This is a genomic window from Plantactinospora sp. B5E13 (assembly GCF_039871775.1).
Classification (GTDB): domain Bacteria; phylum Actinomycetota; class Actinomycetes; order Mycobacteriales; family Micromonosporaceae; genus Plantactinospora.
In genome coordinates this window covers 112,236-168,087 of record NZ_JBDPLT010000010.1, presented here as the reverse complement: position 1 = coordinate 168,087, position 55,852 = coordinate 112,236, and the positions used below count along the sequence as shown (strand labels likewise).

56 protein-coding genes and 1 pseudogene (2 of these 57 only partly in view) are annotated in these 55,852 nt (G+C 71.3%); 20 read left to right on the top strand and 37 right to left on the bottom strand.

Going from position 1 to position 55,852, the window contains the following annotated elements; translation table 11 throughout:
* Positions 1-987 carry the 3' portion of a D-arabinono-1,4-lactone oxidase gene (locus ABGB05_RS12370; RefSeq protein WP_347653382.1) on the top strand. Its footprint begins 204 nt before the window's first position, so 987 of the gene's 1,191 nt are visible here — the last part of the coding sequence; its start codon lies beyond the left edge, outside the window; it ends in the stop codon at positions 985-987.
* Entirely contained in the window at positions 984-1,397 is a 414-nt protein-coding gene (locus tag ABGB05_RS12365) for a sensory rhodopsin transducer (RefSeq protein WP_347653381.1), read from the top strand. The genes ABGB05_RS12370 and ABGB05_RS12365 overlap by 4 nt, the downstream gene beginning before the upstream one ends.
* 24 nt (positions 1,398-1,421) lie before the next feature.
* Here ABGB05_RS12365 and ABGB05_RS12360 read toward each other — a convergent pair whose 3' ends face one another.
* From ABGB05_RS12360 to guaB, 3 genes are all read right to left on the bottom strand, one after another.
* Positions 1,422-2,699, bottom strand: a complete 1,278-nt coding sequence (locus tag ABGB05_RS12360) for a M1 family metallopeptidase (RefSeq protein WP_347653422.1) — start codon at positions 2,697-2,699, stop codon at positions 1,422-1,424.
* A 167-nt stretch (positions 2,700-2,866) separates the two neighbouring features.
* A complete protein-coding gene (locus ABGB05_RS12355; protein WP_347653380.1) occupies positions 2,867-3,985 on the bottom strand; it encodes a GuaB3 family IMP dehydrogenase-related protein in 1,119 nt (372 codons plus the stop codon).
* A 62-nt stretch (positions 3,986-4,047) separates the two neighbouring features.
* Entirely contained in the window at positions 4,048-5,610 is a 1,563-nt protein-coding gene (gene guaB / locus ABGB05_RS12350) for an IMP dehydrogenase (RefSeq protein WP_347653421.1), read from the bottom strand.
* Positions 5,611-5,881: 271 nt separating this feature from the next.
* Here guaB and ABGB05_RS12345 point away from each other — a divergent pair, with 271 nt between their 5' ends.
* Entirely contained in the window at positions 5,882-6,289 is a 408-nt protein-coding gene (locus ABGB05_RS12345; protein WP_347653379.1) for a DUF5319 domain-containing protein, read from the top strand.
* A 103-nt stretch (positions 6,290-6,392) separates the two neighbouring features.
* Here ABGB05_RS12345 and ABGB05_RS12340 read toward each other — a convergent pair whose 3' ends face one another.
* On the bottom strand, positions 6,393-7,505 hold the full coding sequence (locus tag ABGB05_RS12340) for a LuxR C-terminal-related transcriptional regulator (protein WP_347653378.1): 1,113 nt from the start codon (positions 7,503-7,505) through the stop codon (positions 6,393-6,395).
* 261 nt (positions 7,506-7,766) lie between these two features.
* On the opposite strand from ABGB05_RS12340, the gene ABGB05_RS12335 reads away from it, so the two are divergent.
* Together ABGB05_RS12335 and ABGB05_RS12330 are read left to right on the top strand one after the other, a co-directional pair.
* On the top strand, positions 7,767-8,147 hold the full coding sequence (locus tag ABGB05_RS12335) for a WhiB family transcriptional regulator (protein WP_347653377.1): 381 nt from the start codon (positions 7,767-7,769) through the stop codon (positions 8,145-8,147).
* A 168-nt stretch (positions 8,148-8,315) separates the two neighbouring features.
* Entirely contained in the window at positions 8,316-10,514 is a 2,199-nt protein-coding gene (locus ABGB05_RS12330; RefSeq protein WP_347653376.1) for a choice-of-anchor J domain-containing protein, read from the top strand.
* Between the two features lie 80 nt (positions 10,515-10,594).
* On the opposite strand, the gene ABGB05_RS12325 is transcribed toward ABGB05_RS12330, so the two are convergent.
* From ABGB05_RS12325 to groES, 3 genes are all read right to left on the bottom strand, one after another.
* The gene (locus ABGB05_RS12325; protein ID WP_347653420.1) at positions 10,595-12,136 is read right to left on the bottom strand and encodes a molybdopterin-dependent oxidoreductase; all 1,542 of its coding nucleotides are present in this window, start codon (positions 12,134-12,136) and stop codon (positions 10,595-10,597) included.
* Between the two features lie 456 nt (positions 12,137-12,592).
* Entirely contained in the window at positions 12,593-14,236 is a 1,644-nt protein-coding gene (gene groL, locus ABGB05_RS12320) for a chaperonin GroEL (RefSeq protein WP_347653375.1), read from the bottom strand.
* 79 nt (positions 14,237-14,315) lie between these two features.
* Positions 14,316-14,630 (bottom strand): co-chaperone GroES, encoded by a 315-nt coding sequence (groES, locus tag ABGB05_RS12315; RefSeq protein WP_089012574.1) that lies wholly within the window; start codon positions 14,628-14,630, stop codon positions 14,316-14,318.
* A gap of 260 nt (positions 14,631-14,890) precedes the next feature.
* Here groES and ABGB05_RS12310 point away from each other — a divergent pair, with 260 nt between their 5' ends.
* Both ABGB05_RS12310 and ABGB05_RS12305 read left to right on the top strand, forming a co-directional pair.
* Complete coding sequence (locus ABGB05_RS12310; protein WP_347653374.1) at positions 14,891-16,135, top strand: class I SAM-dependent methyltransferase; 1,245 nt, start codon at positions 14,891-14,893, stop codon at positions 16,133-16,135.
* Between the two features lie 162 nt (positions 16,136-16,297).
* Positions 16,298-16,900 (top strand): VOC family protein, encoded by a 603-nt coding sequence (locus ABGB05_RS12305; RefSeq protein ID WP_347653373.1) that lies wholly within the window; start codon positions 16,298-16,300, stop codon positions 16,898-16,900.
* A gap of 61 nt (positions 16,901-16,961) precedes the next feature.
* Here ABGB05_RS12305 and ABGB05_RS12300 read toward each other — a convergent pair whose 3' ends face one another.
* From ABGB05_RS12300 to ABGB05_RS12285, 4 genes are read right to left on the bottom strand one after another with little or no spacing between them, the layout of a single operon-like run.
* On the bottom strand, positions 16,962-17,420 hold the full coding sequence (locus tag ABGB05_RS12300; protein ID WP_347653372.1) for a SitI3 family protein: 459 nt from the start codon (positions 17,418-17,420) through the stop codon (positions 16,962-16,964).
* Between the two features lie 18 nt (positions 17,421-17,438).
* A complete protein-coding gene (locus tag ABGB05_RS12295) occupies positions 17,439-18,656 on the bottom strand; it encodes a hypothetical protein (RefSeq protein WP_347653371.1) in 1,218 nt (405 codons plus the stop codon).
* Positions 18,653-18,973, bottom strand: coding sequence for a type VII secretion target (locus ABGB05_RS12290; protein ID WP_347653370.1), 321 nt, complete (start codon positions 18,971-18,973; stop codon positions 18,653-18,655). Before ABGB05_RS12290 ends, ABGB05_RS12295 begins: the two co-directional genes overlap by 4 nt.
* Positions 18,960-19,358 (bottom strand): YbaB/EbfC family nucleoid-associated protein, encoded by a 399-nt coding sequence (locus ABGB05_RS12285; RefSeq protein WP_347653369.1) that lies wholly within the window; start codon positions 19,356-19,358, stop codon positions 18,960-18,962. The genes ABGB05_RS12290 and ABGB05_RS12285 overlap by 14 nt, the downstream gene beginning before the upstream one ends.
* 181 nt (positions 19,359-19,539) lie before the next feature.
* Here ABGB05_RS12285 and ybaK point away from each other — a divergent pair, with 181 nt between their 5' ends.
* The 5 genes from ybaK (at position 19,540) to ABGB05_RS12260 (ending at position 25,080) form a co-directional block, all read left to right on the top strand.
* On the top strand, positions 19,540-20,022 hold the full coding sequence (gene ybaK / locus ABGB05_RS12280) for a Cys-tRNA(Pro) deacylase (RefSeq protein ID WP_347653368.1): 483 nt from the start codon (positions 19,540-19,542) through the stop codon (positions 20,020-20,022).
* A 318-nt stretch (positions 20,023-20,340) separates the two neighbouring features.
* Positions 20,341-21,429 (top strand): substrate-binding domain-containing protein, encoded by a 1,089-nt coding sequence (locus ABGB05_RS12275; protein WP_347653367.1) that lies wholly within the window; start codon positions 20,341-20,343, stop codon positions 21,427-21,429.
* A gap of 215 nt (positions 21,430-21,644) precedes the next feature.
* Entirely contained in the window at positions 21,645-22,514 is an 870-nt protein-coding gene (locus ABGB05_RS12270) for an ATP-binding cassette domain-containing protein (RefSeq protein ID WP_347653366.1), read from the top strand.
* Positions 22,511-23,773: an ABC transporter permease gene (locus ABGB05_RS12265; RefSeq protein ID WP_347653365.1), complete on the top strand. Its 1,263-nt coding sequence runs from the start codon at positions 22,511-22,513 to the stop codon at positions 23,771-23,773. Before ABGB05_RS12270 ends, ABGB05_RS12265 begins: the two co-directional genes overlap by 4 nt.
* A gap of 8 nt (positions 23,774-23,781) precedes the next feature.
* Complete coding sequence (locus ABGB05_RS12260) at positions 23,782-25,080, top strand: ROK family transcriptional regulator (protein ID WP_347653364.1); 1,299 nt, start codon at positions 23,782-23,784, stop codon at positions 25,078-25,080.
* 161 nt (positions 25,081-25,241) lie between these two features.
* On the opposite strand, the gene ABGB05_RS12255 is transcribed toward ABGB05_RS12260, so the two are convergent.
* From ABGB05_RS12255 to ABGB05_RS12220, 8 genes and pseudogenes are all read right to left on the bottom strand, one after another.
* The gene (locus tag ABGB05_RS12255) at positions 25,242-26,597 is read right to left on the bottom strand and encodes a peptidase inhibitor family I36 protein (RefSeq protein ID WP_347653363.1); all 1,356 of its coding nucleotides are present in this window, start codon (positions 26,595-26,597) and stop codon (positions 25,242-25,244) included.
* A 101-nt stretch (positions 26,598-26,698) separates the two neighbouring features.
* A complete protein-coding gene (locus ABGB05_RS12250; RefSeq protein WP_347653362.1) occupies positions 26,699-28,078 on the bottom strand; it encodes an MFS transporter in 1,380 nt (459 codons plus the stop codon).
* Positions 28,071-28,706: a helix-turn-helix domain-containing protein gene (locus ABGB05_RS12245; protein ID WP_347653361.1), complete on the bottom strand. Its 636-nt coding sequence runs from the start codon at positions 28,704-28,706 to the stop codon at positions 28,071-28,073. Before ABGB05_RS12245 ends, ABGB05_RS12250 begins: the two co-directional genes overlap by 8 nt.
* 85 nt (positions 28,707-28,791) lie before the next feature.
* Positions 28,792-30,577 (bottom strand): annotated as a pseudogene (locus ABGB05_RS12240) (ABC transporter ATP-binding protein).
* Positions 30,577-32,286: an ABC transporter ATP-binding protein gene (locus ABGB05_RS12235; protein ID WP_347653360.1), complete on the bottom strand. Its 1,710-nt coding sequence runs from the start codon at positions 32,284-32,286 to the stop codon at positions 30,577-30,579. The pseudogene ABGB05_RS12240 and the gene ABGB05_RS12235 overlap by 1 nt, the downstream one beginning before the upstream one ends.
* A gap of 109 nt (positions 32,287-32,395) precedes the next feature.
* Positions 32,396-32,920 (bottom strand): hypothetical protein, encoded by a 525-nt coding sequence (locus ABGB05_RS12230; RefSeq protein WP_347653359.1) that lies wholly within the window; start codon positions 32,918-32,920, stop codon positions 32,396-32,398.
* Between the two features lie 55 nt (positions 32,921-32,975).
* Complete coding sequence (locus tag ABGB05_RS12225; RefSeq protein ID WP_347653358.1) at positions 32,976-33,437, bottom strand: DUF6194 family protein; 462 nt, start codon at positions 33,435-33,437, stop codon at positions 32,976-32,978.
* 114 nt (positions 33,438-33,551) lie between these two features.
* Positions 33,552-34,316, bottom strand: a complete 765-nt coding sequence (locus ABGB05_RS12220; RefSeq protein WP_347653357.1) for an antibiotic biosynthesis monooxygenase — start codon at positions 34,314-34,316, stop codon at positions 33,552-33,554.
* Positions 34,317-34,389: 73 nt separating this feature from the next.
* Here ABGB05_RS12220 and ABGB05_RS12215 point away from each other — a divergent pair, with 73 nt between their 5' ends.
* Positions 34,390-34,728, top strand: coding sequence for a helix-turn-helix domain-containing protein (locus ABGB05_RS12215; protein WP_347653356.1), 339 nt, complete (start codon positions 34,390-34,392; stop codon positions 34,726-34,728).
* Positions 34,729-34,735: 7 nt separating this feature from the next.
* Here ABGB05_RS12215 and ABGB05_RS12210 read toward each other — a convergent pair whose 3' ends face one another.
* Positions 34,736-35,152: a hypothetical protein gene (locus ABGB05_RS12210; protein WP_347653355.1), complete on the bottom strand. Its 417-nt coding sequence runs from the start codon at positions 35,150-35,152 to the stop codon at positions 34,736-34,738.
* A 441-nt stretch (positions 35,153-35,593) separates the two neighbouring features.
* Between ABGB05_RS12210 and ABGB05_RS12205 the strand changes: the two genes are divergently transcribed.
* Complete coding sequence (locus ABGB05_RS12205) at positions 35,594-36,463, top strand: helix-turn-helix transcriptional regulator (RefSeq protein WP_347653354.1); 870 nt, start codon at positions 35,594-35,596, stop codon at positions 36,461-36,463.
* The gene (locus ABGB05_RS12200) at positions 36,456-36,641 is read left to right on the top strand and encodes a DUF397 domain-containing protein (protein ID WP_347653353.1); all 186 of its coding nucleotides are present in this window, start codon (positions 36,456-36,458) and stop codon (positions 36,639-36,641) included. The genes ABGB05_RS12205 and ABGB05_RS12200 overlap by 8 nt, the downstream gene beginning before the upstream one ends.
* 345 nt (positions 36,642-36,986) lie before the next feature.
* On the opposite strand, the gene ABGB05_RS12195 is transcribed toward ABGB05_RS12200, so the two are convergent.
* Both ABGB05_RS12195 and ABGB05_RS12190 read right to left on the bottom strand, forming a co-directional pair.
* On the bottom strand, positions 36,987-37,934 hold the full coding sequence (locus ABGB05_RS12195) for a C45 family peptidase (protein WP_347653352.1): 948 nt from the start codon (positions 37,932-37,934) through the stop codon (positions 36,987-36,989).
* Positions 37,935-38,302: 368 nt separating this feature from the next.
* Positions 38,303-39,061 carry a TetR/AcrR family transcriptional regulator gene (locus tag ABGB05_RS12190; RefSeq protein WP_347653351.1) on the bottom strand — a complete coding sequence of 253 codons (759 nt, stop codon included), beginning with the start codon at positions 39,059-39,061 and terminating at the stop codon, positions 38,303-38,305.
* A 114-nt stretch (positions 39,062-39,175) separates the two neighbouring features.
* Between ABGB05_RS12190 and ABGB05_RS12185 the strand changes: the two genes are divergently transcribed.
* Entirely contained in the window at positions 39,176-40,516 is a 1,341-nt protein-coding gene (locus ABGB05_RS12185) for a DUF418 domain-containing protein (protein ID WP_347653419.1), read from the top strand.
* On the opposite strand, the gene ABGB05_RS12180 is transcribed toward ABGB05_RS12185, so the two are convergent.
* Together ABGB05_RS12180 and ABGB05_RS12175 are read right to left on the bottom strand one after the other, a co-directional pair.
* Positions 40,407-40,739 (bottom strand): hypothetical protein, encoded by a 333-nt coding sequence (locus tag ABGB05_RS12180; protein ID WP_347653350.1) that lies wholly within the window; start codon positions 40,737-40,739, stop codon positions 40,407-40,409. The genes ABGB05_RS12185 and ABGB05_RS12180 overlap by 110 nt on opposite strands.
* A 44-nt stretch (positions 40,740-40,783) precedes the next feature.
* On the bottom strand, positions 40,784-41,734 hold the full coding sequence (locus tag ABGB05_RS12175) for an AraC family transcriptional regulator (RefSeq protein ID WP_347653349.1): 951 nt from the start codon (positions 41,732-41,734) through the stop codon (positions 40,784-40,786).
* A gap of 73 nt (positions 41,735-41,807) precedes the next feature.
* Between ABGB05_RS12175 and ABGB05_RS12170 the strand changes: the two genes are divergently transcribed.
* Positions 41,808-42,314 (top strand): anthrone oxygenase family protein, encoded by a 507-nt coding sequence (locus ABGB05_RS12170; RefSeq protein ID WP_347653348.1) that lies wholly within the window; start codon positions 41,808-41,810, stop codon positions 42,312-42,314.
* Positions 42,315-42,344: 30 nt separating this feature from the next.
* Here ABGB05_RS12170 and ABGB05_RS12165 read toward each other — a convergent pair whose 3' ends face one another.
* The 6 genes from ABGB05_RS12165 to tsaB all read right to left on the bottom strand — a co-directional run bounded on the left by ABGB05_RS12165 (position 42,345) and on the right by tsaB (position 46,275).
* On the bottom strand, positions 42,345-42,971 hold the full coding sequence (locus tag ABGB05_RS12165) for a DNA starvation/stationary phase protection protein (protein WP_347653347.1): 627 nt from the start codon (positions 42,969-42,971) through the stop codon (positions 42,345-42,347).
* Between the two features lie 120 nt (positions 42,972-43,091).
* Complete coding sequence (locus ABGB05_RS12160; RefSeq protein WP_347653346.1) at positions 43,092-43,697, bottom strand: YdeI/OmpD-associated family protein; 606 nt, start codon at positions 43,695-43,697, stop codon at positions 43,092-43,094.
* A 35-nt stretch (positions 43,698-43,732) separates the two neighbouring features.
* On the bottom strand, positions 43,733-43,987 hold the full coding sequence (locus ABGB05_RS12155) for a hypothetical protein (protein ID WP_347653418.1): 255 nt from the start codon (positions 43,985-43,987) through the stop codon (positions 43,733-43,735).
* 43 nt (positions 43,988-44,030) lie between these two features.
* Positions 44,031-45,077, bottom strand: coding sequence for a tRNA (adenosine(37)-N6)-threonylcarbamoyltransferase complex transferase subunit TsaD (tsaD, locus tag ABGB05_RS12150; protein ID WP_347653345.1), 1,047 nt, complete (start codon positions 45,075-45,077; stop codon positions 44,031-44,033).
* Positions 45,070-45,561 carry a ribosomal protein S18-alanine N-acetyltransferase gene (rimI, locus tag ABGB05_RS12145; RefSeq protein WP_347653344.1) on the bottom strand — a complete coding sequence of 164 codons (492 nt, stop codon included), beginning with the start codon at positions 45,559-45,561 and terminating at the stop codon, positions 45,070-45,072. Before rimI ends, tsaD begins: the two co-directional genes overlap by 8 nt.
* Positions 45,562-45,573: 12 nt before the next feature.
* A complete protein-coding gene (gene tsaB, locus ABGB05_RS12140; protein WP_347653343.1) occupies positions 45,574-46,275 on the bottom strand; it encodes a tRNA (adenosine(37)-N6)-threonylcarbamoyltransferase complex dimerization subunit type 1 TsaB in 702 nt (233 codons plus the stop codon).
* Between the two features lie 192 nt (positions 46,276-46,467).
* Here tsaB and ABGB05_RS12135 point away from each other — a divergent pair, with 192 nt between their 5' ends.
* On the top strand, positions 46,468-47,163 hold the full coding sequence (locus tag ABGB05_RS12135) for a helix-turn-helix transcriptional regulator (protein WP_347653342.1): 696 nt from the start codon (positions 46,468-46,470) through the stop codon (positions 47,161-47,163).
* A gap of 1 nt (position 47,164) precedes the next feature.
* Here the strand turns inward: ABGB05_RS12135 and ung are convergent, their stop codons facing one another.
* The 7 genes from ung to glmS form a co-directional block, all read right to left on the bottom strand.
* Complete coding sequence (gene ung, locus ABGB05_RS12130; protein WP_347653341.1) at positions 47,165-47,899, bottom strand: uracil-DNA glycosylase; 735 nt, start codon at positions 47,897-47,899, stop codon at positions 47,165-47,167.
* A gap of 76 nt (positions 47,900-47,975) precedes the next feature.
* Entirely contained in the window at positions 47,976-48,476 is a 501-nt protein-coding gene (tsaE, locus tag ABGB05_RS12125; RefSeq protein ID WP_347653340.1) for a tRNA (adenosine(37)-N6)-threonylcarbamoyltransferase complex ATPase subunit type 1 TsaE, read from the bottom strand.
* The gene (locus ABGB05_RS12120) at positions 48,469-49,554 is read right to left on the bottom strand and encodes an alpha/beta hydrolase (RefSeq protein WP_347653417.1); all 1,086 of its coding nucleotides are present in this window, start codon (positions 49,552-49,554) and stop codon (positions 48,469-48,471) included. Before ABGB05_RS12120 ends, tsaE begins: the two co-directional genes overlap by 8 nt.
* A gap of 104 nt (positions 49,555-49,658) precedes the next feature.
* Positions 49,659-50,777 carry an alanine racemase gene (gene alr, locus ABGB05_RS12115; RefSeq protein ID WP_347653339.1) on the bottom strand — a complete coding sequence of 373 codons (1,119 nt, stop codon included), beginning with the start codon at positions 50,775-50,777 and terminating at the stop codon, positions 49,659-49,661.
* A 79-nt stretch (positions 50,778-50,856) separates the two neighbouring features.
* The gene (locus ABGB05_RS12110; protein ID WP_347653338.1) at positions 50,857-52,326 is read right to left on the bottom strand and encodes an NAD(P)H-hydrate dehydratase; all 1,470 of its coding nucleotides are present in this window, start codon (positions 52,324-52,326) and stop codon (positions 50,857-50,859) included.
* A 37-nt stretch (positions 52,327-52,363) separates the two neighbouring features.
* Positions 52,364-52,732, bottom strand: coding sequence for a holo-ACP synthase (locus ABGB05_RS12105; RefSeq protein WP_347653337.1), 369 nt, complete (start codon positions 52,730-52,732; stop codon positions 52,364-52,366).
* Between the two features lie 41 nt (positions 52,733-52,773).
* The gene (gene glmS / locus ABGB05_RS12100) at positions 52,774-54,690 is read right to left on the bottom strand and encodes a glutamine--fructose-6-phosphate transaminase (isomerizing) (protein ID WP_347653336.1); all 1,917 of its coding nucleotides are present in this window, start codon (positions 54,688-54,690) and stop codon (positions 52,774-52,776) included.
* Positions 54,691-54,934: 244 nt separating this feature from the next.
* On the opposite strand from glmS, the gene ABGB05_RS12095 reads away from it, so the two are divergent.
* Together ABGB05_RS12095 and ABGB05_RS12090 are read left to right on the top strand one after the other, a co-directional pair.
* Positions 54,935-55,813, top strand: a complete 879-nt coding sequence (locus ABGB05_RS12095; RefSeq protein ID WP_347653335.1) for a hypothetical protein — start codon at positions 54,935-54,937, stop codon at positions 55,811-55,813.
* A 4-nt stretch (positions 55,814-55,817) separates the two neighbouring features.
* Positions 55,818-55,852 carry the 5' end (the start) of a pyridoxal phosphate-dependent aminotransferase gene (locus tag ABGB05_RS12090; RefSeq protein ID WP_347653334.1) on the top strand. The gene runs 1,162 nt beyond the window's last position, so 35 of the gene's 1,197 nt are visible here — the first part of the coding sequence; the start codon lies at positions 55,818-55,820; the stop codon falls past the right edge of the window.

The window sequence follows — 55,852 nt, the reverse complement described above, 5'->3', positions numbered from 1 at the left end:
GGCCTCCTCGACGAGGACCACCACCGCCGGCAGGCAACCGTCGGGGCCGGCAGCCAACTGCGGGACCTCGGCGAACGGCTGTACGACGCCGGGCTGGCCATGGACAACCTCGGCGACATCGACCTGCAGACGATCGCCGGCGCCACCGCCACCGGCACCCACGGCACCGGGCTGCAATTCGGCAACCTCTCCACCCAGGTCGCCGGTGCCCGGCTGGTCACCGGCACCGGCGAGGTGCTGGAGATCTCCGCCGACCGCAACCCCGAACTGCTGCCCGCCGTCCGGCTCTCCCTCGGCGTACTCGGCGTGCTCACCCGGATCACGCTGCGGCTCACCCCGGTCTACGAACTGCGCCGCCGCACCTGGTGCGCCGACCTGGACTGGACCCTCGACCACCTGGCGCAGCTGCAACGGGAGAACCGGAACATGGACTTCTACTGGTATCCGCGCAGCGACCTGACCCAGGTCCGGACCCTGAACCTGGTCGGCGAGGAGCCGCAGCTGCGTCCACCCGGGCCGTACCGGCAGGACGTCACCGGATCCAGCCACCGGAACATTCCCCGACACCGGGACCTGCGGTTCGAGGAGATCGAGTACATGCTCCCGTCGACGGAGTTCCGGGCCTGCTTCGCCGAACTCCGTCAGCGGATCAGGGAACGGCACCGCCGGTACGTCGGCTGGCGGGTGCTGGTCCGGACCGTGGCGGCGGACGACATCCCGCTCAGCAACGCGTACGGCCGGGCCACCACCACCATCGCCTGCCTGCAGAACACGTCACTGCCGCACGACGAGTACTTCGCCGACGTGGAGACGGTCCTGCGGCGACACGGCGGCCGCCCGCACTGGGGCAAGAAGCACTCGCTGACCGCGGCCGAACTCCGGCCGCTCTATCCGGGCTGGGACGCCTTCGGCCGGATCCGCCGCCGGCTCGACCCGGACGGGGTTTTCCTCACCCCGGACCTGGCCCGGCTGTTGGAGCCGGCGTGACCACCGCCAACGGCCGCCCACCCGCCCCCTCCGGCCCGCACCCCGGGCACCGGGTCTGGGTGGTGCCCGCCGGCCGGATCCCGTTTCCCAGCAACGGCCCGGAGCCGGCCTTCACCAGCTTCGACGAGCTCTGTGTGCTGAACGCGACGGACGAGCCCGCCGACCTCACCCTGACCATCTACTACGAGGACCGGGAACCGGTCGGGCCGTACCGGGTGGACGTGCCGGCCCGACGGATCCGGCATGTCCGGTTCAACGACCTGATCGATCCCGAGGCGCTGGTGCTGGACCGGCCGTTCGGCTGTGTGCTGCGGTCGAACACCCCGGTGGTGGTGCAGTTCGGCCGCCAGGACACCCGGCTGCCGGGTGCGCTGGCGATCACCACCACCCTGGCGTACCCGGCCGGCTAGGTCGGACGGGCCCGACCACCGCCGCTATCCGGCGGGCAGCGGCGGCGCGGTGGTGCCGGTCAGCCAGGCGTCGAAAAGGTCGTCCAACTGCCGCCCGGAGACCTGTTCGGCGTACCCGACGAACTCGGCGGTGTCGGCGTTGCCGTCCCGCTTGTGCTCCGTCCAACCGCGCAGGATCCGGAAGAACGTCTCGTCGCCGACGGTACGCCGCAACGCGTGCACGGTCAGCGCCCCGCGTTTGTAGACCGCCCGGCCGAACAGTCCCGCCCGTCCCGGGTCCAGCGCCGGCTGGCTCCAGTCCGTGGCGGCGTACTCCTGCTCGAAGGCCGACCGCACGGATTCGCCGCCGTCGTGTTCGGTCCAGAGCCACTCGGCATAACTGGCGAAGCCCTCGTTCAGCCAGAGGTCGGCCCAGCTCCGGACCGAGACACTGTCCCCGAACCACTGGTGGGCGATCTCGTGCGCCACCACCGTCGGGTTCGGCGCGCTGGTGAAGAACGCCGGACCGTAGACCGGTCGGGACTGGGTCTCCAGGGCGTACCCGATCCGGTCGTCGTCGACGGCGATCCCGCCGTACGCCTCGAACGGGTACGGCCCGAACAGGCCGGCGAGAAAGTCGGCGATCTCACCGGTCCGGGCAAGCGAACGTTCCGCCGGACCGCCGCGCGGCAGGCCCGCCGCGACCGCGGTGACCAGCGGCCGGCCGCCGTGGCTGCCGCTGTTCACCCGGTAGCGCCCGATCACCAGCGTGGTCAGGTAGCTCGCCATCGGCGACCGCTCGGACCAGCGCCAGGTCGTCCAGCCGTCGGCCGCCGACCGCTCGCCCGGCACGCCGTTGCTGAGCGCGGCGAGCCCGTCCGGGACGGTGACCTCGAGCTGGTACGTCGCCTTGTCCAGCGGGTGGTCGTTGACCGGGAACCAGGTGCTCGCCGCCTCCGGCTGGCCGAGCGCGATCGCCCCGTCCCGGGTGTGCAGCAGGCCGCCGGTGCCGAGGTCGGAGCTGTCGATCAGGGCGGGTCGACCGGCGTAGCCGACCCGGACGGTGAACCGCTTCCCGGTCGGCAGCCCGGCCGCCGGGGTGACCACGAGTTCGGCGCCGTCCCGGCTGTGGGCGGCCTCGACGTCGTCGACCCGTACCGACGACACGGTCAGCCCGGCCAGGTCCAGGTTGAACCGGGACAGGTTCTGGGTGGCGGTCGCCTCGATGGTCGCCTCGCCGTCGAGCTGGTCGGTCGCCGGGTCGTACCGGAGTTTGAGCTGGTAGCCGGCCACGTCGTAGCCGCCGTTACCGGCCGTCGGCAGGTACGGGTCACCGAGGCCGGCCGCCCCGGGACGGTACGCGTCGGCATGGTCCGGGCCGGACCGGCGGCTGCCGGTGCAGCCGCCGGTCGAGACCGCCAACAGCGTCGCGACCAGCGCGCCGGCCAGCGTACGTCGGGTTGTCGTCACCACCGGTTCAACGACCGTGGTCAGCGGTCGAGGACCAGGCCGACCTTCTGGAACTCCTTCAGGTCCCGGTAGCCGCACTTGGCCATCGCCCGGCGCAGCCCGCCGAAGAGGTTGAGCTGCCCCTCCGGGTCGTCGGCCGGGCCGAAGAGCAGCTGCTCCATCGAGCCGAGCGGCTCGCCGGCCACCCCGTACGCGCCCCGGGGCAGCTTCGGGTGGCTGGCCGCCGGGTGCCACCAGGCTCCGGCGGCCGGCGCCTCGTCGCAGAGCGAGAGCGGTTCGCCGAGCATCACCGCGTCCGCGCCACAGCCGAGCGCCTTGGCGATGTCGCCGGAGGTCTGCAGGTCGCCGTCGGCGATCAGGTGCACGTACCGGCCACCGGTCTCGTCGAGGTAGTCGCGGCGGGCCGCCGCCGCGTCGGCGATCGCGGTCGCCATCGGCACCCGGATGCCGAGCACCGACTCGGTGGTGGAGAAGTCGTCACCGCCGAGGCCGACGATGACCCCGGCCGCGCCGGTCCGCATCAGGTGCAGCGCGGTCTTGTAGTCGGTGCAGCCGCCGACGACAACCGGCAGGTCGAGGTCGGCGATGAACTCCTTGAGGTTCAGCGGCTCGTCGGTGGTCGAGACGTGCTCGGCGGAGACGATGGTGCCCTGGATGACCAGGATGTCGACGCCGGCGTCGAGGATGACCGGGGCGAGCGCGAGGGTGTGCTGCGGGGAGACCCGGACGGCGACCGTACCGCCGCCCTCCCGCATCTGCCGGACCCGCTCGGCGATCAGCTCCGGGCGGATCGGCTCGGCGTACACCTCCTGCAGGCGGCGGGTGGCGGCCCGCCCCTCCTCCAGGTTCGCCAGCTCCTCGAGGATCTTGGTCGGGTCCTCGTAGCGGGTCCAGAGCCCCTCGACGTTCAGCACGCCGAGGCCGCCGAGCCGGCCGAGGGCGATCGCCGAGGAGGGGCTCATGGTCGCGTCCGACGGGTGCCCCACGCAGGGAATCCCGAACTGGTACGCGTCGAGCTGCCAGGCGGTGGAGACGTCGTCGACATCCCGGGTACGGCGGCTCGGCACGATCGCGATGTCGTCCAGGTGGTAGCCGCGCTGCGCGGTCTTGCCCAGCCCGATCTCGACCACGTCACGCATGGGTCACTCCAGGGTTGAAGGGGGTGTAGGCGGTGCGGGGGCGCCGTGGAGGGGTTGGCGGGTCAGCGGGTGTGGTAGTTCGGCGCCTCGACCGTCATCTGGATGTCGTGCGGGTGGCTCTCCTTGAGACCGGCGGCGGTGATCCGGATCAGCTGGCCACGGCGGTGCAGCTCGGGCACGGTCTCCGCGCCGACGTACCCCATGGCCAGCCGCAGCCCGCCGATGAGCTGGTGGGCGACCCGGGCGAGCGGCCCCCGGTACGGCACCTGGCCCTCGACGCCCTCCGGCACCAGCTTCTCCTCGCTGGTCACGTCGTCCTGGAAGTAACGGTCCTTGGAGTAGGAGCGGGCCTGCCCACGCGACTGCATCGCGCCCAGCGAACCCATCCCCCGGTACGCCTTGTACTGCTTGCCGTTGATGAACATCAGCTCGCCGGGGCTCTCCTCGGAGCCGGCGAGCAGGCTGCCCAGCATCACCGTGTCGGCACCGGCGACCAGGGCCTTGGCGATGTCGCCCGAGTACTGGATGCCGCCGTCGCCGATCACCGGCACCCCGGCCGGGCGGGCGGCCCGGGCCGCCTCCATGATCGCGGTGATCTGCGGTACGCCGACCCCGGCGACGACCCGGGTGGTGCAGATGGCGCCCGGCCCGACCCCGACCTTGACCGCGTCGGCGCCGGCGTCGACCAGGGCCTTCGCCCCGGCGTACGTCGCCACGTTGCCGCCGATCACGTCGACCGTGGTGTCCTTCTTCAGCCGGCCGACCATCTCCAGCACGGCCCGCTGGTGCCCGTGCGCGGTGTCCACGATCAGCACGTCCACCCCGGCCTCGACCAGGGCCCGGGCCCGCTTGTACGCGTCCTCGCCGACCCCGACGGCGGCGGCGACCCGCAGCCGGCCGGCGTCGTCCTTGGTGGCCAGCGGGTACTGCTCGCTCTTGGCGAAGTCCTTGACGGTGATCAGACCGCGCAGCCGGTTGTCGGCGTCGACGATCGGCAGTTTCTCGACCTTGTGCCGACGCAGCAGGTCCAGGGCCTCTTCCTTGGTCACCCCGACCCGCGCGGTGATCAACGGCATCCGGGTCATGATCTCGCGGACCGGGGTGTTGACGTCGGTGACGAACCGCATGTCCCGGTTGGTCACGATGCCGACCAGGGTGCCCTCGGCGTCGGTGACCGGCACCCCGGAGATGCGGTAGCGCCCGCAGAGCGCGTCGACGTCCCGCAGGGTGTCGTCCGGGCCGCAGGTGACCGGGTGGGTGACCATGCCGGCCTCGGAGCGCTTCACCAGGTCGACCTGGAGCGCCTGGTCCTCGATCGAGAGGTTGCGGTGCAGGACGCCGATGCCGCCCTGCCGGGCCATCGCGATCGCCATCCGCGCCTCGGTCACGGTGTCCATCGGGCTGGAGACCAGCGGGATGGCGAGGCTGACGTTACGGCTGAGCCGGGTGATGGTGTTCACCCGGCTCGGGATGATCTCGGACTCGCCGGGCTGCAGCAGCACGTCGTCGAAGGTCAACCCGAGCGGCACCACCCGGGCGGAACCGGCGGGCAGTTCCGGCATGTGCCCGGTGAGCTGCTCGGCGTCGGCACCCAGCGGAAGGTCGTTGGTGGGTCGGTTCTCCACGATGTGTCCCCTGCGGCTGTCGGTGTGGGCGGTCTGCTGGTCGTGTGGGCGATCCGCGCCGGCGACCCGTCGACGTCGTACCGGTCGAACCGGCGGGGTCGTCGGACGGGTCACGTCGGCACCGCGGGGCGCGTCAGCGCCCCGCCCAGGCTGGCGACGCGATGGTTCATCGTACCCACTGGCCGGTCCGACCGGCGTGGGCGCGGCCGGGGCGGCGGTACAGGCCACAACGGGTGACCACGCCGACGGGTGTGGGGACTACGGTGGAGGGGTGCACGAGGAGCCGATCGACCCGTTCAACGGTGACCCCGCCGATCCCTCCGCCGGCCTGAGCGACCCGGCCGAGGAGGCCGAACTCGACCCGCTCACCGAGGTCGAGCGCCAGGACGTCCTGGAGGACCTCGCCGACCTGGAAATTTACCAGGCGCTGCTGGGTCCGGTCGGGGTACGCGGCCTCGTGATCGAGTGTGAGGACTGCCGCGAGCCGCACTACTTCGACTGGGACCTGCTCCGGGGCAACCTGCGCCACCTGCTCAACTCGGGCCGGCCCCGGGTGCACGAGCCGGCGTACGACCCCGACCCGGACCACTATGTCACCTGGGAGTACGCCCGGGGCTACGCCGACGGGGTGCACGACACCCTGACCGAGGCCGCCGACGAGAGCGACGCCGAGCCGTGACCGGCCGCCGGCCCTGACGTCCGCTGACCGGACCCCGCCCGGCCGATCCGCCGTCCGGCCGACCGACCCCGCCGGTCGCACCCGGCCGGGTACGACCGGGGGCTCAGGCGACCAGCCCGGCCCGGAAGCCGGCCGCCACGGCGTGCGCCCGGTCCCGGGCGCCGAGCTTGCGGAACAGTCGACGGGCGTGGGTCTTGACGGTGTCCTCGGAGACGAACAGCTCCCGCCCGATCTCCGCGTTGCTCTTGCCGTCGGCCATCCCGACCAGCACCTGCATCTCCCGTTCGGTGAGCAGCGGGCGCCGGGGTGGCGCGACCCGGTCCGGTTCGGGACGGCCGGGCTCCCCGGTGCGGGAGTCGGCGCCGCCCGGACCGCCACGTCCCCGGGGATCCGGGGCCGCCCGTCCGGCCGGCTCGGCCCCCGTCGGGGCGCCGCCGGTCGGCGCGACCCCACCGGGCAGTGTCGGCCCGGAAGCGGCCGGATCAGCCGCACTGTCCGGATCGTCCCCACGTTGCGCCGGCACCATCGCCGGCCCGGTCGACTCGCCCGGAATACCCCCGGGGCCGCCACGCGGTCCCTCGTCGGTGCCGGGCCGGTCGGCGGTGTTCCCGGGACCGGCAGTGCCCGGCGGAACGGACCCACCCGGGCCGAGCGGATCCGGGGCGGTGCCCGGGGCCCGCAGCACGCTGCCGATCCGGTGACCGCTCGCCGCGGCACCGCCGCCCTGGCCGGCTTCGCCGGGGCGACCCGGTCCGGCCGCCCCGGGCACACCGGCGCTGCCCGCCGGCAGGGCGCCGCCGGCCACGCCCGCGCCGGCGGCCGGTGGCCCGCCGGGCCGTCCGGCCCGGCCGGTGGTGCCGAGCAGCAGGATGGCCTTGGCCACCACACTGACCAGGTCGTTGTCGCCGCCCTGGATCAGCCCTCGGGCCCCGGCGGCGATCGCCGCCGCGGCCGCGGCCGGCTCCTCCGTCCCGAGCAGCAGGATCGCCGCTCCGGGTGAGCGGGCCAGGACCCGCCGGGTGAATCCGACGCTGTCCGGGCGGGTGAGGGCGGTGTCGGCGAGCACCACGTCCACCGGACGTTCGGCGAGCCGCAGCATCGCCTCGGGATCGGACACCGCGGTACGGACCGCCGAGGCGACCCCGAGCCGGGCTGCCGCGGCCGCGACGTTCTGCGCGGCGAGCGGGGTCCGGACGCAGACAAGCACGGTACGCACGCTGCTTCCCTCCTCTCCGCAACGAGGAGACCACGGCAACGAATGATCATGATGAGTTTCCACGGATGAACCACAAACTTTTTGGACGATTCGCCCCACGGGGCGCGACTGGGGGAAGAACTTCGCGATCAGTTACGTGTGAGCCGTCGACGGGCGGGGTACCGGGAGGCCCTAGGTCGGATCGGTGCGCCTGCGCGGCCCGCCGCCCGGACTCCGACCCGGCTGTGTTGTCACGCGGTGCCGCGCGGAGGGAGGGTGCTGATGTCGAACGTACGCAGGCTGCCTGGGCCGATCGTCGATCTCTGGGACTGGCAGCGCCTCGGCGCCTGCCGGGGACGCGACACCGCCCAGTTCTTCCACCCGGACGGCGAGCGGGGATCGTCGCGCAGCCGTCGGGAGGCCGGCGCCAAGGCGGTCTGCGGGACCTGCCCGGTCCGCGCCGAGTGCGCCGCGCACGCCCTGACGGTACGGGAGCCGTACGGCGTCTGGGGCGGGTTCAGCGAGTCCGAGCGGCTCCGGTTGCTCGCCGTCGGCTGGGAGGATCTGGCCGACCGCCGGCGCAGCCGGGTCGACGTCGGCCGCCTGGAGGCCCGGCTGGGCCGCCCGTTCCGGTCCACCGTGCCGGAGCAGCGCTCGGCCTGACCGGTCGCCGGCATCTCACCGTGTCTTCGTGGCCCCGTCAACCGGCGGGGCCACGGGCGTTCGGTTATCTTCCGCACCTTTCGTCGTAACGCCATGGTGATCAACTGGCCATAAGATCAACTTGTCCGACCCGGTACGCGAACCGGGTCATGGCCAGGAGGAACACCCTTGACGACACGACAACGCGTCCTGGCGGCGACCGGTGCGATGACCCTCGTACCCGGTCTCGCCCTGATCGCCGTACCGACGTCGGCCGGTGCGGCGCCCACCCCGGCGGCGACCGTCCGGCCGGCCTCCCCCGGCGAACCGCGGATGGGGCTGACCAGCGACAAGTTCACCTTCGACGGCAAGACGCTCGACCAGCGGGCGTACGCCCCGCAGCGCAACGCCCGCCGGGCCAGCGTCGCCGTCGAGACCCCGCCGGTCGGCACGGTCCGCTCGTGGCCGGCCCGCGACGACACCGACGGCTCGCTGTACCTGAAGAACTACACGCTCCGGGCGATCGGCCAGAAGATCGAGGTCTGGGTCGCGGAGGACCTCGCCTTCCCCGAGGGCGACTGCCGCAACGCCGTCCCGGGCACCACCGAGGTCACCGACGCCCAGGTCACGTCGCTGGTCACCGAGTTCGACACGAACATGTACCCGAAGGAGACCGCGGCCTTCAGCACGCCGCCGGACCGGGACGGCACCAACGCCCTGATCGCCGGCGACTTCACCGGGTACGGCGACCGGACCGTCACCCTGGTCGACAACGTGCGGGACGACAACTTCTACGACTTCCCCGCCGCCAGCTCGTACATCGCCGGCTTCTTCTCCAGCCAGCTGAACGAGTACTTCGACCGCAACATCATGACGATCGACGCGTTCGACTGGGCGCACCGCACCGGTGCCGCGCCGGCCGACGAGCCGACGAGCGACCCGTGCACCAGCCGCCCCGCCCGGCCGCACAGCTACGAGGGCACCTTCGCCCACGAGTGGCAGCACCTGCTGCAGTACTACACCGACCCGGCCGAGACCGCCTGGATCAACGAGGGCCTCTCCGACTACGCCCAGACGCTGGTCGGCTACGTCGACGGCACCAAGACGGTCGAGGAGTACGGCTACGACGGCCACCTCGCCTGCTTCCAGGGCTTCGGCACGGTGAAGACGCCGTACAACCCGAACCCGCGGGACTGCGGCGGGCCGGAGAACTCGCTGACCCTGTGGGGCGAGTCGCCGAACCCGACCGCGGTGCTGGCCGACTACGGCAACGCGTACGAGTTCATGCTCTACCTGAAGGACCGGTTCGGCGCCGACATCCTCACCCAGCTGCACCGCGACGGTGAGCGGCAGGGCCTGGCCAGTGTGGCCGCGCTGCTCAAGCCCAAGGGCGAGAAGCACATCGACGAGTTCCTGCACGACTACCAGACGATGGTGCTGACCGACCGGATCGTCGGCAACAGCCGGCTCGGGATCACCCTCGGCACCAGCAAGAAGAAGGTCACCTCGGCGAGCCTCAACTCGACGGTGAACCTGGCCAACCCGGCCGCCTACGCCACCCCCGGCGCGGCCCCGAACGGCGCCGACTACCTGCCGCTGTTCGACGCCAAGGGCCAGGTGCTGAAGGGCTCCGACCTGCGGTCGCTGAAGTTCACCGGCGACAGGACGCTGCCGCCCGTACCGCTGGCCTGGACCGTCACCAGCGACGACCCGGACCGGCCCGGCAACCCGGTGCTCTTCTCCGGCAACGAGAACAACACCGACGCCAGCGCGGTCGTGAAGGTGACCGTGCCGACCGCCGACCCGACCCTGACCTTCGCCGCCAAGTACGGCGCCGAGGCGGGCTACGACTACGGCTACGTGATCGTCTCCACCGACGGCGGCACCACGTACACCGCGATCCCCGGTGACCGGACCGTCGACGGGCCGCGTGGTCCCGCCCTCAACGGCACCACCAACGGGTTCGAGACGCACCGGTTCGACCTCTCGGCGTACGCCGGCACGTCGATCCTGCTCGGCTTCCAGTACGTCAGCGACGGCGGCGTCAACGAGGGCGGCTGGAAGATCGACGACATCGCCGTCGGCGGCACCACGCTCAGCGACGGCGCCAGCCTCACCCCGTTCGACTCGATCACCGAGGTCAAGCCGACCACGGTGGCGGGCTGGAACCTGCGGCTGATCGGCATCGACGCGAAGCACTCGATCGTGCTGCAGCGTGACTACAGCACCAAGAACGGCGTCAAGCTGGGCCTGCTCGAACTGGCCCCGCTGCTGCTCTTCCCGCAGGTCGTCGCGATCGTCTCGTACGACGAGCCGACCGAGCAGGTCGGGCAGTTCGCGCCGTACACCCTGACGGTGAACGGCGTGACCCAGCCGGGCGGCCGCTGAGCACACCAGGACGGGCCCCTTCCCGTCGCCGGACGACAGCCGGTGACGTGGAAGGGGCCCTTCCGTATCCGCTGATCAGGTCAGCGGACCGTCACCTGGACGGTGTGCCAGCCGGTGGCCCCGTCGGGGTCGACCGGACGCCGCTGCCCGGTCTGCACCGCGCCGGTGGCGTCGGTGGCCCGTACCTGGAGGGTGTGCTCGCCCGGGGTCGCAGCCCAGCGCCACGACCACTGCACCCACGTGTCGGTCGAGACCGTGGCGGCCAGGGTCGCCGGCTGCCAGTCCCCGTCGTCGACCCGCACCTCCACCCGCCGGATGCCGACGTGCTGGGCCCAGGCGACCCCGGCGACGGTGACCGTTCCGGCGGTCAACGGCCGGCCGCCGCCCGGGGTGTCGATCCGGGACTGGGTCTTGATCGGTCCCTGTGCCGACCAGCCCCGGGGCACCCAGTACGCGTCGAAGTCGGCGAAGCTGGTGAGCTCCAGTTCCACCACCCACTTGCAGGCGGAGACGTAGCCGTACAGTCCGGGCACCACGACCCGGACCGGGAAGCCGTGCCTGATCGGCAACGGTTCGCCGTTCATGCCGACCGCCAGCATCGCGTCCCGGCCGTCGGTGAGCACCGAGGTCGGACTGCCGCAGGTCCAGCCGTCGACCGAGCGCGCCACCACCTGGTCCGCGCCGTCCAGCGGCCCCGCCTCGGTGAGCAGCGGCCCGAGCGGTACGCCGAGCCAGCGGGCGTTGCCGATCAGGTCGCCGCCGACCTCGTTCGAGACGCAGGCCAGGGTGATGTGCCGCTCGATCATCGGCCGGGCGAGCAGGTCGGCGAAGCTGAGCGTGATCGGGTTGCGGACCCGACCGTGGATCCGCAGCCGCCACCGTTCCGGATCCACCTGCGGTACGGCCAGCGCGGTGTCGATCCGGTAGAAGTCCCGGTTCGGCGTGACGTACGACGACAGTTGCGGCACGCCCAGTTCGGCGCCGGGCGGCACCGGCGGGGCCGGGCTGGCCGGGGCGGGCAGTCGTACCGCCGAGCGGGCCTCGGTGACCCCGCGCCGGGTGGCGGCCCAACGCCCGCCGAAGCCGGCGACCGCCGCCGCCCCGAGGGCGTATCCGACGCCGGTCAGGAACCGCCGCCGCCCCTCCCGGTCCACGCCGGCCGCGGCAGGCCGGTCGGTCGGAGCCCGGCCCGGCGGAGTCTCGCCGTTCGGGGTCCGGAGCAGCGGGGCGCCGAGCGGGCCGGCGAGGAGGAGTCGGAGCAGTCCGGCGGCCAGGGCGGCGCCGATCAGTGCGGGCAGTGCGGCGGCCGGGCCGGCGCCGGGTCGGGTCAGCGCCGCCACCGCACCGAGTACGGCGAAGGCCCCGACGCCGGCGTACCCGAGCCGCAGGGAGCGGATCGCGACCAGCCCGATCAGTGCCGCGAACCCGCCGAGGAGCACGGCGGTGCCGATCAGCAGGGCGATCTTGTCGTAGACGTAGAAGACGTCGGTGGCGAACTGTTTGAGGGGTGCGGGGGCGAGGTCGACCACGGCGCCGCCGACCGCGACCAGCGGCGCGGAACGCGGGCCGGTCAGTACCGCCACCGCCTCGGCGCTGCCGACCGCCACGGCGGCGCTGGTCACCCCGGCCAGGGCGGCGAACCATCCCGCCCCGGATGGCCGCGATCCGGACGACGGTCGTCCCGACGCCGGCGGCCCGGAGCCTGCCGGCTGCTGAGGCGACGGCTCGGTGCTGTCGGGGTCCTGCCCCGAGGTGGTGCTCACCGCACCAGTGTCGCCGGCCGACGGATCCGCCTGGTAGCGGGCCGCAACGGCGATAAGTGTTCCGTAACAACTGGCCGACGGGCACCACGAGGAACAACCGGCCGACGGGCACCACGAGGAACAACCGCCCCACGGGCGGGAGGTGACCGACAGACGACAGATCCGCGTGGCCAGGGCGGTCCCGGGGAACGCCGCCGGGGTGGCGGCGCTCCGGGGCCGTACCCCTGAGCACGCGGATCTTGTCGGTTGTCCGGCGGTGCCGGTCCGCGACGTCGTCAACCCCGTCGGGGGTCGCCGGGCCGCGGGGGCGTCAGGTCAGAAGCCGGGGCCGTGCTGGTGGCCGTGGCCGTGACCGTGCCCGTGGCCGTCGGCGGCCGGCTCGGCCTTTTCCGGCTTCTCCACCACCAGGCTCTCGGTGGTGAGCAGCAGGCCGGCGATCGAGGCGGCGTTGGTGACCGCGTTGCGGGTCACCTTGACCGGGTCGATGATGCCGGACTTGACCAGGTCGACGTACTCGCCGTTGGCGGCGTCCAGGCCGGTGCCCCAGCCGCTCTCGGCGACCTTCTGCACGACCACGTAGCCGTCGTGTCCGGCGTTCTGCGCGATCCACCGCAGCGGCTCGACGAGCGCCTTGCGGACGATCGACACCCCGACCTTCTCGTCGCCGGTCAGGCCCAGGTCACCGTCGAGCACCGAGACGATCTGGGTCAGCGCGGCGCCGCCGCCGGGCACGGTGCCCTCCTCGACCGCGGCCTTGGTGGCGGAGATCGCGTCCTCGATGCGGTGCTTGCGCTCCTTCATCTCGACCTCGGTCGCCCCACCGGCCTTGATCACGGCGATCCCGCCGGAGAGCTTGGCCAGCCGCTCCTGCAGCTTCTCCCGGTCCCAGTCGGAGTCCGAGGCCTCGATCTCCTTGCGGATCTGGGTGATCCGGTCGGTGACCTCGGTGTCCCGGCCACGGCCGTCGACCACGGTGGTGTTGTCCTTGTCGACCACGATCCGCCGGGCGCTGCCCAGCACCTCGAGGCCGACCGACTCGAGCTTGTAGCCGAGCTCGGGGGCGACCACCTCGCCACCGGTGAGGATCGCCATGTCCTGCAGCATCGCCTTGCGGCGGTCACCGAAGCCGGGCGCCTTCACCGCGCAGACCTTCAGGGTCTTGCGGATCGAGTTGACCACCAGGGTGGAGAGCGCCTGGCCCTCGACGTCCTCGGCGACGATCAGCAGCGGCTTGCCGGTCTGGACGACCTTCTCCAGCAGCGGCAGCAGCTCTTCGATCGAGGAGATCTTCTGGGTGGTGATCAGGATGTACGGCTCGTCGAGGACCGCCTCCTGCGCCTCCGTGTCGGTGACGAAGTTCGGCGAGATGAAGCCCTTGTCGAACTGCAGGCCTTCGGTGACCTCCAGCTCGGTGGCGAGGGTGGAGCCCTCCTCGACGGTGATCACACCGTCCCGGCCGACCTTCTCCATCGCCTCGGCGATCAGGTTGCCGATGGTGGCGTCCTGGGCGGAGATGGTGGCGACGTTCGCCACCGACTCCCGGCCGCCGACCTCGACCGCCTTCTCCAGCAGCGCCTCGGAGACCTTCGCGGCGGCCGCGTCGATGCCCCGCTTGAGCGAGGCCGGGCCGGCACCGGCCGCGACGTTGCGCAGGCCCTCCCGGACCAGCGCCTGGGCGAGCACGGTCGCGGTGGTGGTCCCGTCGCCGGCGACGTCGTTGGTCTTCGTCGCCACCTCCTTGACCAGCTGCGCGCCGAGGTTCTCGTACGGGTTGCTGAGTTCGATCTCCTTGGCGATGGTCACGCCGTCGTTGGTGATCGTCGGAGCACCGAACTTCTTGTCCAGGACGACGTTGCGCCCGCGCGGGCCGAGAGTGACCTTGACCGTGTCCGCGAGCGTGTTGACACCGTGCTCGAGCAGGTGCCGGGCGTCGTCCGAGAAGCTCAGGATCTTCGCCATCTGTTAACAAAGTCCCTTCACGCAGCGCTGCCCCGGCCCGGCGGGGCCGGTCCGGGGCAGCGTCACTGGATCGGTCAGATCACTTCTCGATGACGGCGAGGACGTCGCGGGCGGAGAGCACCAGGTACTCCTCGCCGGCGTACTTGACCTCGGTGCCGCCGTACTTCGAGTAGATGACCGTGTCGCCGACCTTGACGTCAACCGGGATCCGGTTGCCCTTGTCGTCGACGCGGCCCGGGCCGACAGCGAGGACGGTGCCCTCCTGCGGCTTCTCCTTGGCGGTGTCGGGGATCACGATGCCCGACGCCGTGGTCGTCTCAGCCTCGTTCGCCTGGACCAGGATCCGGTCCTCGAGCGGCTTGATCGCAACCTTGGTCGCGGTAGTCACGGGCATACCCTCCTGGGGTACTTGGTTTCTGTGCCGGTCGGCACGCCGACCGGCGTTGATCTGCCACATGCCACCGGGCGGGTCCGTCGTCGCGGGTGCCGGTCCGCCTGGCGTTCAGCCTCCGGACCGGAGCCCGGAAACTGGCACCCTCGGCTTGAGAGTGCTAACCGGAGGTTATGCCGGCAACTAGCACTCCGTCAAGGAGAGTGCCAACCCGACACACTCCGGTGGGGCACCCGCCAGGGCCGGACCGCCACAATGAGCCGGTGGATCTCGACCTGCTGGCTGCCCTGCGTACCCCGGACGGGGAGACCGCGCTGGCCACGGCGGCGAAACTGACCGACGGTGATCCGCTGCTCGCGGCGGCCACGCTGCGGGCCGCCGGCGTCCCCGCCGGCCTGGCCGCCGCCGCGCTCACCCAGGCCGAGCTGCGCCGCCGGGCGGTCGGCAAGTTCGGACCGGACGCCGCCGGGATGTACTTCACCCGGGCCGGGCTGGAACAGGCCACCCGGGGCCCGGTCGCGGCACGCCGCGCCGCCCGGTTACGCGCCGCCGGGGTCCGCACCATGGTCGACGTCGGTTGCGGTCTCGGCGCGGACGCCATCGCCGCCGCCCGGACCGGCATCCGGGTGTACGGCGTGGAGGCCGACCCGTTGACCGCGGCGATGGCCGCCGCGAACGCCGAGGCGACCGGGGTGGCCGACCGGTTCACGGTCACCACCGGCGACGCCACCCGGTTCGACGTCACCCAGTTCGACGTCACCCGGTTCGGCGCCACCCGGTTCGGCGCCACCCGGTTCGGCGGCGACCCGGTCGACGCGGTCTTCTGCGACCCGGCCCGACGCCGGGCCGGCACCGGTCGCCGGGTCTTCGACCCGGCCGCCTACTCGCCGCCCTGGGACTTCCTGCTCGGGCTCGCCGAACGGGTGCCCCGGACGGTCTTCAAGGTCGCCCCGGGCATCGACCACGCGGTGCTGCCGGCCGGGGCGGAGGCCGAGTGGGTCAGCGTCGACGGCGACCTGGTCGAGGCGGCCGTCTGGTGCGGCCCGCTCGCCGACGTACCCCGCCGGGCGACGGTGCTGGCCGGCCCGGTGGCCCACGACCTCACCGGCCCCGGGACGGGCCGGGCACCGGTCGGCCCGGTCCGCCGCTACCTGTACGACCCGGACGGCGCGGTGGTCCGCTCCCACCTGGTCGCCCAGTTCGCCGACACCGTCGACGGCACCCTCGCCGACCCGGAGATCGCGTACGTCTACGCCGACCGCGCCGTGCCGACCCCGTACGCCCGCTGTCTGGAGGTGGTCGACGTGCTGCCGTTCTCGCTCAAGCGGCTCCGCGCCCTACTCCGGGACCGGGCGGTCGGCCGGGTGGAGATCCTGAAGCGCGGTTCCGCGCTGGAACCGGAACGGCTCCGCCGCGACCTGCGGCTGAGCGGTCCGGAGTCAGCCAGCCTGGTGCTCACCCGGGTCGCCGACGCGCCGACCGTGCTGCTCTGCCACCCGGTCCGCTGACCGTCCCCCGATCGGGTCCTCCCCCGCACGTTTGACCGGGGCGGATGGCAGGGATTCCGGTGCTGGCGACGCGACCGTCACAGGGCGGACGGACAGCCGTCGCCGGGCGGGCGGACAGCCGTCGCGTCGCACGGCGGACGGACAGCGGAGGAGCTGCGGACCATGGACCTCAAACTCGAGATCGTCGTACTGCCGGTGAGCGACGTCGACCGGGCCAAGGAGTTCTACACCCGGCTCGGCTTCCGGGAGGACATCGACTTCGCCGGCCCGGACGGCTTCCGGGTCGTCCAGTTCACCCCGCCCGGCTCGACCGCCTCGATCACCATCGGCAGCGGGATCACCGACGCCACGCCCGGCTCGGCCCAGGGCGTCCACCTGGTCGTCGACGACATCGACGCGGCCCGGGCGAAGCTCGTCGCCCGGGGGATCGAGGTGAGCGAGGTCTTCCACGACGCCGATGGCGCGTTCCACCACGCCGGCGACCGCAACCGGATCGCCGGCCCGGATCCGGAGCGGAAGTCGTACGCGTCGTTCCTGTCGTTTGAGGACCCGGACGGCAACGGTTTTGTCCTCCAGGAGGTCACCAGCCGGATGCCGGGACGGATCAGCCACGTCGTCTACGACTCCCGGGAGCAGCTGACCGCAGCGTTGCGCGACGCCTCCGACGCACACGGCCGGTACGAGGCGGAACTCGGCCACGAGGACCCCGACTGGCCGACCTGGTACGCCGACCACATGGCCCGGGCGGCCGGTCTCGACAACTGACCGCCCTACTGGTCCGGTCAGTGCCGTTCCGGCGGAGCAGGCGTGTCGTGGAAGGCGCGGTTCAGAGCAACGGCTGGGCCAGACGGCGGGTCTCGATCCCGGCGATCAGCTGCCGCATGCCCGGCACGTCCGTCCAGTCCTCCCACTCATGGTCGACGACCACGGGCCCGTTCAGCCGCTGCAGGATGATCCGCGAGTCGTTGAACAGGAGCACGCCATCGGCTGGATAGTGGGCGAAGAAGGTCAGCGCCGACCGAATCATCACCCGGGCCGCTTCGTCACGTGCATCGGGGGTCGCCCGGTTCGAGAGCCGGTACGTCGCGGTGACCCGGTGTGTGAACCCGAGCATCTCGGCGACCGGGGCCGGATCATCCGGATCATCCCGGTAGGCGGTCACGTCGAGGGCACCCCGTCGGACGTAGTTACCTGAGATCTCACCGCCGGTCGCGTTCGCCATGAACGAGAGAAGCTCTTCGGTGGTGACATCCGCAGAGGCGTACAGCACGTATTCCAATGCCATGAGGAGGCGTCCAACCCACTAGTCGAACGGATAGAACTGGATAACTTCGCCATCTTTGATGACCTTGATCTCCTGTAGCCCTTCGATAGGCTTACGCCGTAGTATCTCCGCGATTTCCTCTGCAGAACGCGGACAGTCGTCGAGGTTCAGGATGATCCGATCAGCCTGCCCATCGGCTACTTTCCGGCTGATCCCCTTGCGAATCTGGTCGAGCTTATCGGAATCCGGAGCGAAACAGTCGAAATATTCTCCTTCAATTTTGTAGTCCGGCTCCTTGCCGTTCGGTTTGGGAGGCGGATTCTGCTCGACGTCGTAGCCGTTCTCAGCGAGGGTGTCGGCCGATTCGTTCTCCCGGCGCAGCCCTCGGTCCTTCTTCCTGGTCGGGTGCGCCTCGGTCCGTTCGCCGCGCGGCTTGGCGTTGGGGTCGGGTTTCTTCGAAGGGTTGGTGGTGCCCTTCCCACCTCCTTTGCCGAGTCCTCGGCGCAACCGTTCCAGGATCTTCTTCAGGGCCGCGACGAGTTCGTCGAGGCGACCGACAAGAGATGCGAACTTCCGCAGGCTGCTCAACAGGGCGCGCAGCCAGCGGGCTATTTTCGCACCCCAGGAGGCGATGAGGGTGGCGGCCTGCTCCACCACCACCGGGGCGGCGAACCCACCGGTGGCCAGCAGTTCGGCGGCGTAGACCACGAGTCTGGAGACCAGCGCGGCGATCGCGTCCCGGACCATCGTCCGCACTCCGGCGATCAGCTGACCCGCGCTCTCGGTTGCGACAGCCATCGTGTCGGCGGCCTTGGCGAGGCCGGAGATCGCGTCCTGCTGCTCCTTCGCCCACGCGCGGTAGGCGTCCCCGGCACTACCCGTCCAGTCGGAGACGTCCATCCGGACCTGCTGGGCGAGATCCGCGGTGCTCTCCCGCAGTGAGCCGGCCACGTTGCGCCAGGTCTGGGCGTACGCGGCGATCTGCGCCGGGTCACCGGCCAGCCAGTCCAGCGCCTCGCTCAACGGTTTGACGTGTTCGATCAACCAGGCGATGCCGTACTGCAGCAGGACACCGGCCGGGTCGCTGACCAGGGCGAGAGCGTCCAACCCGGCGCTGACGCCGCCGAGGATGCCGTCGACCCAGCTGCCGTTCTCGATGCCCTGGATGAGCAGTTCGATGTCCTCGGCGATCCAGATTCCGGACCACGGACTCGGCGAGACGTTCTCCGGCGTCGCCACCAGCGGGTTGACGCTCATCGCGGCCCTCGGATCCGGTCGAGTTTGGCCGAACTGGCCTCGTCGGTCGCCCGGTAGTCGTCAGCTGCCGAACGCACCCGTCCGCCGGTGTCCCGCACCGACTGCACCGCCGCCTCGATGCCGTCCGTCAGGACCGACTGCAGACGCCCGAGCAGCATCGGCACGATCACGCAGAGCCGGCCGTACGCCTCGGGTCCCGGCGTGGTCGTGTCGCCGGCCTGCTTGGCCGTCGCCAGATCGTCCGCCACCTGGTCGAGGTGGCCGGCGTGCGCGCGGAGATCGGCGGCGGTGACCCGGAATTCGTCACCGGCGGCCATGGCCGCTTCCGTCGTCCGGCACGATTCGGCTGGTGAACGACGCGACCACGGCCCGGCCGGTCTCGTTGTCGGTGCCGACGGTCTCCTCGGTGACCCGGGCGACCTGGGCGGCCAGCTCCGTCGTCGCCTGCCGCAACACGGCGAGGATCTGCTCCGCGGTCCGGTCCGCCGGCTGACGGCGGATCCTCTCGTCCAGCCGCAGGCCGGTGACCGCACCCGACGATCCGACCGTCATCTCGACCAGCCCGTCATCGCTGTGCACGGTCACGGTCAACGCCGACACCCGCTGGGACAGCTCACGGGTCTGCCGCAGCCGCTCCGCCAACCCCGACTCCCAGTTGTCGACCCAGCGTTCGGCGGCGTCGAGGTCCTCGTCCCCCAGCACGGTCACCCCTTCCGAACGTCAGCCATCGGCCGACATCGAACCCTGGTGAGACGGATGCTATCGCCGGGACGCAACGCCCAGGCTCCGCCGCCGGCCGCCATCGCGGCCGGATCTCCGGGGACGACCGACCGGCAGGGCCCGCCGGTGCCGACCCCGGCACGGGCGGCGGTAGGGTACGGCCGTGGCGGGCAAGGGGACTCCGGCGACCGCGCTGCTGACCCGGCAGCGGGTGCCGCACACGCTGCACCCGTACGACGTCGCCCCGGACACCCCGAACTACGGTGCCGAGGTGGCCGCCGCGCTCGGCGTACCGCCGGAACGGGTCTTCAAGTCGCTGGTCGCCGAGGTCGACGGCGGGTTGACCGTGGCGGTCGTACCGGTCACCGGCGAACTGGACCTCAAGTCGCTGGCCTCGGCGGTGGGTGGCAAGCGGGCCGCGCTGGCCGACCGCGCCCTGGCCGAGCGGACCACGGGCTACGTCCGGGGTGGAATCAGCCCGCTCGGCCAGCGCAAACGACTGCCCACCGTGGTCGACGCCTCCGCCGAGCGGTTCGCCACGGTCTACGTCTCGGCCGGTCGCCGGGGTCTCCAACTGGAGATCAGCCCGGCGGACCTGATCCGGCTCACCGCCGCGCGCACCGCACCGCTGGCCACCGCCGGCTGAGACCGCCGGTTCTCCAGGCCCTCGTCGTCACGGACGGCCCGTGGTCGTCACGGACGGGCCCGCGCCGCACCGCGCCCTATCCACCCCCGCCGGCCCGGTGTCTCCCGCCCGGGATGTCGGCCACGTTGCCGAATTGTTATCGCCTCCAACAAACTCATCGCCGTGGTTCTCTTGCCCCGGTGACCTCGGGCGCCATACGTTGCCGGACACAACAAAAGTGAGGCGGACCGACGGCCACCCATCCGGGGCGTCGGTCCGATCGGGGTACCACCGCACAGCCCGACCTGAGACACCACCCACCCCGAAAGGACCCGTGCAATGCGCAGAGGGATCCTCACCATCGCCGCAGTCGGCCTGCTGACCACGGGTGGCCTCGCCGCCTGTGGCGACGACTCCGGCAGCGGCGGTGAGACCGCGAAGCCGAAGATCGGCGTCATCCTTCCGGACAGCGCCTCCTCCGACCGCTGGGAGACCGCGGACCGCAGGTACCTGGAGGCCGCGTTCAAGGCCGCCGGCGTCGACTACACGATCCAGAACGCCCAGAACGACAAGGCGCAGTTCCAGACCATCGCCGAGCAGATGATGACCAACGGCGTGAACGTGCTCATGATCGTCAACCTGGACTCCGGCACCGGCAAGGCGGTCCTGGACAAGGCCAAGAGCCAGGGCGTGCTGACCATCGACTACGACCGGCTGACCCTGGGCGGCTCGGCGGAGTACTACGTCAGCTTCGACAACGTGAAGGTCGGCCAACTCCAGGGCGAGGGCCTGGTCAAGTGCCTGACCGAGAAGAACGTCCAGAACCCCGTCATCGCGACGCTGAACGGCGCCGAGACCGACAACAACGCCACGCTGTTCAAGAACGGCTACGAGGGCGTGCTCAAGGCCAAGTACGACGCCAAGGAGTACGTCAAGGGCCCGGACCAGTGGGTGCCCGGCTGGGACGGTGCCCAGGCGACCACCATCTTCGAGCAGATGGTGACCCAGCAGAACGGCAAGATCGACGGTGTGCTCGCCGCGAACGACACGCTGGGCAACTCGGCCATCTCGATCCTGAAGAAGAACAAGCTGAACGGCAAGGTCCCGGTGACCGGCCAGGACGCCAGCGTGCAGGGCCTGCAGAACATCCTCGCCGGCGACCAGTGCATGACCGTCTACAAGGCGGTCAAGCAGGAGGCCGACGCCGCCGCCGAACTGGCGATCGCGCTGGCCAAGGGCGAGCGGAAGCAGACCAGCCAGACGGTGAAGGACCCGCAGGGCAACCGGGACGTCCCGTCGGTGCTGCTCGAACCGAAGGCGATCTACAAGGACAACGTCAAGGACGTCGTCGCGGACGGCTACGTCACCAAGGACGAGCTCTGCGCCGACAAGTTCGCCACCCTCTGCACCGAGGCCGGCATCAGCTGATCCTCCGATGATGTCGGCCCAGCCGGCCCGCTGACAGGCGGCGCCGCCGGTGTGCACCCACACCGGTGGCGCCGCTCGTCCGGATCCCCGTCGGTCGCGACGCGTCGGCACAGGCCACCCACGCCCGCCGTCGGCGCGCCCCAACGGCGGGACCACGATCGACCGGACCCCTGACCGGACCCGCGATCGGACACCCCCTTGCGAAGGAGACCACCGTGTCCGCGACACCCCTGCTGGAGCTGCGCGGGATCGACAAGAGTTTCGGTCCCGTACAGGTCCTGCGCGCCGTCGACCTCACCGTGCACGCGGGCGAGGTCACCGCACTCGTCGGCGACAACGGCGCCGGCAAGTCCACCCTGGTCAAATGCATCAGCGGCATCCATCCGCCGGACGGCGGTGAGGTCATCTTCGACGGTCGACCGGTGCACATCAACAGCCCCCGGGACGCCGCCAGCCTGGGCATCGAGGTCGTCTACCAGGATCTCGCGCTCTGCGACAACCTCGACATCGTGCAGAACATGTTCCTCGGTCGGGAAAAGCGCCGCGGTCTCGTCCTGGACGACCCCACCATGGAGCAGATGGCCGCCGATACCCTGGCCGGCCTCTCCGTCCGTACCGTGAAGTCCCTGCGCCAGCACGTCTCCAGCCTCTCCGGCGGGCAACGCCAGACCGTCGCGATCGCCAAGGCGGTGCTCTGGAACAGCCGGGTCGTCATCCTCGACGAGCCGACCGCCGCGCTCGGCGTCGCGCAGACCGCCCAGGTCCTCGAACTCGTACGCCGGCTCGCCGACAACGGGCTCGCGGTGGTGCTGATCTCGCACAACATGAACGACGTCTTCGCCGTCTCCGACCAGATCGCCATGCTCTACCTCGGACAACTGGTCGCCCAACTGCGGACCAGCGAGGTCACCCACGCCCAGGTGGTCGAGCTGATCACCGCCGGCCGCAGTGGCGGCCTCGGCCTCACCGGGGAGAACGGCAACGGTAACGGCACCAACGGCGGTGCCGAGCACACCGGTGACGGCGACGGCGCCGCCCCGGACGACACCCCTCCCACCGCGACGACCGCAGGAGCCGACAGATGAGCACCCCCACCACGATCGGGGCGAAGCCGGCCGACGTGCCGGCCGCTCCGGCCCCCACGGTCGGCGGCCACCTCCGGAACTACCTGGCCCGGGTACGCGGTGGCGACATGGGCGCCCTGCCGGCGGTCCTCGGGTTGCTCGTGCTCTGCCTGATCTTCTCCACCCTGCACGACAACTTCTTCACCGAGGGCAACTTCGCCAACCTCTTCACCCAGGGCGCCGCGACCACGGTGATCGCGATGGGCCTCGTCTTCGTCCTGCTGCTCGGCGAGATCGACCTCTCGGCCGGCTACGCCAGCGGAGTCTGCGCCGCCGTACTGGCCCAGATGGTCACGCTGCGCGGCTTCCCCTGGTACGTCGCCGTACTCGCCGCGATCGTCACCGGCGTGGTCATCGGCCTGGTCATCGGGCTCCTGGTAGCGAAGGTCGGCATCCCGTCCTTCGTGGTCACCCTCGCCGCCTTCCTCGGCTTCCAGGGTGTTGTCCTGCTGCTCATCAAGGGCGGCACCAACGTCTCGGTGCACGACGAGGTGATCCGGGCCATCGAGATCCGCAACATGCCGGTCTGGCTCGGCTGGAGCCTGGCGGCGCTCGGGATCGGCGGCTACGCACTGGCGCAACTGCTCCGCTACCGCAACCGCACCGCACGCGGGCTGGCCGTGGAGCCGCTCGCGATCGTGCTGGCCCGGATCGGTGGACTGGCGCTGATCGCCGGGATCGCCGTCCACATCCTCAACCTGGAACGCGGGCACAACCGGCTCATCTCGCTGCGGGGCGTACCGATCGTCGTACCGATCATCATCGTGCTGCTGGTCGTCTGGACCTTCGTCCTGCACCGGACCGCGTACGGCCGGCACATCTACGCGGTCGGCGGCAACCGCGAGGCGGCCCGTCGGGCCGGCATCAACGTGGACCGGATCCGCATCTCGGTGTTCGTCATCTGCTCCTCGATGGCCGCGGTCGGTGGCATCATCGCGGCCAGCCGGGGCGGTTCGGTCGATGCCAACACCGGCGGAAGCAACGTCCTGCTCTACGCTGTCGGCGCGGCGGTGATCGGTGGCACCAGCCTGTTCGGAGGCAAGGGACGGGTGCTGGACGCGGTGCTCGGTGGCGCCGTGATCGCGGTCATCGACAACGGCATGGCTCTGATGAACGTCAGCTCCGGGGTCAAGTTCGTCTTCACCGGTCTGGTGCTGCTGGCCGCCGCCAGCGTCGACGCGCTGTCCCGACGCCGAGCCACCGCGACCGGTAACCGATAAGGGGAACGATGCGCGCGGGGCCGAGTCAGGAGGAGATTCGACGGCAGAATCTCGGCGCCCTGCTGCGGTACGTCCACGTGCACGGTGCCACCTCCCGCGCGGAGCTGACCACCGCGCTCGGCCTCAACCGGAGCACCATCGGCGCGCTCACCGCCGAGCTCGCCGCCGCTGGCCTGGTCAGCGAGCAGGCCCCCCGGGAGACCGGCCGGGCCGGACGACCGTCGCTGGTCGTCCGGCCCGAGTCGGCCCGGGTCTTCGCGTACGCGTACAGCATCGAGGTGGACCGACTCCGCGCGGCCCGGATCGGGCTGGGTGGCGTGGTACTGGACCGGCGACAGGCCGACCGGCCTCCGGGTCTGCGCCCGGCGGAGGCGCTGCCGGTGCTGACCGGCTTCCTGAAGGAGATGCACCAGGCGGTCGCCGACGGCTCCGTCCACGTCGGCAGCGGTGTCGCCGTCGGCGGTCGACTGCGTCAGTCGGAGCATCGGCCGCCGGGGAGCACCCACCCGGCAACCACCGGAGCCGTACCCACGGCACGCCAACCGGAACAGGACGGCGGCTGTCCGACCCGCCCCGGCACCGCCGTACCCACGGCACGCCAACCGGACCAGGACGGCGGTCGCGGCGACCGGCCGGAGCCGCCGCCCCCGCTGGAGGCCGTACTCGGTGAGGCGCTCTCCGCCGACCGGCCGCTCCTGATCAGCAACGCCGCCGACGCCAGCGCCGTCGCCGAACACGTCCGCGGCGCCGCCGCCGGCTACGACAACGTCGTCTTCCTGCACCGGGACATCGGCATCGACGCCGGCATCATCGTCGGCGGCCGTCGGCTGACCGGCCAGGGCGGGTACGCCGGCGAGGTCGGCCACATGGTGGTCCAACCGGGCGGCCGGCCCTGCCGGTGCGGCTCGTACGGCTGCTGGGAGACCGAGATCGGCGAGCACGCCCTGCTGCAGGCCGCCGGGCGGGGCGACGCCGTCGGCCGGGACGCGGTCGCCCGGGTGATCGACGCGGCGTCCCGGGGGGACGCGAACGCACAGGCGGCGGTCCGACAGGTCGGCGACTGGCTCGGGTTCGGGGTGGCGAACCTGGTGAACGTCTTCAACCCCGGTGTGGTCATCTTCGGCGGCACCCTCCGGGACGTCTACCTCGCCGCCGCCGCCCGGGTACGGAGCCGGCTCAACTCGATGGCCCTGCCGGCGCCCCGGGAGCAGGTACGACTCCGTACCCCGCAACTCGGCGAGGACGCGGCCCTGGTCGGTGCCGCCGAACTCGCCTTCGAACACCTCCTCGCCGACCCCCTCGGCTGAAAGGAAGGGACACCAGCGGTCTCCACCACGTTCGCTGGCCGCTGGCGCCGGCGGCCAGCACCCGAAGGGGCGCCTGCCAGTCAGGCCGACCATCGGGGTCGACGACCGTGCAGGCGCCGGCGGCTCGCGTACCAACTCCGACGGTACGGATCGGTCAGGAATTAGGAGGCGCTATAGCCGTTGAAGTAGTGAACTCCGTCGTGGGCGGTGTCGCCCGGCGCCGTTCTCCGGTTGGTGCTGAACCAGAGCTTGTCCCCGCCGGCGACTCCGACGCCCTCTATCTCGAAGAGGTCAGGGTACGCGCTGGAGGTGATTCGGAAAGACAGGTTGTCGTCCGCTCGTATCGTGCCGGAGGCGGAAGAGATGTTCCGGTAGACAAGCACAATGCTGACGTTCTTGTTGGTCAGCGGGTAATACAGGGTGTTGCCGTAGTAACCGATTCCCTGGGTCGTGTACGAGGTGATGTTGGCGACAGGGCTGCCGTTGACCAGTGCGTCCTCGATGTTCAGGTAGAACGAGTTGGTCACGTTGATCGTGCCGCTGGTTGCGTTCAGCGGAAGTGAGCCCCGGTAGAAGGTTCGGCCGCTCTTGAAGAGGAAGTTTATGTTGCTGGCATCCTTGCTGGTGATCTTTACGCCAGACATGGCCTTGTTCGCGCCATTGTGTTTGATCGTGTAGTTGCCCACCTTGTAGTACGTGGTTCCTACGTACCTGAGTTTCACCAGGCTGGTGCTGTCGGCGTTCATGGTGACGACGAACATGTAATAGTTGTCGCCAGTTGAGCTCAGCACGATGTCATTGGCATGACCGAGATAATTCGCGTAGGTTTGCCCGGTGTCGCCGTTGCTCATGAGCGTCGTGGTTCCGTCGCTCATCTTGGTGCGGTAGATGACCGCCGCGGTGCCGGCATCGTTGATCTTCGCGGAGTAGGTGTAGGTGGAACCCACGGCAAATCCCTGTGCGGAGTAGCAGCTGTTCGCGTTGCCGAGCGTCGCGACGTCGGCGTACGTGTTGTAGTATTCCGCGCCAGCTGTGATCAGCAGGTGCGAGGCGTTGTTGTTCTTCAGCGTTGCGTTGAGGTTGCCCTTGGCGCCCGCGGCGAAGTCCTGGTACGTGCCGGCGTAGCCGCTGTTGTAGTAGACCCGGGCGGTCTTGCTGGAGCGGTTCCAGGCCGAGGCGGCGTTGTTCTTGACGCAGGTGCCCTGCCCGTTGCCGGGGCCTTTGAAGTCGTAGCAGGAAGGTTGGCTGGTGCCGTAGTCGTCGACCGAGGTGGTGAAGTCGGAGACGGAGCCGGCCTCGTCGCTGTTGTAGTAGTAGCAGAACTCGCCGCTGTCGCAGACGCCGTCGCGGGCAGCCGCCGCCGCAGCCGCCGCCGGTGAGGCGATGACCAAGGTCGGTGCCGCAAGCGCCAGGGTCGTGGCGACAGCGGCGACGGTGGCCGCCATAACGGATGCCGGCAGTCCTGACCGCCACCGCGAGCGTGTACGGGCTGTTCCGGAATCATCTTGTTCGATCATGGCGCCGACCCTGGCACAGCGACTCGGCCGTGTCACCAGCCATCGATGCGACTTGAGTAAATATTGAGGTATGGCGACCAATGAGCCAGCGGTGGCCACGGTCACCGATGGCTCGTTGGCTGACCAACGCGCGATTCAGCAGCTCCGTCGGCGTCGATGAGCTCGACGTCGTCAGCGGCGGCCCGCCCGATCGGACCCGGATGTCGGTCCAGTTCCCGCCAGACCGGCATGAGGAACGGCAGCAGGGTCACCGCCAGGTACGCCGCCCCGAACACCACGGCCGCACCGGTCAGCCCGAGCCCGGTCACCGCCAGCCCGCCGAGCAGCCCGCCGAGCGGGATACCGGCCCAGGCGGCGGCCTGGGTCAGCCCGAGCACCCGGGCCCGTAGCGACGCGGGAATCCGTTCGTAACTGACCGCACCGAGGATCGGGTTGATCGCGGCGATCGACAGCCCGGCCACGAACGACACCGTGTACACCGCCCAGAGCGGATCCAGGAAGGCGAGTGCCACGAACCGGGGCGCACCGGCGAGCAGGAAACCCACCGCGAAGATCGCATACCTCGGCACCTTCGGGGCAACGGCGGTGAAGACCACGTTGCCGAGCACCGCGCCGGTCGCGAAGGTCGCGCTCAGCAGTCCGAGCGCGACCGACGAGCCGACCACCTCGGCCGCCCAGACCGGGGCGATGATCCCGCCGTACGCGGCGTCGGCCAGGTTGGTGACGAACAGCAGCAGCACGATGCCGTGGATCAGCGGTTCCCGCCGCAGGTAGCGGAGCCCGACCCGGAGCGCCGCCAGGTACGACTCCCGCCCCGGCCCATCGTCGTGCCCGTCCGGGGCGTCGACTTTAGACACCGCCTCGCCCGACCGCCACCGTCCCGCCACCGTCACCGCCAGCACCGCCGCCCCGACCGCGAAGGTCGCGGCGTCGAGCAGCAGCACGGTCGGCGCGTCCAGTACGGCGATCAGCAGGCCGGCCAGTGGCGCACCGAGCAGCGTGGCGAGCCGGTGCAGTCCGTCGTGCACGCTGGTCGCCCGGGTCATCGACATCCCGGCCGCCTCGACCGTCTCCGGGAAGATCACCCGTTTGGCGTTGTCCCCGAAGCCGCGCAACGTCCCGGCCACCGCCACCAGCCCGACGAGCGTGCCGAAGTGCAGCAGGCCGGCGAGGTGCAGCAACGGGATCGCCGCGACGGCGGCTCCGCTGGCGACGTCGGCGCCGATGCTGACCCGGCGGGCGCCGAGCCGGTCGATCAGCGGCCCGCCCAGGGCACAGACCAGGACGTACGGCAGTGTCTCGGCGAACGCCACGACGCCGGTACGACTCGCGCTGCCGGTGCTGACCAGGGTGAACCAGGGCAGCGCGACCATGCTCATCCGGCTGCCGGTCAGCGACACCACCTCGGCGACCAGCAACCCGACCAGTGGCCGCCGGTTCCTACCGGCCCGCCGGTCCATCCGACCCCGGTCGCTACCCATCGGTCTCACGCCCCTCGGGAGCATCGGGACCGTCAGCCTCGCCCCCGCCGGTCACATCCGCCGGCCCCCGCCCGGGGAAGGACATCAGCTGCGCCTGTACGACGTACGGCCGGGCGTCCGCTGGTGCCGCCACATCCGGATCGTCCCGACGGTAGCGGCCGAGTACCTCGTGCAAGGCGTCGTACAGCTCACCGGCCTCGTCCGGGGTCAGCCGGAACCGCCAGTCGCTGAGGGTCGACTTCCCCCGCCACTCCTCCGGGGTTTCGACCACCTCGTTGAGCCAGCGGTCGACCCGGTCGGCGTAGAGCGCCGCGACCGCCCGCATGTAGGTCTCGGCTTCGGCCGCCGCAGCCTGCCCGACCTCGTTTTCCAGGATGGTGCCCCGGTGCACCGCCCGCCACCACCGTTCCCGGCCGGAGCCGCGCCCCGCCTCCTCGGTCACGAAGCCGTACTGGGCGAGTTGCCGCAGGTGGTAGCTGGTGCTGCCGGTGGACTGCCCGAGCCGTTGGGCGAGGCTGGTGGCGGTCGCCGGCCCCTCCTCCCGCAGCAGGTTGATCATCCGTACCCGCAACGGATGCGCGAGACCCCGCAGCGACGTCGGATTGAGCCGCACATCATCACTAGACATGTTTGCAAAGATATCTTCGCAGAGACTTCTTTGCAATCCTGGGCCGATGGGACCCGACCGGCCGAACCGCCGCCGAACCGCCGGATCAGTCCTGATCCACCCCGTGCCAGGAACGCCACAGCGCCGCGTACGAACCACCGGCGGCGACCAGCTCGGCATGCGGCCCCAGCTCGGTGATCCGGCCGTCCTCGACCACCGCCACCCGGTCCGCGTCGTGCGCCGAGTGCAGCCGGTGCGCGATCGCGACCACGGTACGACCCCGCAGCACCGCCGCGAGCGACCGCTCCAGATGCCGGGCCGCCCGGGGGTCGATCAGCGACGTCGCCTCGTCCAGCACCAGGGTGTGCGGGTCGGCCAGCACCAGCCGGGCCAACGCCAACTGCTGGGCCTGGGCGGCGGAGAGCGGATGCCCCGCCGAGCCGACCACCGTCGCCAACCCCTCCGGCAACTCCTCCGCCCAGTCGAGCGCGTCGACCGCGGCCAGCGCGCTCCGTACCTGGGCCTCGGAAGCCGCCGGCCGCACCATGGTCAGGTTGTCGCGCAGCGTACCGATGAACACGTGGTGTTCCTGGGTGACCAGCGCGACCTCGGTCCGGAGCTGGTCCGGTGACAGCTCCGTCAGCGGCACCCCGCCGACCGCAACCGAGCCGGTACGCGGCTGGTGGATGCCGGCGAGCAGCCGACCGAGTGTCGACTTGCCGGCCCCGGACGGACCGACCATGGCGAGCGTCTCTCCGGCGCGCAGCTCCAGGCTGACCCCGTGCAGCACGTCCCGCCCCTCCTGGTAGGCGTACCGCACATCCCGGACCACCAGCGGCGGCGGCACGGACGTACGGGCCCCGACCCTCCCCACCAGAAGGTCCCCGACGCTCTCCATCCTCGGACGGGGCAGACGACACCCCGAGCAGCCGCGCCAGCGACGCCCCACCCACCTGCACCTCGTCCAACCAGGAGAGCAGCCGGTCGATCGGATCCATCAACTGCTGCACGTACAGGGTCGCGGCGGTGACCTCGCCGAGGCTGACCCAGCCCCGCAGATAGAACCACCCACCGCAGAGCAGCGTCGCGACGACCGGCAGCAGGTACCCGAGCTCGGCGAGCGGGAAGAAGACGGTACGCAGCCACATCGTGTACCGCTCGGCGGCGTACGACCGGGCGATGTGGGCGTCGGTACGGGCCCGGCGGCGGCGCTGCTGGCCGAGCACCTCGGTGCTGCGCGACCCCTCCACCGTCTCGCTGATCCCGTCGGTGATGTCCGCGTACGCGGCGCTCTCCGCCAGGTAGCCGGGACCGGCCCGGTGCAGGTACCAGCGGGTGGCGAACCAGAACAGCGGCACCGAGACCAGACCGGGCAACAGCAGCAACGGGCTGGTCAGCACGATCGCACCGACGACCAGGAGGGCGGTGACCACCGCGATCAGCGTCTCCGGCACCGCGAACCGGACCGACCGGGAGAGGGCGGCGACGTCCCGGGTGGTCCGGGTCAGCAGATCACCGGTGCCGGCACGCTCCACCGTGGAGAGTGGGATGGCGAGGATCCGGTCGACGAACTCCTCACGCAGCTCGGCCAGCACCCGCTCGCCGAGCCGGGCCGAGGCGAAGTGCGCGAACCGGATCAGCACCGCCTGGGCCAGCACGAAGCCGGCGATCGCCATCGCCACCCGGTCGACGGTGACGCTGGTCGTACCGGCGGACACCCGCTCCACCAACTCGCCGAGGAGTCGGGGCGCGGCGAGTCCGGTGACCGCGGCCAACGCGTGCAGCCCGAGGACCGCGGCGAGCCCGCGCGGATGCCGGCGGAACAGCGTCCGGGCGTAGCGTCGGACCTGCGCCGCGTCGGCGACCGGCAACGTGGGGCGCTGCCCCGCCATCATTCCTCCTCGGCCCGGGTCACCGTGGCGGCGTACCGGGGCTCGTTCGCCAGCAGTTCGCGGTGCGTACCCTCGGCCACCGCCTTGCCGTCCTCGACGAAGACCACGTGGTCGGCCCGGTCCAGCACCAGCGGGCTGGTCGTGCAGACCACGGTGGTCCGGCCACGCCGGGCCGGGCCGAGCCGCTGTGCGATCCGCGCCTCGGTGTGCGCGTCGACCGCACTGGTCGGTTCGATCAGGATCAGCGTCTCCGGGTCGGCGACCAGGGCCCGGGCCAGCCGCAGCCGCTGCTGCTGGCCGCCGGAGAACTCCCGGCCGCGCTCGGCGACCTGGCCGGCGGCGAGCCCGCCGGGCAGCGCCTCGACGATGTCGGTGGCGCTGGCCGCGGTCAACGCCGCCTCGACGGCCGCCACGTCGGCGGTGTCGTGCGGGTCCAGCTCGGCGCGCAGCGCCCCGGAGAAGAGCCGCGCGCCGTTGTCGGCCACCATGATCCGGCGCCGGACCGTCGCCAGCGCCAGCTCCCGCAGGGGTACGCCGTGCAGCGTCGCGTCGCTGTCGACGTACCGGCCGAGACGGTCGGCGATCTCGACGGCGTCGGCGGGTACCGCGGCGGCCAGGGCGGTCAACCGGCCCGGCCGGACGGTGACTCCGGACTCGATGTCGACCAGCTCGCCGGGGCCGTCCGGCACGGTGGCCGGTCGGGCCGGTTCGGTGACCTCCCGAGCCAGCCGCAGCAGTGCGACGACCCGGCGGGCCGAGACGTGTCCCCGGACGATCCGGTCGATCATCTCGCTCACGGTGCGCAGCGGGCCGACCAGGTAGACGGTGTAGCCGTAGAAGGAGACGAGCTGCCCGACGGTGATCTCGCCACGCAGCGCGAACCGGGCGCCGAGCCAGGTGACCAGCACCAGGAAGACGCCGGGGAGCAGCACCTGCGCCGACTCCAGCAGCGCCTCGACCCGGGCCACCCGGATTCCGTCGCCGCGCAGCGTCTGCGACTCGGCGCGGTAGCGGGCCGCGAAGACCGCCTCACCGCCGACACCGCGCAGCACCCGCAGCCCGGAGACGATGTCGCTGGCCCGGGTGGTGAGGGTCGCCTGCTGGTCGCGGTACGTCTCCTGCCGGCGGTGCAGCGGTCGGATCAGCAGCCCGACGATCACCATCAGCGCCGGTACGCCGAGCAGCACCACCAGCCCGAGCGGGACCGAGGTGGCGAGCAGGATCGCCATGATGGTGCCGATCGCAAAGATCGAACCGGTGCCCCGGGAGAGGATGTCGAGCGCCCCGCCGATGTGGCTGATGTCGGCGGTGCCGATGCTGACCACCTCACCGGTGGCGAGCCGTTTCGGCAGCGTCGCTCCGAGCTGGTTGGCCTTGTCGATGGTGAGCTGCACCGTCCGGTACGCCCCGGCCAGGTAGTTGTAGACCGCGAACCGGTGCCGGATGATCCCGGCGACCGCCTGCCCGACCCCGACCGCGAGCAGCACCAGTGCCCAGCGCAGCAGCGCGTCGGCGTCCCGCCCGACGATCCCGGCGTCGATCGCCTTACCGAGCACGGCCGGCATCAGCGCCTGGCCGACGTACGAGACCACGGCCAGCGCCATGCCGGCGGCGAGCGTGGGCCAGATCCGGGCGGCGTGCCAGAGCAGGAACCTGGTCGCCGACCGGTGGTCCGGCCTGCCGGGATCGGGTACGGGTAAGGAGCGCATCGCCCGCGACGCTATGACCCGGTCGCCACGATCGCCACCGGTTTTCCCTACTCATCCGGACCGGGCAGCCCGCCGCACCGGGGACTCGGCCGACGCTGTCCCGCCCCGTTCAGCCGAGGCTGGCGAACGGCTTCGGCGGACGTCCGTCGACGTAGGTCATCAGGGTGTTGTCGGCGATGCCCAGCCGGGTGTCCGGCCAGTCCTCCTCGAACCAGCGCAGGTAGCCGAAGAACCGCTCGTCGCCGACACACCTGCCGACCAGCCAGCCGAACAGTTTCCCCACCTCGGGGCAGTCCTCGGGATGGACGGCCCACCGACAGGTCAGCCCCCAGCGTCGGCCGTACCGGTCCTCGTGCAGGTCGAACGCGGAGACAGCGGCTCCGCCGATCTTGCTGGTCCCTGCCTGGACCAGGTCCCACACCGGTCGCGGCCGGTCCTCGTACACCCAGTCGCCGCGCTCGTCCTCGACGGGCCGTCCGTCGTCGCCGATGACGATCTCGGGGAACGTGGTGATGATGGTGAGCCGTTCGGGCCGGGAACCGAGACCCAGGTGCCAGCGGAGTTCGGCGACCTCGTCGTCGGTCAGCTCGCACCGCAGGTCCATCGACACCATGAACTCGTACATGTCCGCCACGCCGGCACCCTACCGATCCGGTACGACCGGTCCGGGGTGCCGGCGACCAGCCGCGCTAACTCCGCCGGGCCCGGTGGTTGGCGTGTTTGCGGGCGGCGAACTCGTACGCCTCGCGGAGCAGTTCGCGGACCTCGGGCAGGCTCGTCGTACCCGGGTTGACCACGCAGACCCAGTACTGGGACGCGTACTCGGGGTGCGGCATCAGCACGTCGGTGGCGGCGTAGTCGACGCCGGTCCGCCACGCGCCACGCTCGTCGCGTTCGGTGGGCGGGGTGCCGAACCGGGCGACGTACCCCGCCTTGGTCAGCCCCAGGTTGAGCCGGTAGGTGTCGGGTCGGTCGAGGTGGGAGACGCTGTCGTACCGGTCGCCCGTGACGATCGTCGCGAACGGCATCTGCCGTTCCGGCGGCAGGTCACGGTCGGGGTCGTAGAGGAAGAACAGGTCACCGGCGGCTTCCAGGACGTTGACCCCCTGGTAGGTGTCGCGGATGTGGCGGGTCATCTCGTCAGCGTTCATACCTTCAATCGTTTCATTGAACTCCTTTGTGAGAGTTCTGCCCGACCTCGCCACGTGGTCGGGCCGAAAACCCTCAACCAGGGGGTTGAACCCACCGGCGGATCCGCAGACCGGTCACCCCTGGTACGGCGGGGCCACGCCCCAACCCCAGCGCGGCACCGGCGCCTCCCGGACCGGGTCCGCGTCGGGTTGGGAGTTCTGTACCGCCAGCCGGGTTCCCCACTCCAGATAGCTGGCGAAGGCGGCACGGAACTCCGGATCGTCCGGCAGGCCGACCTCGTCGGCGGCGTCCATCAACAGGTTGACCCACCGTCGGCGTTGCGCCTCGGTGATCGCCCTACCGAGGTGTTTGCCCAGCATGTGGGGGTAGCCGCCGTGCCGTTCGGTGTAGCTGGCCGGCCCGCCGAAGACCTCGGCGAGCCACACCGCCACGTGCCGGGGATGCTCGGGGTCCATCCGCGCGAACACCGGCGCGAGCAGCGCATCGGCCCGGACCAGCCGGTAGAAGACGTCGCAGAGCTTGACGAGGGCGTCCATGCCCCCGGCCCACTCGTACAGGGTCGGCGGGGCGGCACCGCCCGGGCCGGTCACCGGGGTGCGGGTGTAGTGCCGCATCTCCTCGATGTCCTCGACGTACGGCTTGATCTCGGCGAAGAACGCCGGGAACTGCGGGCCGCGCCGGAATCCGCCCAGGTGCGCCTCCGCCGACGTCCAGGTGATCCGCAGTACGTGACAGGCGGGATCGTCGACGCAGCGGCTCAGTTCGTAGTCCACACACTCCGGGGCGGCCCGGAAAGCCTCGGCGGCCCGCTCGTACGCCGCCTCGAAACCGCCCAGCCGCTCCGGCGGTACGCGGTACCTGATGTACTCGATGACCATGGGTCAGAGCCCAGCACCCAGCACAACAAAGATCAAGTACGCACCATTCGGTGCGTACGGGCGAGGAGTCCAGATGATCCGACGCTACGACTGTCCGGTAGAGCTGGCGGTCGATGTCATCGGCGGCAAGTGGCGGCCGGTCATCCTCGCCCACCTGAAGGAGGGCGTGCACCGGTACGGAGAGTTGCGCCGCCGGATGCCGGGTATCAGCGAGAAGATGCTGACGCAGCGGCTCCGCGAGCTGGAGGCCGACGGGCTCGTCGTCCGCCACGACCACGGGACGAACCCTCCGCACGTCGAGTACCGGCTCACCGAGGAGGGTCTCAGCCTGGCGCCCGTACTCCAGGCACTGTACGACTGGGGCACCGGGCGGGCGGCGCGCACCGGCACCACCATCGGGCAGGCTGGTTAACCACCGGCTACCGGAGACGGACCCAACCGAGGAAACGCTCGGTGAGCGCGCCGGGCCCGGGCGCGGTGTCCGGGTGCAGTCGGGTCAGGTCGAGGTACGCCTCGGCGAGCGAGAGCCCGAGGTAGACGCAGAGGGCCAGCCGGTCGTGCGCGTACTCCCGGGAGAGGGTGACCCGGGCGGCGCCGCACGGCCACGGCTGCCCGTCGTGGCGGCAGAGCCAGAGCGGACGCAGTGGGAGGTGCCGGAGTTCGTCGGAGACGGCCTTTGCCCCTCCCCCGTTCTCTCTTCGGTCACCGCCGCACTCCGTCCGTCGTCCGGCCCCGGCGGAGTTGGCCGAGCGTGAAATAACCGTCGGCCCGGGCAGGTCGGTCCCAGCCTGCCCAGCTATTCCGCGACGGAATCCGGAGCGACTTCCGAGGAACATTCGGATCTGCCGTTAACCCCGACGAAACAGAGCACGGAAAGCGCGGGAGAAGCACAACCGGCCGGCTTCGGCGAGGGCAGGTCCACCATCGCCCGCACCGGCAGCACAGCCAGAGTCGACGCCTGTCACGCCCGTGACCTGCGGTTGGTGATGTCAATCGCGACCGGTGACCGTTCCGCACGGCAACCTCCCTCGTCTCGGTGGATGGGGGTCAGCTCCACGGAGGGGAAATGGAGCTGACCCCCGCAGATCCCGCCCGGCAGGTCAGTGCCACTCGAATTCCGAACAGGACCGCTTGTCACCCACTCTCATCACTGGATTTCGCCTCCACAACCCCCTAGGGTCGGGATAGCAGATCGACCAGTCGCTATCCCGAATGGTGACCGGTCGAGTGTTCCAGGATGGAACGTTTTCCGTGCCAATCTGAAACAGGGGGACCAGATGACCGACAACGGATCGTCAGTGCCGCGCCGGCAGCTCGGCCGCCACCTCCGGATCGCCCGCGAGCAGGCGGGACTCTCGCTGGAGGCGGCCGCCCAGGAGTTGGAGTACTCACGGACCACCATGTACCGGATCGAGAGCGGCAGCGCCGCCGCCCGCAAGGCCGACGTCCTGCTCCTGTGCCGGGCGTACGGGGTGCCGGAGGAGATGACCGAGGCGCTGATCGGGCTCTCCACCCAGACGAAGGCGAAGGGCTGGTGGCACGCGTACGGCGACGCCGTCCCCGCCTGGTTCGAGCTGTACGTCGGGCTGGAGGCCGCCGCCTCCCGACTACGCCACTGGGAACCGGCCTCGTTCCCCGGGCTGCTCCAGACCCGGGAGTACGCCACCCACCTGCTCCGCTCCCAGCCCGACCTGCCGGAGTCGGAGATCGCGCGCCAGGTGGAGGTCCGGATGGAGCGTCAGCAGATCCTCCGCCGCAGGAAGCCGGCGGCGCCGAAGCTGGAGGTGATCCTCGACGAGGTGGTGTTACGCCGCCGCACCCCGGGGATGGCCGGTCAGCTCACCCACCTGCACTCGGTCGCGACCGACGGCACGGCGACCGTCCGGGTGGTGCCGCTGGCCGCTCCGACCAGTTGGGTTTTGACCGCCAACAACTTCGTCATCCTCGACTTCCCGTCCACCGGGCTGCGTACCCCGGAGCCGACCACCATCTACAGCGAGTCGCTGACCGGGGCGATCTACCTGGACCGGCCGACCGAGGTCGCGTCGTACGCTAAGGCATGGAGGGCCCTCGAAGCGTTGTCGCTGGATCCCTCCCGCTCGGCCGACCTGATCGCGACGATCGCCAAGGAGTGCAGCGATGACTGACCTGACCGGCGCCAGGTGGCGCAAGAGCAGCCGCAGCAACGGATCGGGCGGGCAGTGTGTCGAGGTGGCCGACAACCTCACCGGTGTGGTCGGCGTACGCGACAGCAAGGACCCGTCGGGGCCGGCCCTGACCTTCACCCCGACCGCCTGGCGGCGTTTCGTCACCTCGGTCCGCTAGCCACCACACGAGCCGACGTCAGATCAGCCAGCGACCTGGTGGTCGCTGGCTGGGCGTTGCTCGGCCCGGCCCTCGGCACCCTGCCGATGGGTCTGCCTCACGCCACCGGTCGTACGATCGGCGGAGCAATTGTCAAGACCTGTGGATTAGTGACTATGTAGCGAGAGACGCCTTGTCGGGGCGTATTGGGGGAGGCGCTCGTCCGACAGGTGGAGCGATGCCGAGCCCCTGCCGGTTCATCGTGTGGCCGTGGCGGGGCGGGCCGAGGGAGGGCCTGTCGGCGGTGGGTGACATCCCGTTCTTGCAGGATCTTCATGCAGGGTGAGCAGGGGTCCGGAAAGCCTCTCAGCTGGTCCGGCCCAAGGTCACGGTGCGGGATCCGGGTGTGAAGTCGCCAAAGGACTGTTGCCAGGACTCACCGGGCCAGTAGTACGTCACACGGCCGTCGACGGGCCGGTAGTGGGCTGTGTAGAGCGTTCTTGACCCCTGCTCGTCGACGGATTGGTATAGCGGCGGCTTCAGCATCGCCGCCACGTCGTCCACACCCGCGGCGCGAATGGCGCGCAGCCGCTCCTGCGTCCGCAGGGCACGCTCCTGCTCGTCGGTCACCGGCAGGTGCTGGTGGTTGGCGGCGCAGGCGTCCGGTGCCACCGTCGGTGACATATCCGGCCCCACGAACACCGTCACCGCCTTGGTGGGATCGACAAGGGTGAGGTTCTGGGGGACGGCGACCGGTAGGGACCGCAGCCTGTCGACCGCCTCATCGACGGTGTCGCACGTTTCCAGCAGGTAGCGCACGAGGATGAGAATGGCGAAGCCGCGTCCGTAGACGGAACGTCCGCCCCAGGTGAGCGAGACCGCGAGACCGGCGTCGTTCATCCCGTCCAGCAAGCCCCACAGCATGTCCTGCATTCCGATCACGGGGCGCAGGAAGCAGGAGGAGACGATGGTCCCTTCGCACTGATCTGGCCGTAGGTCATAGTTGCGCAGCAGAATGCCGTTCCTGCCGATCTGGGTGCACGCCTGGGAGAACGGCCGCAGTGCCGCGTGTGTGAGGAAGACTTCCGCCTCGGGCCGGTTGAGTTGGCCGGCCAGGCGGTCCAGAACCGGGACCAGTTCCGGCATGTGCGCACGGAACAGCGCCCGAACACGATCCGCGCCCTCCGGAGTCCGGCCCTCCTCGGTCAGCAGACCCTCCATCTCCTGCCACAGGCCCCGGGCGTAGGCGGCCCACCGCCCGTCGCCGCCGTCGCCGACCTCGATCGCCTGAAAGGTCTTGTGCTCTTGCCGCACGGCTGCCACTCCCCCTGTGAGAATCGGCCAAGGTGAGGGCAACCTAGCCAATTGCGGGGTGAATCACCAGGTGGCCGCCATCGGCGACGACCAGGCGCTGGATCTGGTTGAAGCCGCTGAATGCGAGCGTGGCCGATACCAAGCCGGCGACAATGTCCCGCGTTGGAGGAGCCGGGAGTCAAGCAGACGAGCGGCGGGAGCAATTGTCAATCGGTGTCGTCGGTGACGTGTGATCAGGCTGCGACGGTCTCGTCGCGCTCGACCAAGAAGCCGTCTGGCGGTCAGCCGCATTCGACCCGGCCAACGAATTTTGTCCTTCTGCGGAGGCGGGGCCCATACCCTGAGTCAACCTCTGGCCCCCTGCCCCGTCAAGATCTTCGTCTGTCGCCGCGACCCCGGGAGATCAGCGCCTGGATGCCGTCGAGCAGCAGGTCGAGCCCGAAGGTGAAGTCGCTGTCGTCGACCCACTCCGCCGCGCCGCCGAACGCGTTCGCGCGGACCGCCGCGGTCAGCTCCGGGTACCGGTCCGGGTCGAGGACCTGGCCGAGGATCTCGCCGTACCCGGTCAACCCGCCGAACTGATCGGCCGTGTCCTTGCCCACGGCGCCGTTCAGGGCGTGCGCCATGGCCGCCTGCCGGGCGGCGTAGCCGGTGAGCGTGGTCGCGATGTTGATCCGCTCACCGTGGTCGAGTCCGGTGTCGGCGAGCGCGGCGAGCGCGCGGTCGAGCCAGCGTAGGGCCCGGGGCCCGGCGGGCGGGGTGTGCTGGCCGAGCGCCAACACCCAGGGCCGGTCGAGCAGGAAGTCCCGGTTGGCCCGGGTCCAGTCGGTCAGGTACGCACGCCAGGGCTGCCCGTCCAGTGGCGGCGGTTCGGGAGCGGCGGCGTCCGCCATCAGGATCAGCAGTTCGTCCTTGCTGCCGACGTAGCGGTACAGGGACATCGTCGCCATTCCGACCTCTTTGGCGACGCTGCCCATGGTCACCCCCTCCAGACCGTCGCGGTCCGCCACCCCGATCGCGGCGGCGACGATCCTGCCCAGGTCAAGGCTGGGTCGGGGGCCGTGCCGGGAGCCGGTGTCGCGGCCCCACATCCGGGACACCACGGGGGGAAGTTGATGTTCCGCCACGGCAACCTCTCCTCGTCCTCCGCCCACGGGTCTTGCGCTCACTCTAGATCTCAGGGACTCTGTATCACGTACGCTGTATTACATACGCAGTCCTTGGGGAGGCCGACAGTGAGCATGCAGAGTCCAACAGTTCCCGCACCTTCCATACGGAGAGTCCTCGACGTCGACGCGATCCGGGGGTTCGCGCTGCTCGGGATCTTCGCCGTCAACATCACCTTCATGGCCTCCGGCTATCCGGGGAACCTGGTCACCGACCCCGCCTTCGGCTCGGCGCTCGACGACGCCGTCCGCACGTTCTCCTCGGTCTTCGTCGACATGAAGTTCTACGTGCTGTTCTCGTTCCTCTTCGGGTACAGCTTCACCCTGCAGATGCAGGCGGCGAGCCGGGCCGGTACGGCATTCACGCCCCGTTTGCTCCGCCGGATCGGTGGCCTCTTCGCCCTCGGCGCCCTGCACATCGTGCTCGTCTACGGCGGTGACGTGCTCACCACGTACGCGGTGGCCTGTCTGGTCCTGCTCCTGCTCCGCCAGGTGAGGGACCGGACCGCGATCCGGATCGCGGTCGCCCTCTACGCCCTCGTGCTGCTCAGCCTGCTCGCCAGCGCGTTCCTGGTGGACCGCTCGACGTTCGTGCCCGGCGAGGCCGAGGCCCTGGCGAACGGCGCGCGGGCGACGCAGGCACTGCTCGGCGGCTGGGAGGCGAACATCGGTGAACACTTCGCCGGCCTGCCACTGTTGGTCCTCCAGGCGGTGAGCCTGCAGGGCCCGACCGCGCTCGGGCTGTTCCTGCTCGGCATGGTCGCCGGACGTCGACAGTGGCTCGGCCGGGTGACCGGCAACGAACCGGTGCTGCGCCGGATCCAGTGGATCGGCTTCCCGGTCGGACTGCTCGGCGCGATCGTCTACGCGACCAGCGGCGGCAACGGCAACACCCTCGGGGTCGCGGCGAGCGTCGCGACCGCACCGCTGCTGACCGCCGCGTACGTGGCGACCCTGCTGCGGATCATGCACCGTCCGGGTACGGCGGTGGTCCGGACGGCACTCGCCCCGGCCGGCCGGATGGCACTCACCAACTACCTGGGACAGTCGGTGGCCGGCCTGATCATCTTCACCGGCATCGGGTTCGGATTCGCCGGCAGGTTCTCGCCGCTCGGGCTCCTCGGCCTCGCGCTGGCCGTCTTCGCCGTCCAGGTGCTGCTGAGCGCGCTCTGGCTGCGCCGCTTCCGGTACGGGCCGGTCGAGTGGCTGCTGCGCTGGCTCACCAACGCCAGCCGGCCCACCTTCGTCGCCCCGCCCGCCGACTCCCGCACCGTGGAGGTGGCCGGCCAGTCATCCAGCAGCGGCCCTACCAGCGACGGGTTGCCCGCCACTCGTCCGCAGCCTGCTGCGCGGACCGCGCCGCCTGCCGTTCCGCCCGGTCCTGATGACGTCGCCGGAACCCGACGTAGAGCTTGAAACCGGCGTACAACGGCAGGATGAGAGCCCAGCCGAAGAACATGAACCGCCCACCCTCGTACCGGAACGCGAGGTGGTACGCGTAGACGCCGGCAATGACGGCCCCGATCCCACTGAAGATCCGCTCGACGAGCGAATCCGTGGCGAACCGGGTGAGCGCGACGAGCAGCAGCGCAACGGCACTCGCGGCCAACCCGACAACGTGCACGACAAGGAGCGACACCGGCGCCATCCCGAGGAGAAATCGACGATCGGACGCGTCGGAGCCTAGACCGAGCCAGGATGCGGAACAGCCGACCGGTACTCCCGAGGGCTCAGGCCACGGTGGCGCTTGAACGCGGTGCTCAACGCGAAGGAACTGCCGTAACCGACCTGGCGGGCGACCGCACCGACAGTGGCGTCCGGCTCGCGCAGCAGGTCGGCGGCGAGCGCCAGCCGCCACCCGGTGAGGTACGACATCGGCGGTTCACCGACCAGTGCGGTGAACCGGCGGGCGAGGGCCGCCCGGGAGACCCCGACCCGGGCAGCCAGGGTCGCCACCGTCCAGGGCTGCGCCGGATCGTTGTGGAGCATCCGCAGTGCCGGCCCGACGACCGGATCGCCGTACGCCCGATACCAGGCGGGCGCCTCGGCGCCGGGCCGGCCGAACCACTCCCGTAACACGGCGATCAGCAGCAGGTCGAGCAGGCGGTCGAGGACCGCCTGCTGACCGGGATCGTTCCGCACGATCTCGGTCGCCAGCAGCCGGACCAGCGGCGAATCCCAGGAGTCACCCGGGACGACCAGCAGCGGCGGCAACACCCCGAGCAGGCGCCGGCTGACCTCACCCTGCATCGCGTACGTGCCGGTGAGCAGCATCGTCGGGCCGTCCGCGCGGTTGCCCCAGGTCCGTACCCCCTGCTCCACCATCCCGGACAGTTCTCGGCCGTCCGCGGCGACGCAGACCTGGTCCGGCCGGATGACGACCTGCGGCGCCGTCGTCGGCTCGTCGGCGACCGTGTACGGGTCGGGACCGCGGACCACCGCCACGTCCCCCGGATCGAGTCGGACCGCCGCACCCTTGTCGGGGACGATCCAGGCGTCACCCTGGACCATCGCGACCAGGGTCAGCGGCGCCCGGTCCTCGATCCGCATCGACCAGGGCGGGGCGAGCACCGAACGCAGCAGGAACGCGCCGTGCGCCCGGGGTCCGTCGAGGAGACTGGTGAACGCGTCCACGTAGACGATTGAACACAAGACTGCGCGCTTCAGCCATGTACCGTCTCACGCCTTCCGCACTTGACTGGTCTCCATGACCGTCAGACTCCTGCAACACGTCTCGCTGATCGCCGCCACCGTCAGCACCGGGCTGATGGCCGGACTCTTCACCGCCTTCGCGTACGCGGTCATGCCAGCACTGAGAGGGGCTGACAACCGCACCTTCGTCGACGCCATGCAGCGGATCAACGTGACCATCGTCAACGGCTGGTTCCTGCTGAGCTTCCTCGGCGCCCTGGTGTTCCTCACCGTGTCGGCGCTGCTCGCCTGGCGGGGCGAGGGCCGACCCGCACTACCCTGGATCCTCTGTGGACTCGCGCTCTACGTGGTGGTGCTGGTCGTCACCGGCGTCGTCAACGTACCGCTCAACAACCAGCTCGCGGCGGCCGGCAACCCCGACCGCATCGCCGACCTGGCAGCCGTACGCGCACACTTCGAATCCACCTGGGCCACCTGGAACGTCGTCCGCGCACTCGCCAACACGGCGACCTTCGGCTGCCTCGCCTGGGCGCTGGTCGTCCACGCCCGGACCGGCGGTTGAGCCGGCGGCCGAGCGCCGACGGTCCTCCCGTCAGCCGTCCTGGTCGATCCGCACCGCCGGTACGTCCACCAGATGTTCCGCGATGAACCACACCTGCAGTTCGTTGGTCCGCAGTACCTCGCTGACCAGGATGTCGTTCGTACCGTCGTCACGGTTGTCGGCGGTCTTGTCCACCGCGTCCCGGACCTTCGTGATCACGATCTCGTGCGCTTCGAGGAGCCGGGAGAGCATCGCCGGCACCTGCTCGGCCCCGTTCGGCGGGCGCGGGATCGTGGTCAGCTCCGCCACGTGCCGAGGATCGGCGACGGCGACCCCGCCGAGGGTCTGCACCCGTTCCGCCATCAGGTCGACCAGCTTGAGCTGCTCGTCGGCATGCTTGTCGAGCAGCAGGTGCAACTGGTAGAAGGTGTGCCCCCGGACCAACCAGTGGTGCTTCTTGTACAGGTTGTAGAGGATGATCGTGTCGGCCAGGATGTGGTTCAGCAGCTGGCAACTCTCGGCCCTGGAGTTGTAGCCCAGGGCGATCGGGAACAGGCGTACGTCCCCGAACCGCTGCACCTCCTGGCCGTACTGGTGGAACAGCGGCTGACTGTTCCGCACCTGACCGTCGCTCTTCTCCCCCGCATGGAACGGATCGGCGTGCTTTGGGCTGACCATCCCTGGTTCCCTCCCGATGTCGCTTTCCGGGTCTCGGATCCTCGACCGGCAAGCGCTATACCCGGTGACCAGCCCCGTACGCCCCGCCCGCGGGTCCGGGCCGCCGGCGGGGAGCCACGACTACGGCCGCTCCGAGGGCTTGGCCTTCTGCGGGTGGATCGTCTCCTGACGGGCCAACATGGCAACGAACTCGGATATCTTCCGCGCCCGGGTCTCCGCTCGTTTGACGGCGTTGAGGCGGTGGATGAGAGCGAACCGGTTGGTCTTGGTGAGTACGTCGAACATGGCCTGCGCGGCGGGATCGGCCGCGATGGCGGTCAGGAGGTCGGTCGGCACCTCGGCTTCCGACGGCGGGGCGTAGGCGGCCGCCCACCGCCCGTCCGCCTTCGCGGCCTCCACCGCTGCGCGGCCTGGCGCCAGCATCCGCCCCTGTGCCTCCAGCCGGGCCACGTGCGCGACGTTGCGTTGCGACCAAGCGCTGCGGGGCCGGCGAGGCGTGAACCGGATCCACGAGGTTTCCTGATCCCGTTTACGGGCCTGCCCGTCGATCCAACCGAAGCACAGGGCCTCGTCGACCGCCTGCTGCCAGGTCAGGGCCGTGACTGTGCCGCCCTTCCTGGTCAGGGCGAGCCAGACACCGGGTGAGGTCGCGTGGTTGGCCGAGAGCCAGGCACGCAGTGCCTCGGCGTCCGCCACGATCAACTCATCCAGGTCGGCGCTCGGCATGCCGGCAGACTATCGCCGCACACCGACAGAACCGGTCAGCGGTCGACCTGGGTGAAGTCCCAGGAGTGCGGCGGGCGGGCGACGAGCCGCAGCGGCGGCTCCGGCAGCGGCAGCGGGTCGCCGCGCCACTTGGAGATGACCACGACCCGGTCGTCGGCGGAGGAGAAGACCTCGCTGGTGATGTGCAGCGGGCTGTGCTCCACTTCGGGCAGTGCGGTGTCGCAGACCCACGAGACCAGCTCCGGGGTCCGGGCCCGCTCGGCCCGAGCTTCCCACATCCGTACGATCACGTCGGCCATCGCTCCTCCCGCCGCCCTCGGCGCCGCCGGAACACTACACGCTGACGATCGTCAACGGCATCGCGGAATCGGCGGGCAGATCCAGCCGACTCGGCGCCACCCCGGCGGCGACCAGGTGTGATCCGAGCGCCGCCACCATCGCGCCGTTGTCGGTGCAGAGCTTCGGCCGGGGCACCCGGACCTGGATGCCGTACTTCGCGGCCCGCTCCTCGGCCATCGCGCGCAGCCGGGAGTTCGCCGCCACCCCGCCGCCGAGCACCAGGGTCTCGACACCGTTGGTACGGCACGCCTCGATCGCCTTGGCGGTGAGCACGTCGCAGACCGCCTCCTGGAACGAGGCGGCCACGTCCGGCACCGGCACCGGCTCGCTGGCCCGTTCCCGCGCCTCGACCCAGCGGGCGACCGCGGTCTTCAGCCCGGAGAAGGAGAAGTCGAACCGGTGCTCCGCCATGTCCCGGGGAGCGGTCAGGCCGCGCGGGAAGGCTATCGCGTCCGCCGCGCCCGCCCGGGCCTCCCGGTCGATCGGCGGCCCACCCGGGAACGGCAGTCCGAGCAGCCGGGCCACCTTGTCGAACGCCTCGCCGGCCGCGTCGTCGATGGTGGCGCCGAGCGGGGTCACCCCGGTCGCCAGGTCGTCGATCATCAGCAGGGACGAGTGTCCGCCGGAGACCAGCAGGGCGATCGCCGGTTCGGGCAGCGGACCGTGTTCCAGGGTGTCGACCGCGACGTGCGCGGCGAGGTGGTTGACGCCGTACACGGGTTTCTCGGCGGCGAGCGCGTACCCCTTGGCGGCGGCGACCCCGACGAGCAGGGCGCCGGCCAGGCCGGGTCCGGCGGTGACGGCGATCGCGTCGATGTCGGCCAGGGTCACCTTGGCCTCGTCGAGCGCCCGCTGCATGGTCGGCACGATCGCCTCCAGGTGGGCCCGACTGGCCACCTCGGGCACCACCCCGCCGAACCGGGCGTGTTCCTCCACACTGGACGCGAGCGCGTCGGCGAGCAGGGTGTGTCCGCGTACGACACCGACGCCGGTCTCGTCGCAGGAGGTCTCGATCCCGAGGATCAGTGGTTCGTCAGCCATCGTTCGCCTGTTCCAGTTCGGTCCGGTCGAGCTCGGCCCGGTCCAGGTCTGCCTGCATGACCAGGGCGTCGGTGTTGCTCGGTTGGTAGTAGCCGCGTCGGATCCCGACCGGCTCGAAGCCGTACGTCGCGTAGAGCCGTTGGGCCGGGGCGTTGTCCACCGCCACCTCCAGCAGCACCCGACGTACGCCACGTCGGGTCGCCTCGGCCAGCAGGTCGGTCAGCAGCATCCGGCCGATGCCGCCGCGCTGGACGTCCCGGCGTACCGCCACGTTCTGCACCCAGGCCTCGTCGGGCGGGGCGACCGCGAGTCCGGCGTAGCCGATCAGGGCGTCGGAGGCGTCCAGCGCCGCCACGTAGTAGTGCCCGTTCGCGAGTTCGTTCCAGAACATCGCCGGTGACCAGCGTTCGGCGCCGAACAGGTCGTCCTCGATCGGCAGCGCCTCGGTGATGTGCCACCAGCGGAACCGGCTCAACCTGGTCACGGGCCTGGTCACCTACCGCAGGACCGGCTTGCGGCCGGCAGCCGCGACCGCGTCCGGGCGGCGCAGGTAGAGCGGGGTGAGTCGGTCGCCGGGCGCACCGGACCGGACCCGGTCCGCCGCGAGTTCGGCCAACGCGTACGCCGGCGGGTGGTCCAGCCCGGCCCGGGGCGGCAGGCCGAGAATGTCGGCGTACCGTCCCGCCCCCTCGCCGACCGCGACCCGGACACCCAGCTCGGCGGCCCGCTGCGCGACCACCGCGGGGGCGTCGACCGCCGGGCCGACCAGCCGGTCGCCGGTCAGGTCGTAGACCGCCCAGTAGATCTCGCGACGTCGCGCGTCGGTGGCGACCAGGATTGGCCCGACCTCGGGGGCCGCGTCCGAGCGGGGATGGGTGGCGGCGTGGCCGATCGCGTCGAGCGAGCCGACCGCGTACGTCGGAATGTCCAGCACCTGGCCCATGCTCGCCGCGGTGACCAGGCCGACCCGTAGTCCGGTGAACGGTCCGGGCCCGACGCCGGCGACCACGGCGGTCAGGTCGGCCGCCCGGGCGCCGACCTCGGCGAGCACCTCGGCCACCTCCGGGGCGAGCAGTTCACCGTGGGCCCGGGCGTCGACCCGGCTCCGCTCGGCACGGAGCAGCACACCGTCGGCGGTGATCTCCGCCAGCGCGGCGGTCACCGCCGGAGTCGACGAGTCCAGCACGAGTACGAGCACATAGGCACCCTAACCGGGCGGCTCCGCCGCGCTCGCGGGACCCGGCGGTCGGGCGCCCACCGTCGCCCAGGTAGCGGTCCGGCTACCCGACGCAGTCGCAGCGAACCAATACGCCAGCCGAAAAATATGACTCTGAGTCATATTTATGACGTACTGGCATGAGACGCGAACGACTACATGCAATATCCGGGGATGCCCCACTCCCGCCTGACCGCGCTGCTCGCCGCGACCCTGCGCCAGCAACGGGAACGCCACGGTCTCACCCAGGCCGGGCTGGCCGAGCGTACGGGCCTGAACCAGTCGACGATCACCCGGATCGAGCAGGGATCCCGGGCGCCGGGCCTGCCGATGCTGGAACGGCTCTTCGCCGCGCTCGACCTGCAGCTCGCCTTCCGCGTCGAGCCGCTCGACGCCCACCTCGACGCGCGGATCGACGAACTGCGCCGGTCGCCCACCACCGAACGCATCGGCGACCTCCGCCTCGACCTGATGGCCGACCGGCTCGGCGAGTTGCCGTACGTCTGGACCGGGAGCACGGCGGCGCTGCTGCAGGGCGCGCCGCTGCCCGACGACGACCTGGAGATCAACGTCCGCTGGTCCGACGCCGACCAGTTCACGGCCTGGCTGACCCGCAACTGGGCCGAACGGTGGAACGCCCGGTGGGAGGAGTTCGGCTTCGTCCGGATCGATCCGCGCGAGCCCGGGGAGCACCGGTGGCGGGTCGTCGGCGGGGTGGTCCGGGCGCGGATGTGCGACGAGCTGCCGGAGACCATCGAGGTCCGGCACGGCGGCCGGAGCTACCAGGTGGTGCCGCTGGCGCTGGTCGAGGTGACCGACCCGGCCACCGCCGCGCTACTACGCCGTTGGCGCGAACGGCAGGCCGGGTGACTCAGGCTGCGGTCAGGTCCCAGTCGATCGTCGGCAGGCCGGCATCGGCGAGGGCCTTGTTGGCGGCGCTGAACGGACGGCTGCCGAGGAAGCCGCGCGGGTTCATCGGGCTCGGGTGACCGGCCTCCAACACCACGTGCGCCGGATTGGTGACCAGGGCGGCCTTCTTGCGGGCGTACCCGCCCCAGAGCAGGAAGACCACCCGCTCCGACCGGGCGTCGAGGGCCCGGATGGTCGCGTCGGTGAACTCCTCCCAGCCCTTGTTGGCGTGGGAGCCCGGCTTGGCCTGCCGCACGGTCAACACCGCGTTGAGCAGCAGCACCCCCTGACTCGCCCAGCGGGTCAGGTTGCCGCTGCGCGAGACCGGCACCCCCAGGTCCTCGGCGAGTTCCTTGTAGACGTTGCGCAGCGACGGCGGAACGCTGACCCCGTCCCGCACGCTGAAGCTGAGCCCGTGCGCCTGGCCGGCCTTGTGGTACGGGTCCTGGCCCAGGATCAGCACCCGGGTCTGCTCCGGCCCACAGAGCCGGTACGCGGCGAAGAGGTCCTCAAGCGGCGGGAAGACCGTCTCGGTCGCGTACTCCGCGGCGACGAACTCGCCCAGCGCGGCGGTGACCGCCGGGTCGAGGTGCGGCTCCAACGCCGCACGCCAGGCCGGCGGCAGCAGGGCCGGAAGGTCCAGGGCCGTCGGGTCATGGGCCGCCGGAGAACCGGTCGCCGCAGAATCCAGGGTCATCGGGGGCTCGCCTCTCGGGTGCACGAACGTTCCCCGCACTCTAGAAGCCCGGTGTGACACCGGACCAGCCGAGCCCTCAGAGCGAACCGAGCCGCTGCGCCCAGTCACCGCCGACCGGGATCAGCGTGACCTCCCGGGTGTCGTCGTCCCGCCGGTCGAGCCGGACCCGCAGATGCGCGTCGGCCAACTGCTCGACCATGCCCTCGCCCCACTCGACCACGGTGACCGCCTCGTCCATCGAGGCGTCCAGGTCGAGGTCGTCGATCTCGGCACGCGGGTCGACCGCGTCCCCGAGCCGGTACGCGTCCGCGTGCACCAGGGTCACCCGGCCGCCCCGGGACCGGTCCGGCCGGTGCACCCGGGCGATCACGAAGGTCGGGGACGTCACGTCGCCGAACACGCCCAGCCCGGCGGCGATCCCCTGGACCAGGGCGGTCTTGCCGGCGCCGAGCGGGCCGACCAGGACCAGCAGGTCACCGGGGCGCAGCAGGTCGGCGAGCCGACGCCCGAACTCCCGGGTGTCGGCCACCGTGGGCAGGTCACGGACCAGCTCGGCACCACGCACCGCGTCAGTCATCCGGATCGGCCTCCGTCGTCGCTCGTCCGGGCAGCCGGTCGAGGAAGTCCAGCAGCGCCTCGTTCACCTCGTCGGCGTGCTCGAGCATCACCACGTGCCCGCTGTCGGGCACCTTGACGTACTCGGCGTCGGGCAGCCAGCGCAGGATCTCCTCGGAGTGGGTGACCGGAGTGATCATGTCCCGCTCACCGACGATGACCAGGGTCGGGGTGTTCCGCAGCGCGGCCAGCGCCGGATAGCGGGCGTGCGAATAGAGGGTACGCAGATACCGGGCCACCGTCTCGGTCGAGGTCCGGGCGTTCATCCGCTCCACGTACGAGACCAGGGCGGGGCTCGGGGTCGGGGTACCGAAGCCGTACCGGCGGGTGAGCAACCAGGCGAGGTTGGCCGACGCCCGCCGGGCCCGGTCGATCACCGTGCCGGTGAGTTTCGTGGCGTTGTCGACCACCGGCAGCAGCGGCGCGCCGGCCCGGGCGATGATCGCCGGCAGGCCGAACTTGGTCTCCGCGACCAGGCCGCCGGAGGTGGCCATCAGCACGGTGCCGACCACCCGGTCGCCGAACATCTCCGGGTACCGTTCGGCGAACGCCATGATCGTCATGCCGCCCATCGAGTGCCCGACCAGCACCATCGGGCCGCTCGGCACGGTCCGGTCGATCACCGACCGGAGCGTCTCGCCCAGGGCGGCGAGGTGGTACTCACCCGACTCCAGCCGCCCGGACCGGCCGTGTCCGGGCTGGTCGTAGAAGACCATCCGGTCCTCGCCCCGCCGGGTCAGGACACTGCGCTGGAAGTGGAAGGTCCCCATGTCGAGGCAGAACCCGTGCACGAAGACCAGGGTCGGCCGGCCCGGGCCGGGTGGCGGACCGACCATCTCGACGTGGATCTCGGTGCCGTCCGCGGTCTCGATCTGGCACGACTCGTCGTACGGCAGCTCGCCGAAGGGCTCGTCCGCGTACCGGTCCCCGGGGGCGGCCTTGGAACGGCGTACCACCGCCCGCTCGGCGGCGACCCCGGCGGCGATCCCGGCCGCCGCGACCCCCGCCGCCGCGCCGATGATCCCGGCGACCCGGAGCAGCCCGCTCCGGCCGGCGAACCGCTTCGCCGGCTGGCGCTGGGCGGGAATCAGCGTGCTGACCGGCCGTCGGGTGCCGGTGCCACCGCCAGCGGTGCGCCGGGTGCTCACGCCGGCCGTCCGTCGTAGATCCGGGGCACCCGGACGCCGCCGAACCGGGTGACGATCTCGTAGTTGATGGTGTCGACCGCCTCGGCCCAGTCGTCGGCGGTCGGCCCGCCGTCGCTGCCGTCCCCGAACAGGGTCGCCACGTCGCCCGGGGCCACCGGGTCGTCGCCGACCTCCAGGACGAACTGGTCCATGCAGACCCGTCCGGCGATCCGTCGGGTCCGGCCGGCGAGCTGGACCGGGCCGAGGTTGGAGGCGTGCCGGGGCACCCCGTCGGCGTAGCCGAGCGGTACGACCGCCAGCGTCGTCTCCCGCTCGGTGACGTGGGTGTGCCCGTACGAGACGCCGGTGCCGGCCGGGACCCGCTTGGTCAGGGTGACCCGGGCCCGGGCGGTCATCGCCGGCCGCAGCCCGAACCGCTCCCCCGGCACCGGCGACAACCCGTACAGGGCGATCCCCGGTCGGACCAGGTCGAAGTGGGTGTCGGGCCGGGTCAGCGTGGCCGCCGAGTTCGCCAGGTGCCGGTACCGGGGACGCAGCCCGGCCCGCTCGGCCATGACCAGGCCCTCGGTGAAGACCGCGAGCTGCCGGTCGATGGTGGGATGGCCGGGCGAGTCGGCGTACACCAGGTGGCTCCACACCCCGACCACCTCGACCACGCCCTCGGCCTGGGCCTTCGCGGCGGCGTCGAGCAGCTGCGGCCAGTCGTCGACGGTGGCACCACCCCGGGACAACCCAGTGTCGATCTTGAGGTGGGTCCGGACGGGCTGACCGGCCCGCTCCCCGGCGGCCACCAGCTCGGCGAGCTGGGCGACGCTGGCGGCGGCCAGGTCCACCTTGGCCGCGACCCCCTCGTGCAGCGGCAGCCCGGGGGCGAGCAGCCAGGCCAGCACCGGTGCGGAGATCCCCTCCCGGCGCAGGGTCAGCGCCTCGTCGAGGGTGCAGACGCCGAGCCAGTCCGCCCCGGCGTCGAGCGCGGCCCGCGCGACCGGGAGCATGCCGTGGCCGTACCCGTCGGCCTTGACCACGGCCATCAGCTCGGCGGTCGTCCCGGCCTTGAGCCGGGTCACGTTGTCGCGGATCGCGTCCAAGTCGACGCGTACCTCGGCCTGCCACATGCGCCCAGCCTACTGGGCAGTAGATCGACTTGACGCGAGGTGGACGACAAACGCCGGGCCCCGCGCGCGCCGCCCCGGCTCAGCGGGGCAGCTCGGCGACGACCGGACGCAGCCCGGCCACCACGTCGGGGGCGCTCACCGGGCCGTGCCGGGCCGCCTCCCGGCCGGCCAGCCCGTGCAGGTACGCCGCGGTGAGCGCCGCCCGGTCCGTCGGCAGCCCGGCGGCGAGCAGCGAACCGAGCAGGCCGGCCAGCACGTCGCCGGTGCCGCCGGTGGCCAGCGCGGAGGTGCCGGTCGGGTTCACCGCCGCCCGCCCGTCCGGGGTGGCGACCACCGTCCGGTCCCCCTTGAGCAGCACCGTCGCCTTCATCCAGCTGGCCAGCCGCAGCGCCGCCTCCACCCGGTCCGCGCCGGGTGCCTCGCCGCAGAGCCGGGCGTACTCCCGATCGTGCGGGGTCACCACGATCGGGGCGTCCCGCTGCCGCAGCCACTTCGCCATCGAGCCGTCGACCAGCAGGGTCAGCGCGTCGGCGTCCAGCACCGCCGGCACCGGGGCAGCGAGCACCGACCGCAGTTCGGTGGCGGCGGCCTCGTCGGTGCCGAGTCCCGAGCCGCAGACCCAGGCCTGCACCCGGCCGGCCTCACCGACCCGCTCGGTGGCGACCACCGACGGGTAGTGCCGCAGCACCTCGTCCCGGGCGCCGCCGGCGTACCGGATCATGCCGGTCGGTCCGGCGAGCGCGCCGCCGACGGAGAGCACCGCCGCCCCCGGGTACGTCCGCGAACCGGTCGCCAGCCCGACCACGCCCCGGCTGTACTTCTCCGCCTCCGGCCCGACCCGGGGCCACCAGTCGGTCACGTCCGACCACTCGGTGACCCGCAGCGCCGGATCGGCCCGCAACCACGGCCCCAGCCCGATGTCGACCAGTTCGACCCGGCCGGCGTGGACCGCGGCCGGGCCCACCACCAGGGCGGGTTTGAGGCAGCCGAAGGTGACGGTGACATCGGCGGTCACCGCGGTCGGCAACTCCGAGGGCTGCGGGACGTCGCCGGTGTCGACCGCGACCCCGCTCGGTACGTCGACCGCCACCACGCTGGCCCGGCCCCCGTCCCGGCCGCGCAGCGTGGCCAGCCCGGCCACCAGTCGGGCCGCCGGCTCCCGCAGCCCACCGGTGCCGCCGATCCCGACGATGCCGTCGAGCACCAGGTCGGCCCGGTCCGGCAGCCGTTCCACGGTCCGGCCGCCGGCGGCCCGGAACGCGGCCAGCCCGTCGGGATGCACCCGGTCGGGACTGAGCAGCACGGCGAGGACCTGGGCGCCCCGGCCGGCCAGCCGGGCCCCGGCGTACAGGGTGTCGCCGCCGTTGTCACCGGAGCCGACCAGCAGCAGCACCGGGGCGCCGTACGTTCCGCCGCGTCCGGCGAGCAGCCGGGCGCAGTGTCCGGCCAGCCCACCGGCGGCACGCCGCATCAGCGTGCCCGGCGGCAGGGTGGCCATCAGGGCCTGCTCGGCGTTGCGTACGTCGGCCACCCGCCAGGCGGATCTCATCGGCGCTCCCGCTCTGCTCCGTCGGTCCCGTCACCACTCACTGTTCGGCGACCACCATCGCCGAGGCGATCCCGCCGTCGTGCGACAACGAGAGGTGCCAGCGTTGCACCCCGCGTTCGGCGGCGATGGCGGCGACCGTACCGGAAACGGTCAACCACGGGCGGCCGTCCGGGGCGGAAACCACCTCGCAGTCGTGCCAGTGCAGCCCGACCGGCGCGCCGAGCGCCTTGGCCACCGCCTCCTTGGCGGCGAACCGGGCGGCGAGCGACTCGGCGGAGCGGGGGTTGCCGGAGACCGTGATCCGCTCCGCCTCGGTGAAGAGCCGCTCGGCCAGCAGCGGGGTCCGGGCGAGTGCCCGGGCGAACCGGTCGACCAGGACAACGTCGATGCCGACTGCGACGATCACGAAATTCACCCTACCGGCGGCCGCCGCCGGCCACGGCTGCCCTACTCCACGGTGACGGACTTGGCCAGGTTCCGGGGCTGGTCCACGTCGTGTCCCCGGGCGGCCGCGATCTCGCAGGCGAGGACCTGCAACGGCACGGTGGTGACCAGCGGGGCGAGCAGGGTCGGGGTCCGTGGCACGTAGATCAGGTCGTCCGCGTACGGCACCACGGCCTGGTCGCCCTCCTCGGCGATCACGATGGTCCGGGCGCCCCGGGCACGGATCTCCTGGATGTTGGAGACGATCTTGTCGTGCAGTACGCCCCGACCGGCCGGAGACGGCACCACGCAGACCACCGGGGTCCCCTGGTCGATCAGGGCTATCGGCCCGTGCTTCAGCTCACCGGCGGCGAACCCCTCGGCGTGCATGTAGGCCAGCTCCTTGAGCTTGAGCGCCCCCTCGAGGGCGACCGGGAAGCCGACGTGCCGGCCGATGAAGAGCACCTGCGGCGCCGACTTCAACTCGCGGGCCAGCTCGCGGACCGGCTCGATGCCGTCGAGCAGCCGACGCAGCTTTTCCGGCATCTCCTGCAACTGGGCCACCACGGCGGCGACCTCGTCGGCGTACTTGATGCCGCGGACCTGGGCCAGGTGCAGGCCGATCAGGTAGCAGGCGACGAGCTGGGTCAGGAACGCCTTGGTCGAGGCGACCGCGATCTCCGGCCCGCCGTGGGTGTAGAGCACCGCGTCGGACTCGCGGGGGATGGTGGAGCCGTTGGTGTTGCAGATCGCCAGCACCCGGGCCTTCTGCTCCTTGGCGTGCCGCAGCGCCATCAGGGTGTCCATCGTCTCGCCGGACTGGGAGATCGCCACCACCAGCGTGGACCGGTCCAGCACCGGGTCCCGGTAGCGGAACTCGCTGGCCAGCTCGACCTCGCAGGGGATCCGGGTCCAGTGCTCGATGGCGTACTTGGCGACCATTCCCGAGTGGTACGCCGTACCGCAGGCGACAATGAAGATCTTGTCCACGTCCCGCAGGTCCTGATCGGTGAGGCGGACCTCGTCCAGGGCGATCTCACCGGTCTCGGTGAGCCGGCCCAGCAGCGTGTCGGCGACCGCCTGCGGCTGCTCGGCGATCTCCTTGAGCATGAAGTAGTCGTAGCCGCCCTTCTCGGCGGCGGAGGCGTCCCAGTCGATGTGGAAGTCCTTGCCGCTGGCGGGGTGTCCGGCGAAGTCGGTGATCTCGATGTCGTCGGCGGTGATCAGGACGACCTGGTCCTGGCCGAGTTCGACCGCTTCCCGGGTGTGCTCGATGAACGCGGAGACGTCGCTGGCCAGGTAGTTCTCCCCGGCTCCCCGGCCGACCACCAGCGGCGAGTTGCGCCGGGCCCCGACCACCGCACCGGGAATCCCGGAGTCCACGGCGAGCAGGGTGAACGCCCCCTCCAGCCGCTGGCAGACCTGCCGCATCGCGGCGGCCAGCAGTCGCGGGCCCTCCGGCTCGCCGGCGGCGCGCAGCCGGTCCAGCTCCCCGGCGAGCAGGTGCGCGGCGCACTCGGTGTCGGTGTCGCTGACGAACTCGACCCCGTCGGCCTCCAGGTCGGCCCGGAGCTTCGCGAAGTTCTCGATGATGCCGTTGTGGATGACCGCGACCCGGCCGTCGTGTGCGCGGTGCGGGTGCGCGTTGCGGTCGGTGGGACCGCCGTGGGTGGCCCAGCGGGTGTGGCCGATTCCGGTGGTGCCGGCGGCGATGCCGGGCGCCGGGGCCGACCCGGCGGAATCCGGGTCCGCCGCCGACCGCTCGGCCAGCGCCTTCTCCAGGTTGGCCAGCTTGCCGGCCTTCTTCTCGGTCAGCAGTTCGTCGTCGCAGACGACGGCCACGCCGGCCGAGTCGTAGCCGCGGTACTCCAGCCGCCGCAACCCGTCCAGCACGATGCCCAGCGCCGGCCTGGCGCCGGCGTATCCCACGATTCCACACATGGCCCGCAGCCTAACCTAGATTCGCTCATCTGATGTGCGCGAAAGGCGCCTGTTTGATCACCTTGCCTGCTCGTTACGGTGTCGCCCGGGATCAACCGGACGAGCAGCACGTGCGGCGGCAGCTCCGGCCTTCACCGGTACATCGGGCGCGACGGGGACGGGGTACCGTGACTGGCGCATCGGCCCGCCGATCTCGGCACCCACCTCCGCCCACCCCTGCTGTCCGCACCTGGAGCCAGACCCGATGACCGACTCTCCGCCCCCCTCCTCGTACAACCCGTATGACCCGTCGGCGGCTCCGGAGCCGCCGACCACGCGGTTCACCCCGCTGCAGCCGGGCATTCCGGACGACGAGGAGCACCAGCCGACGGCGAGGTTCAGTCCGCCGCCGCAGCCGGGCCCGGTTGACGACCTGGCCGCGCCGACCGCCAGGTTCGCCCCGCCGCCGACCCCCGACGCCGAGGAGAACCAGCCGACCGCGAAGTTCGCCCCGCCGCAGCCGGGCCACGGGCAGCCGGCCCAGCCGACCACGTACGGCCAGGGCGGACAGGCCAACCCCTACGCGCCGACCGCCCAGCCCAACCCGTACGCGTCGCCGGCCACCGGTTTCCCGACGCCCCCGCAGCAGGCCGGTTACCCGCAGCCGGGCCAGGACGCCGCCGCGACGTACCCGCAGTCCGGGCCTCCGGCGACGTACCCGCAGTCCGGGCCTCCGGCCTCGCCATACCCCTCCAGCGGGGTCCCGAACCAGGACACCGGCTACGGGGTCTACCCGCCGCAGTCCGGCCCGCCTGCTCAGCAGGGTTACCCCGGCGCACAGCAGGGTTACCCCGGCGCTCAGCAGGGCTACCCGGGCGCACAGCAGGGCTACCCGGGCGCTCAGCAGGGCTACCCGGGCGCGCCCGGGCAGTTCCCGCCGCCCGTCGCCAAGAAGAGCAACAAGGGGCTGATCATCACCCTTGTGGTGATCGGGGTGGTGCTGATCATCGGCCTCTGCGGCCTCGCCTGCTGGGCCCCGTTCGGGTTCATGAAGGGGATGACGGACCTGGTCAACGAGGGCAGCCAGGTCAGCACCTCCAGCTACAGCCTCGTCGACCGAAGCGGCGTCACCGGCCTAGGGTGACGAGGTGACCACGACCGACAGCGATCCCCTGGTACGCCG

Bases quoted from the DNA above. Each gene is read 5' to 3' on its own strand.
- ABGB05_RS12245 (WP_347653361.1), bottom strand. From the start codon at position 28,706: ATGTCTAGTGATGATGTGCGGCTCAATCCGACGTCGCTGCGGGGTCTC.
- ABGB05_RS12295 (WP_347653371.1), bottom strand. From the start codon at position 18,656: ATGAGCGTCAACCCGCTGGTGGCGACGCCGGAGAACGTCTCGCCGAGT.
- ABGB05_RS12170 (WP_347653348.1), top strand. From the start codon at position 41,808: ATGACCGTCAGACTCCTGCAACACGTCTCGCTGATCGCCGCCACCGTC.
- ABGB05_RS12110 (WP_347653338.1), bottom strand. From the start codon at position 52,326: ATGAGATCCGCCTGGCGGGTGGCCGACGTACGCAACGCCGAGCAGGCC.
- ABGB05_RS12275 (WP_347653367.1), top strand. From the start codon at position 20,341: ATGCGCAGAGGGATCCTCACCATCGCCGCAGTCGGCCTGCTGACCACG.
- ABGB05_RS12335 (WP_347653377.1), top strand. From the start codon at position 7,767: ATGTCGAACGTACGCAGGCTGCCTGGGCCGATCGTCGATCTCTGGGAC.
- ABGB05_RS12260 (WP_347653364.1), top strand. From the start codon at position 23,782: ATGCGCGCGGGGCCGAGTCAGGAGGAGATTCGACGGCAGAATCTCGGC.
- ABGB05_RS12220 (WP_347653357.1), bottom strand. From the start codon at position 34,316: ATGGTCATCGAGTACATCAGGTACCGCGTACCGCCGGAGCGGCTGGGC.
- ABGB05_RS12305 (WP_347653373.1), top strand. From the start codon at position 16,298: ATGGACCTCAAACTCGAGATCGTCGTACTGCCGGTGAGCGACGTCGAC.
- tsaD (WP_347653345.1), bottom strand. From the start codon at position 45,077: ATGGCTGACGAACCACTGATCCTCGGGATCGAGACCTCCTGCGACGAG.
- ABGB05_RS12095 (WP_347653335.1), top strand. From the start codon at position 54,935: ATGACCGACTCTCCGCCCCCCTCCTCGTACAACCCGTATGACCCGTCG.
- ung (WP_347653341.1), bottom strand. From the start codon at position 47,899: ATGACCCTGGATTCTGCGGCGACCGGTTCTCCGGCGGCCCATGACCCG.
- ABGB05_RS12290 (WP_347653370.1), bottom strand. From the start codon at position 18,973: ATGGCCGCCGGTGACGAATTCCGGGTCACCGCCGCCGATCTCCGCGCG.
- ABGB05_RS12250 (WP_347653362.1), bottom strand. From the start codon at position 28,078: ATGGGTAGCGACCGGGGTCGGATGGACCGGCGGGCCGGTAGGAACCGG.
- ABGB05_RS12185 (WP_347653419.1), top strand. From the start codon at position 39,176: ATGCAGAGTCCAACAGTTCCCGCACCTTCCATACGGAGAGTCCTCGAC.
- ABGB05_RS12225 (WP_347653358.1), bottom strand. From the start codon at position 33,437: ATGAACGCTGACGAGATGACCCGCCACATCCGCGACACCTACCAGGGG.
- ABGB05_RS12205 (WP_347653354.1), top strand. From the start codon at position 35,594: ATGACCGACAACGGATCGTCAGTGCCGCGCCGGCAGCTCGGCCGCCAC.
- groES (WP_089012574.1), bottom strand. From the start codon at position 14,630: ATGCCCGTGACTACCGCGACCAAGGTTGCGATCAAGCCGCTCGAGGAC.
- glmS (WP_347653336.1), bottom strand. From the start codon at position 54,690: ATGTGTGGAATCGTGGGATACGCCGGCGCCAGGCCGGCGCTGGGCATC.
- alr (WP_347653339.1), bottom strand. From the start codon at position 50,777: ATGTGGCAGGCCGAGGTACGCGTCGACTTGGACGCGATCCGCGACAAC.
- ABGB05_RS12355 (WP_347653380.1), bottom strand. From the start codon at position 3,985: ATGCGTGACGTGGTCGAGATCGGGCTGGGCAAGACCGCGCAGCGCGGC.
- ABGB05_RS12235 (WP_347653360.1), bottom strand. From the start codon at position 32,286: ATGCGCTCCTTACCCGTACCCGATCCCGGCAGGCCGGACCACCGGTCG.
- ABGB05_RS12300 (WP_347653372.1), bottom strand. From the start codon at position 17,420: ATGGCATTGGAATACGTGCTGTACGCCTCTGCGGATGTCACCACCGAA.
- groL (WP_347653375.1), bottom strand. From the start codon at position 14,236: ATGGCGAAGATCCTGAGCTTCTCGGACGACGCCCGGCACCTGCTCGAG.
- ABGB05_RS12265 (WP_347653365.1), top strand. From the start codon at position 22,511: ATGAGCACCCCCACCACGATCGGGGCGAAGCCGGCCGACGTGCCGGCC.
- tsaE (WP_347653340.1), bottom strand. From the start codon at position 48,476: ATGACTGACGCGGTGCGTGGTGCCGAGCTGGTCCGTGACCTGCCCACG.
- ABGB05_RS12135 (WP_347653342.1), top strand. From the start codon at position 46,468: ATGCCCCACTCCCGCCTGACCGCGCTGCTCGCCGCGACCCTGCGCCAG.
- ABGB05_RS12165 (WP_347653347.1), bottom strand. From the start codon at position 42,971: ATGGTCAGCCCAAAGCACGCCGATCCGTTCCATGCGGGGGAGAAGAGC.
- ABGB05_RS12215 (WP_347653356.1), top strand. From the start codon at position 34,390: ATGATCCGACGCTACGACTGTCCGGTAGAGCTGGCGGTCGATGTCATC.
- ABGB05_RS12255 (WP_347653363.1), bottom strand. From the start codon at position 26,597: ATGATCGAACAAGATGATTCCGGAACAGCCCGTACACGCTCGCGGTGG.
- ABGB05_RS12160 (WP_347653346.1), bottom strand. From the start codon at position 43,697: ATGCCGAGCGCCGACCTGGATGAGTTGATCGTGGCGGACGCCGAGGCA.
- ABGB05_RS12200 (WP_347653353.1), top strand. From the start codon at position 36,456: ATGACTGACCTGACCGGCGCCAGGTGGCGCAAGAGCAGCCGCAGCAAC.
- ABGB05_RS12210 (WP_347653355.1), bottom strand. From the start codon at position 35,152: ATGTTCCTCGGAAGTCGCTCCGGATTCCGTCGCGGAATAGCTGGGCAG.